56 protein-coding genes, 1 pseudogene and 1 riboswitch (2 of these 58 cut by a window edge) are annotated in these 57,080 nt (G+C 59.7%); of the genes and pseudogenes, 18 read left to right on the top strand and 39 right to left on the bottom strand.

Annotated elements, in window-relative coordinates; genetic code table 11:
* Positions 1-214, bottom strand: partial view of an ADP-ribosylglycohydrolase family protein gene (locus GJT30_08130; GenBank protein MSM39573.1) — the 5' portion only. The gene continues 863 nt to the left of window position 1, outside the view; 214 of the gene's 1,077 nt are visible here — the first part of the coding sequence; its start codon is at positions 212-214; the stop codon falls past the left edge of the window.
* 40 nt (positions 215-254) lie between these two features.
* Positions 255-1,166, bottom strand: coding sequence for a sulfurtransferase (locus GJT30_08125; protein MSM39572.1), 912 nt, complete (start codon positions 1,164-1,166; stop codon positions 255-257).
* Here GJT30_08125 and GJT30_08120 point away from each other — a divergent pair.
* The gene (locus tag GJT30_08120) at positions 1,102-2,532 is read left to right on the top strand and encodes a hypothetical protein (GenBank protein ID MSM39571.1); all 1,431 of its coding nucleotides are present in this window, start codon (positions 1,102-1,104) and stop codon (positions 2,530-2,532) included. The two genes, GJT30_08125 and GJT30_08120, sit on opposite strands and share 65 nt — an antisense overlap.
* Positions 2,533-3,013: 481 nt before the next feature.
* On the opposite strand, the gene nifH is transcribed toward GJT30_08120, so the two are convergent.
* The 5 genes from nifH to GJT30_08095 form a co-directional block, all read right to left on the bottom strand.
* A complete protein-coding gene (gene nifH, locus GJT30_08115) occupies positions 3,014-3,877 on the bottom strand; it encodes a nitrogenase iron protein (GenBank protein MSM39570.1) in 864 nt (287 codons plus the stop codon).
* A gap of 510 nt (positions 3,878-4,387) precedes the next feature.
* Positions 4,388-5,152: an SDR family NAD(P)-dependent oxidoreductase gene (locus GJT30_08110; GenBank protein ID MSM39569.1), complete on the bottom strand. Its 765-nt coding sequence runs from the start codon at positions 5,150-5,152 to the stop codon at positions 4,388-4,390.
* Between the two features lie 100 nt (positions 5,153-5,252).
* Positions 5,253-5,852 (bottom strand): hypothetical protein, encoded by a 600-nt coding sequence (locus tag GJT30_08105; GenBank protein ID MSM39568.1) that lies wholly within the window; start codon positions 5,850-5,852, stop codon positions 5,253-5,255.
* Between the two features lie 4 nt (positions 5,853-5,856).
* Entirely contained in the window at positions 5,857-6,366 is a 510-nt protein-coding gene (locus GJT30_08100; protein ID MSM39567.1) for a DUF45 domain-containing protein, read from the bottom strand.
* A 147-nt stretch (positions 6,367-6,513) separates the two neighbouring features.
* Positions 6,514-7,152: an isochorismatase family protein gene (locus GJT30_08095; GenBank protein ID MSM39566.1), complete on the bottom strand. Its 639-nt coding sequence runs from the start codon at positions 7,150-7,152 to the stop codon at positions 6,514-6,516.
* A 268-nt stretch (positions 7,153-7,420) separates the two neighbouring features.
* Positions 7,421-7,497: riboswitch (cyclic di-GMP riboswitch) on the top strand.
* Between the two features lie 287 nt (positions 7,498-7,784).
* Between GJT30_08095 and GJT30_08090 the strand changes: the two genes are divergently transcribed.
* Complete coding sequence (locus tag GJT30_08090) at positions 7,785-9,872, top strand: alpha-2-macroglobulin (protein MSM39565.1); 2,088 nt, start codon at positions 7,785-7,787, stop codon at positions 9,870-9,872.
* 86 nt (positions 9,873-9,958) lie between these two features.
* Here the strand turns inward: GJT30_08090 and GJT30_08085 are convergent, their stop codons facing one another.
* A complete protein-coding gene (locus tag GJT30_08085; protein MSM39564.1) occupies positions 9,959-10,486 on the bottom strand; it encodes a hotdog fold thioesterase in 528 nt (175 codons plus the stop codon).
* A 251-nt stretch (positions 10,487-10,737) separates the two neighbouring features.
* Between GJT30_08085 and GJT30_08080 the strand changes: the two genes are divergently transcribed.
* The 4 genes from GJT30_08080 to GJT30_08065 all read left to right on the top strand — a co-directional run bounded on the left by GJT30_08080 (position 10,738) and on the right by GJT30_08065 (position 13,347).
* On the top strand, positions 10,738-12,057 hold the full coding sequence (locus tag GJT30_08080) for a diaminopimelate decarboxylase (GenBank protein ID MSM39563.1): 1,320 nt from the start codon (positions 10,738-10,740) through the stop codon (positions 12,055-12,057).
* Between the two features lie 154 nt (positions 12,058-12,211).
* A complete protein-coding gene (locus tag GJT30_08075; GenBank protein ID MSM39562.1) occupies positions 12,212-12,733 on the top strand; it encodes a hypothetical protein in 522 nt (173 codons plus the stop codon).
* Between the two features lie 84 nt (positions 12,734-12,817).
* Positions 12,818-13,021, top strand: coding sequence for a hypothetical protein (locus tag GJT30_08070; protein ID MSM39561.1), 204 nt, complete (start codon positions 12,818-12,820; stop codon positions 13,019-13,021).
* 182 nt (positions 13,022-13,203) lie between these two features.
* Positions 13,204-13,347 (top strand): hypothetical protein, encoded by a 144-nt coding sequence (locus GJT30_08065; protein MSM39560.1) that lies wholly within the window; start codon positions 13,204-13,206, stop codon positions 13,345-13,347.
* Positions 13,348-13,484: 137 nt separating this feature from the next.
* On the opposite strand, the pseudogene GJT30_08060 reads toward GJT30_08065, so the two are convergent.
* The 3 genes and pseudogenes from GJT30_08060 to GJT30_08050 form a co-directional block, all read right to left on the bottom strand.
* Positions 13,485-13,673: pseudogene (locus tag GJT30_08060) on the bottom strand (alpha/beta hydrolase).
* Positions 13,674-13,804: 131 nt separating this feature from the next.
* Positions 13,805-14,368, bottom strand: coding sequence for a hypothetical protein (locus tag GJT30_08055; GenBank protein ID MSM39559.1), 564 nt, complete (start codon positions 14,366-14,368; stop codon positions 13,805-13,807).
* A 2-nt stretch (positions 14,369-14,370) separates the two neighbouring features.
* Entirely contained in the window at positions 14,371-15,024 is a 654-nt protein-coding gene (locus tag GJT30_08050; protein MSM39558.1) for an isochorismatase family protein, read from the bottom strand.
* Positions 15,025-15,234: 210 nt separating this feature from the next.
* Between GJT30_08050 and GJT30_08045 the strand changes: the two genes are divergently transcribed.
* Positions 15,235-15,456: a hypothetical protein gene (locus GJT30_08045; GenBank protein ID MSM39557.1), complete on the top strand. Its 222-nt coding sequence runs from the start codon at positions 15,235-15,237 to the stop codon at positions 15,454-15,456.
* Positions 15,457-15,528: 72 nt separating this feature from the next.
* Here the strand turns inward: GJT30_08045 and GJT30_08040 are convergent, their stop codons facing one another.
* Positions 15,529-16,188: a flavodoxin family protein gene (locus tag GJT30_08040; protein ID MSM39556.1), complete on the bottom strand. Its 660-nt coding sequence runs from the start codon at positions 16,186-16,188 to the stop codon at positions 15,529-15,531.
* Between the two features lie 364 nt (positions 16,189-16,552).
* Here GJT30_08040 and GJT30_08035 point away from each other — a divergent pair, with 364 nt between their 5' ends.
* Positions 16,553-17,038: a VOC family protein gene (locus tag GJT30_08035; GenBank protein MSM39555.1), complete on the top strand. Its 486-nt coding sequence runs from the start codon at positions 16,553-16,555 to the stop codon at positions 17,036-17,038.
* An 83-nt stretch (positions 17,039-17,121) separates the two neighbouring features.
* On the opposite strand, the gene GJT30_08030 is transcribed toward GJT30_08035, so the two are convergent.
* From GJT30_08030 to GJT30_07980, 11 genes are all read right to left on the bottom strand, one after another.
* Entirely contained in the window at positions 17,122-17,562 is a 441-nt protein-coding gene (locus tag GJT30_08030; GenBank protein MSM39554.1) for a VOC family protein, read from the bottom strand.
* Between the two features lie 147 nt (positions 17,563-17,709).
* Complete coding sequence (locus GJT30_08025) at positions 17,710-17,985, bottom strand: type II toxin-antitoxin system mRNA interferase toxin, RelE/StbE family (protein MSM39553.1); 276 nt, start codon at positions 17,983-17,985, stop codon at positions 17,710-17,712.
* A 2-nt stretch (positions 17,986-17,987) separates the two neighbouring features.
* The gene (locus tag GJT30_08020; protein ID MSM39552.1) at positions 17,988-18,257 is read right to left on the bottom strand and encodes a prevent-host-death protein; all 270 of its coding nucleotides are present in this window, start codon (positions 18,255-18,257) and stop codon (positions 17,988-17,990) included.
* 142 nt (positions 18,258-18,399) lie between these two features.
* Positions 18,400-18,573 carry a hypothetical protein gene (locus tag GJT30_08015; GenBank protein MSM39551.1) on the bottom strand — a complete coding sequence of 58 codons (174 nt, stop codon included), beginning with the start codon at positions 18,571-18,573 and terminating at the stop codon, positions 18,400-18,402.
* 48 nt (positions 18,574-18,621) lie between these two features.
* On the bottom strand, positions 18,622-19,044 hold the full coding sequence (locus GJT30_08010) for a PIN domain-containing protein (GenBank protein ID MSM39550.1): 423 nt from the start codon (positions 19,042-19,044) through the stop codon (positions 18,622-18,624).
* Complete coding sequence (locus tag GJT30_08005) at positions 19,041-19,322, bottom strand: type II toxin-antitoxin system prevent-host-death family antitoxin (GenBank protein MSM39549.1); 282 nt, start codon at positions 19,320-19,322, stop codon at positions 19,041-19,043. The genes GJT30_08010 and GJT30_08005 overlap by 4 nt, the downstream gene beginning before the upstream one ends.
* 166 nt (positions 19,323-19,488) lie before the next feature.
* On the bottom strand, positions 19,489-20,304 hold the full coding sequence (locus GJT30_08000; protein ID MSM39548.1) for a hypothetical protein: 816 nt from the start codon (positions 20,302-20,304) through the stop codon (positions 19,489-19,491).
* Between the two features lie 66 nt (positions 20,305-20,370).
* The gene (locus GJT30_07995) at positions 20,371-21,603 is read right to left on the bottom strand and encodes an LL-diaminopimelate aminotransferase (protein MSM39547.1); all 1,233 of its coding nucleotides are present in this window, start codon (positions 21,601-21,603) and stop codon (positions 20,371-20,373) included.
* A gap of 197 nt (positions 21,604-21,800) precedes the next feature.
* Positions 21,801-22,601 (bottom strand): 4-hydroxy-tetrahydrodipicolinate reductase, encoded by an 801-nt coding sequence (gene dapB / locus GJT30_07990; GenBank protein MSM39546.1) that lies wholly within the window; start codon positions 22,599-22,601, stop codon positions 21,801-21,803.
* 21 nt (positions 22,602-22,622) lie between these two features.
* A complete protein-coding gene (locus GJT30_07985; GenBank protein MSM39545.1) occupies positions 22,623-23,033 on the bottom strand; it encodes a hypothetical protein in 411 nt (136 codons plus the stop codon).
* A gap of 12 nt (positions 23,034-23,045) precedes the next feature.
* Positions 23,046-23,918, bottom strand: coding sequence for a 4-hydroxy-tetrahydrodipicolinate synthase (locus tag GJT30_07980; GenBank protein MSM39544.1), 873 nt, complete (start codon positions 23,916-23,918; stop codon positions 23,046-23,048).
* 301 nt (positions 23,919-24,219) lie between these two features.
* Here GJT30_07980 and GJT30_07975 point away from each other — a divergent pair, with 301 nt between their 5' ends.
* The 3 genes from GJT30_07975 (at position 24,220) to GJT30_07965 (ending at position 25,912) form a co-directional block, all read left to right on the top strand.
* Positions 24,220-24,330 carry a hypothetical protein gene (locus GJT30_07975; GenBank protein MSM39543.1) on the top strand — a complete coding sequence of 37 codons (111 nt, stop codon included), beginning with the start codon at positions 24,220-24,222 and terminating at the stop codon, positions 24,328-24,330.
* Between the two features lie 63 nt (positions 24,331-24,393).
* Complete coding sequence (locus tag GJT30_07970) at positions 24,394-24,483, top strand: hypothetical protein (GenBank protein ID MSM39542.1); 90 nt, start codon at positions 24,394-24,396, stop codon at positions 24,481-24,483.
* Positions 24,484-24,547: 64 nt separating this feature from the next.
* Entirely contained in the window at positions 24,548-25,912 is a 1,365-nt protein-coding gene (locus GJT30_07965) for an MATE family efflux transporter (protein MSM39541.1), read from the top strand.
* A 229-nt stretch (positions 25,913-26,141) separates the two neighbouring features.
* On the opposite strand, the gene GJT30_07960 is transcribed toward GJT30_07965, so the two are convergent.
* The 8 genes from GJT30_07960 to GJT30_07925 form a co-directional block, all read right to left on the bottom strand.
* Positions 26,142-26,879, bottom strand: coding sequence for a glycine zipper family protein (locus GJT30_07960; GenBank protein ID MSM39540.1), 738 nt, complete (start codon positions 26,877-26,879; stop codon positions 26,142-26,144).
* Positions 26,880-27,184: 305 nt separating this feature from the next.
* Entirely contained in the window at positions 27,185-29,611 is a 2,427-nt protein-coding gene (locus tag GJT30_07955) for a PAS domain-containing protein (protein ID MSM39539.1), read from the bottom strand.
* A gap of 59 nt (positions 29,612-29,670) precedes the next feature.
* Complete coding sequence (locus tag GJT30_07950; GenBank protein ID MSM39538.1) at positions 29,671-31,635, bottom strand: hypothetical protein; 1,965 nt, start codon at positions 31,633-31,635, stop codon at positions 29,671-29,673.
* Between the two features lie 6 nt (positions 31,636-31,641).
* Positions 31,642-32,553: a diguanylate cyclase gene (locus GJT30_07945; GenBank protein MSM39537.1), complete on the bottom strand. Its 912-nt coding sequence runs from the start codon at positions 32,551-32,553 to the stop codon at positions 31,642-31,644.
* Positions 32,550-36,737, bottom strand: a complete 4,188-nt coding sequence (locus GJT30_07940) for a PAS domain S-box protein (protein MSM39536.1) — start codon at positions 36,735-36,737, stop codon at positions 32,550-32,552. Before GJT30_07940 ends, GJT30_07945 begins: the two co-directional genes overlap by 4 nt.
* A 45-nt stretch (positions 36,738-36,782) precedes the next feature.
* Positions 36,783-37,775, bottom strand: coding sequence for a transporter substrate-binding domain-containing protein (locus GJT30_07935; GenBank protein ID MSM39535.1), 993 nt, complete (start codon positions 37,773-37,775; stop codon positions 36,783-36,785).
* Positions 37,776-37,925: 150 nt separating this feature from the next.
* The gene (locus GJT30_07930; GenBank protein ID MSM39534.1) at positions 37,926-38,756 is read right to left on the bottom strand and encodes an AAA domain-containing protein; all 831 of its coding nucleotides are present in this window, start codon (positions 38,754-38,756) and stop codon (positions 37,926-37,928) included.
* A gap of 198 nt (positions 38,757-38,954) precedes the next feature.
* Positions 38,955-39,134, bottom strand: coding sequence for a hypothetical protein (locus GJT30_07925; protein ID MSM39533.1), 180 nt, complete (start codon positions 39,132-39,134; stop codon positions 38,955-38,957).
* Between the two features lie 143 nt (positions 39,135-39,277).
* Between GJT30_07925 and GJT30_07920 the strand changes: the two genes are divergently transcribed.
* Positions 39,278-40,174 (top strand): heme-binding sensor globin domain-containing protein, encoded by an 897-nt coding sequence (locus tag GJT30_07920; GenBank protein ID MSM39532.1) that lies wholly within the window; start codon positions 39,278-39,280, stop codon positions 40,172-40,174.
* A gap of 17 nt (positions 40,175-40,191) precedes the next feature.
* Here the strand turns inward: GJT30_07920 and hemH are convergent, their stop codons facing one another.
* The 3 genes from hemH to GJT30_07905 are packed head-to-tail and all read right to left on the bottom strand — an operon-like array spanning position 40,192 to position 43,055.
* Positions 40,192-41,148: a ferrochelatase gene (gene hemH / locus GJT30_07915; GenBank protein MSM39531.1), complete on the bottom strand. Its 957-nt coding sequence runs from the start codon at positions 41,146-41,148 to the stop codon at positions 40,192-40,194.
* Between the two features lie 22 nt (positions 41,149-41,170).
* The gene (hemG, locus tag GJT30_07910; GenBank protein MSM39530.1) at positions 41,171-42,580 is read right to left on the bottom strand and encodes a protoporphyrinogen oxidase; all 1,410 of its coding nucleotides are present in this window, start codon (positions 42,578-42,580) and stop codon (positions 41,171-41,173) included.
* Between the two features lie 46 nt (positions 42,581-42,626).
* Complete coding sequence (locus GJT30_07905; protein ID MSM39529.1) at positions 42,627-43,055, bottom strand: MarR family transcriptional regulator; 429 nt, start codon at positions 43,053-43,055, stop codon at positions 42,627-42,629.
* A gap of 263 nt (positions 43,056-43,318) precedes the next feature.
* On the opposite strand from GJT30_07905, the gene GJT30_07900 reads away from it, so the two are divergent.
* The 3 genes from GJT30_07900 (at position 43,319) to GJT30_07890 (ending at position 47,506) form a co-directional block, all read left to right on the top strand.
* Positions 43,319-45,211: a PAS domain S-box protein gene (locus GJT30_07900; protein MSM39528.1), complete on the top strand. Its 1,893-nt coding sequence runs from the start codon at positions 43,319-43,321 to the stop codon at positions 45,209-45,211.
* 272 nt (positions 45,212-45,483) lie between these two features.
* Positions 45,484-45,966, top strand: coding sequence for a MucR family transcriptional regulator (locus GJT30_07895; protein MSM39527.1), 483 nt, complete (start codon positions 45,484-45,486; stop codon positions 45,964-45,966).
* A 640-nt stretch (positions 45,967-46,606) separates the two neighbouring features.
* Entirely contained in the window at positions 46,607-47,506 is a 900-nt protein-coding gene (locus GJT30_07890) for a DnaJ domain-containing protein (GenBank protein ID MSM39526.1), read from the top strand.
* A 33-nt stretch (positions 47,507-47,539) separates the two neighbouring features.
* Here GJT30_07890 and GJT30_07885 read toward each other — a convergent pair whose 3' ends face one another.
* From GJT30_07885 to mfd, 3 genes are all read right to left on the bottom strand, one after another.
* A complete protein-coding gene (locus GJT30_07885) occupies positions 47,540-48,505 on the bottom strand; it encodes a peptidylprolyl isomerase (GenBank protein ID MSM39525.1) in 966 nt (321 codons plus the stop codon).
* Between the two features lie 156 nt (positions 48,506-48,661).
* On the bottom strand, positions 48,662-49,603 hold the full coding sequence (locus GJT30_07880) for a peptidylprolyl isomerase (protein ID MSM39524.1): 942 nt from the start codon (positions 49,601-49,603) through the stop codon (positions 48,662-48,664).
* Between the two features lie 54 nt (positions 49,604-49,657).
* Positions 49,658-53,131, bottom strand: coding sequence for a transcription-repair coupling factor (gene mfd / locus GJT30_07875; protein MSM39523.1), 3,474 nt, complete (start codon positions 53,129-53,131; stop codon positions 49,658-49,660).
* A 142-nt stretch (positions 53,132-53,273) separates the two neighbouring features.
* Between mfd and GJT30_07870 the strand changes: the two genes are divergently transcribed.
* A complete protein-coding gene (locus GJT30_07870) occupies positions 53,274-53,993 on the top strand; it encodes a cytochrome C biogenesis protein ResC (protein MSM39522.1) in 720 nt (239 codons plus the stop codon).
* An 8-nt stretch (positions 53,994-54,001) separates the two neighbouring features.
* A complete protein-coding gene (locus GJT30_07865) occupies positions 54,002-54,718 on the top strand; it encodes a cytochrome C biogenesis protein ResB (GenBank protein MSM39521.1) in 717 nt (238 codons plus the stop codon).
* On the opposite strand, the gene GJT30_07860 is transcribed toward GJT30_07865, so the two are convergent.
* A complete protein-coding gene (locus GJT30_07860; protein MSM39520.1) occupies positions 54,712-56,148 on the bottom strand; it encodes a DUF4139 domain-containing protein in 1,437 nt (478 codons plus the stop codon). The genes GJT30_07865 and GJT30_07860 overlap by 7 nt on opposite strands.
* Positions 56,149-56,206: 58 nt before the next feature.
* Positions 56,207-56,782, bottom strand: a complete 576-nt coding sequence (locus tag GJT30_07855) for a peptidyl-prolyl cis-trans isomerase (protein ID MSM39519.1) — start codon at positions 56,780-56,782, stop codon at positions 56,207-56,209.
* A gap of 208 nt (positions 56,783-56,990) precedes the next feature.
* On the opposite strand from GJT30_07855, the gene tatA reads away from it, so the two are divergent.
* A protein-coding gene (tatA, locus tag GJT30_07850) for a twin-arginine translocase TatA/TatE family subunit (protein ID MSM39518.1) crosses the window boundary here: on the top strand, positions 56,991-57,080 show its 5' end (the start). 210 nt of this gene lie beyond the right edge of the window; only the first 90 of its 300 coding nucleotides appear in the window; its start codon is at positions 56,991-56,993; its stop codon lies off the right edge, out of view.

The following is a 57,080-nucleotide window of genomic DNA, read 5'->3' as shown; positions in this document are numbered from 1 at the left end:
TGAGGATGAAACCGGCCTGCGACAGCTCGCCAGCCTTGAGGCCGTCGTGGTATCGCCCCGGTTTCGGGTCCGTGTAGCCGGTGATCCACGGCCCGTAATCGCGGCGCAATTCGTCGAGATCATAGTACCAATGCGGACCGAGCCCCATGGCATCGCCGATGAAGGCGCCCATGATGGCGCCAGCAGCCCTGTCCTGAATGGTTGTCGTTTGCATGGCATCCTCCTCGGCCGGCACCAGCCGGCCCTGCCGACGGTTAACCGACCCGCCGGGCCACGAAGAACAGCTCTATATCGATCCGGTCATGCACCAGGTGCATCCCCAGTTTCTCGAACAGCTTCCCCGAACCGTAGGTAATATTCCAGTCGGTCCGGTCGAAGGCGAACAGCGCCTGGGCCTTGACGCTGCCATCTTCCTGCGGCATCACCGTTGCCGGCAGGGTGAGGGGCCGGGTAACCCCCTTGATGGTCAGCTCTCCCCGCACCAGGTGATCGGGTGTGCCGGGCGACGCCTCAGGAATCGGCTCCCACCCCTTGAGGACCATGGTGGCCACCGGATAGCGGGCAACGTCGAAGAAGTCTTCGGACTTCAGGTGGTTCACGAGCATCTGCCGGTAGCCTTCGTTCTTCAGGTCCAGGTTGATGATGCCGGTCATGTCCAGGGTGACGCTCCCCTGCCGCAACCCGCCTCCGGTGATAACCAGCTCGCCCTCCTGCAGCGGGACGCGGCCATAGTGCCGGTTATTGATATTGCGGCCGGTCCATTCCAGCACCGATGCCGTTGCATCGATCCGGTAGGTGCCGTCCATGAGCTGCGGCTCCCGCAGTGGCTCACCGGCCTGTGCAATCTGGTAGCCGGCAGCGCACCAGCCCGCCAGTCCCCCTTCCAGGATATGCACCTCGCGGTAGCCGGCAGCCACCAGCTTTTCACGGGCTATGACGGCTGCCCTGGTCCTGCCGGTGGCATCGTAGAGAACCAGCGGCAGGGACCGGTCCGGCGCCAGCTCGGCCATCCGGTCCAGAAACACCACCTCATAGACGCAGGCATTCAAAGCCCCGGGGAGATGGGTGGCGGCATACTCCTCCGGGGGCAGGATATCGATAATGAGCAGCGGCCCGCCGGCATCGAGCCGAAGCTGCAATTCGGTGCAACTGATGGTCGCATTCATGGCCGTCTCCTTTCGTTCCCTTTTGGTACTATTCTACACCCGCAGCAGTTCAACTGCCCTTACAATTATCTATTGCGTCCTCCGGCTCACCGGATTCAACCCTAGAATTCCCTGCAGGCAGAATCTCGGCCAGGATTTCCCTGCGTTTCTCCACTGGCGAAAATTGAAGTGTCTTTGTCATTGCGCCACAACAGGATGTATGGAAAGATGGCACCATGCACAAGCAACCTCCCGGACATACACGCAACCGCATCTTTGTAGCCGAAACCGGTATCACGTCGGCTCATTACCTGGAACCTTTACCAGCGAGACTACCTGCAGCAGAGGAGCCCAGCCCATGACCACCCATTCCGTTACCATCGTCACATTCGCCCTGCTTTCGGCGCTTTTACTCGGCTCTGCAGCCTTGGCTGCAGAAGGCAACACCACCCTGGCACCTCTGCAGAAAGCTTCAGGCGAAAAAACCGCATTCGATGGGATGCTGCAGGTAAGCAGCGCCTACTTCGGCCGCTTCCCGTTCATGCGGGCCGAGGATGTCTTCACCACGATCGTCAAGGGTGGCGACAGCTCCTACCTGCTGTTGAGCGTCCAGTCTCCGGACGAGTACGCCAGGGGGCATGTACCGGGTGCCGTCAATATCCCTTTGATGGAAATCACCGAGGCAAAGTCGCTGGCACGGCTCCCGCGGGACAAAAAGATTGTCTTAACCTGCGACAACGGCCATCGCTCCATGGCTGCCGCCCTGTTTCTCGGCCAGCTCGGGTATGAGACCTATGCCATGTCCATGGGGCTCAGTTACTGGAACGGCCCCGAGTCCGGCATAGCATCCCCCTACCCCGGCTCGGCCGGTTACCCGGTCAGCATGGTCGCCACTGACTCCCGGGAATCCATCGCTTTCTCTGCCGATACCGGTACCGGCACATCCGCAAGAGAGACCATCATCGACCGGACCAGGACCATTCTCGCAACCGATAGGAACCTGTTCATCGACAGGAGCGAGGTCTATGACAGGGCCGTCAAGGGTGGCGACAGAGGGTATCTGCTCGTCAGCCTCCAGCGACCTGCAGATTACGCCAAGGGACATGTACCGGGGGCTATCAACATCCCGTATTACGACATCGCCAAGGCCGAGAGCCTGCGCAAGCTCCCCAGAGACAAGAAGATCGTGCTGATCTGCTACGTTGGTCACTGGGCCGGGTCTGCGGCGCTGTTCCTGAATCAGCTGGGGTATGAGGCATATGACATGCGTTTCGGCACCCTGGGATGGAACGATACCACGGACGGCCTTGGGGAGGCCAAAGGGTATCTGGTTGCTCTGGAGAAATCTCTGAACCTGCCAATTGAGAAAGGGGTGCCCAAGAAATAACCTCCTCAGGCCGCTACAACTGCAGAAACAGCAAAGGCGGCCGATGGCCGCCTTTGTGTTATGAGAAAACTCGCCGAATTACTAGCAACGGCCACTCATCACCTTCCGTGGTTTAAACCGCCGGGAGCTTCAAGCTGAATTGTTTCTCAGCCTTCTTAAGTTGCTTGGCCGCCTTTTTCTCCTTGGGGGACATGGCTGCCGCTTTTTTGCCTTCTTTTCTCGTGCTTTCACCTTTACTCATGGCCTCTGCTCCTTGGTGCCGAGGGGGCATGGTGCGTATTCACCATACACAACGACTGTTCATACTATAACACTTTCCGGAGACGCAAAGGGTTTTACTTTCGATTTACGCACAAAGGCTGCAACAGCAAGCTTGTTTCCATCCGGGAACCTCGGGCGTTACACGAACCGTTCCCCCATCGGACCGAAGAATTGGCCGCCTTTCAGAACCGAATTTGGTATCGCCCGAATTCCCCGGGTGCTACGCCACCTCTGCCAACCCTACTTTCTCTTCATCTTCCGCCTCCATGATCCCGAACTCCATCAGCAGCGCTTCCAGCTCTTCCATCTCCAGCGGGGTGGGAATGACCAGCATCTTGTTGTCGCTGATCTTCTGCGCCAGGGTCCGGTATTCCTGGGCCTGTGGATGCTCCGGCGAGTATTCGATGACGGTCATCCGCCGCATCTCCGCCCGTTGTACCTGGTTGTCACGGGGTACGAAGTGGATCATCTGGGTGCCGAGCTTTTCGGCCAGCGCCGTGACCAGTTCGAATTCCTTGTCGGTTTTCCTGGCATTGCAGATCAGCCCCGCCAGACGGACCTTCCCGGAACTGGCGTATTTGAGGATACCCTTGGCAATGTTATTGGCCGCATACATGGCCATCATCTCCCCGGAACAGACGATGTAGATCTCCTCCGCCTTTCCCTCGCGGATCGGCATGGCAAACCCACCGCAGACCACGTCCCCCAGGACGTCGTAGAAGACGAAATCCAGGTCCGGGGTGTAGGCACCGTTCTCTTCGAGGAAGTTGATGGCGGTGATGACGCCGCGACCGGCACAACCGACACCAGGCTCGGGACCACCCGACTCGACACACTTGACATCGCCATACCCGACCTTCAGGACTTCATCCAACTCCAGGTCCTCCACGGTGCCACGCTCGCGTACCAGGTCCATGACCGTTGCCTGGGCCTTGGCATGCAGGATCAGGCGAGTGGAGTCGGCCTTGGGGTCGCATCCGACGATAAGGATCTTTTTACCTAACGCCGCGAGTCCGGCCACCGTATTCTGGGTAGTGGTCGATTTGCCGATGCCGCCTTTTCCGTAAATCGCGATCTGTCTCATATGAGCCTCCTTCGTCCGTAGTGGTGGACGTCAGCATGTATCGGGGGGCGAAACGAGGCGCCACATGGCGGCGGGATACCGTCGGCCATGATCCCCGGCCTTTGAGCCGTTTGCTCCATTCATGCCTGGTAGCGGAGTTGCCAGCAAATGGCCGCTACAAAAAAACGCCCCGCATCTCATGACTGAGAGCGGGGCGTGGGTGCCTGGTTGTCAGGGTCAGATGGTTGTGGTGGTGACGATTCGTCCGGTCACCATACCATGGGTACTACACTATCCATGCCGATCAGCCACCAAAACCGCCGACATCCGATCCCGTAGCCCCTGCGCGATCTGCTGCAACCTCAGGAGCATTGGCTTGCCAACGGATATGATTATGTTCTCTACAGGGTGACTGTTAATCGGGCAGCAGGTGCAAAGGAGGAGAATCTAATCGGGGGTTTCGTTCGACTGCAACAGAGACAGGGAAGGCGGCCGACTCATATGCAATCCACCGAATTCCTCCCGCATGGCCTATCCGACCGTCCGGTGCACAGCCAGCGGCCCCCAGGTCTGGTTGATGGACATCAGCTCCAGGGTGTTGATATTCACATGCGCGGGCCGGTCTACCACCCAGGCCACCGTCTCGGCGATATCCTCGGCAGTCAGCGGTTCGGCTCCGGCGTAAACGCCGGCAGCCCTCTGCTCATCCCCCTTGAACCGCACCTGGGAAAACTCCGTCTCAGCCATCCCCGGCTGAATACAGGTCACCCGAACCCGCGTGCCGAGCAGGTCGCAGCGCAGATTGCGCGAAAACTGGGTGACAAACGCCTTGGTGCCGCCATAGACGTTGCCTCCCGGATAGGGCCAGGCACCTGCGGTGGAGCCGATATTGACGATGTGCCCCCGATTGCGCGCCACCATGCCGGGCAGAACAAAACGTGTACAGTACATAAGCCCCTTGATGTTGGTATCCACCATGATCTCCCAGTCTTCCAGGTCGACCTTGTGGGCCGGTTCCAGCCCCAGGGCCAGGCCGGCGTTGTTCAGGAGCACGTCAATCCCGCGAAACCGCTCCGGCAGGGACGCAATCGCCCCCTGCACCGCCTCGCGGTCGCGGACATCCAACGGGATGATATGGGTATCACAGACTTGCGCCAGTTCCTCCTGCATCTGAAGCAAAGGGTCGATACGTCGGGCCGCCAGAATCAGTCGATTGCCGGGCCGGGCAAAACTTCGACTGCATGCCGCACCGAAACCGGAAGATGCGCCCGTGATAAAGATGGTTGTGCCGTCCATGGGATACCTCCTGGAAGGTGGGGTCGAACGCGGCAGAGGCGGGGTATGGCGAGACTATAGCGGAGAAAACGGATATTGCAAGACTTGGGGGGCAACCGACTTATACACTGTCACCGGTGCGTCCGCCTTCCGCCACCTCCTGCATCCTCGGTCGGGGCAGACAGCGCGAACGAATGCGGCGGATCAATGCAGGTACGACGAACATCGCCGCAAGAACGATCAGCATGGTCGTGTTGGGGTCGCGGACATAGGTGTTCAGGCCCAAGGTGGTGACCGCGATGACGGCGAAATAAAGCATGTCGCCGGCAATGGCGAATGCCCAGCCGGCAACGAAGCCGTGACCAGCGGCGAGAGCCGAGGCCCGTCCCGTCATGGGATCGACCCCGAAGGCAATCATGACGAGCGCCAGCGGGCCGGCCCCGGTTCCGCCAAAGTGGGCCACGCTCCGCACGGTGGCTTCCTGCATGAGGGCTCCAAAACGGGCAAGAATCGCTACCTTCCCGCAGATGCGAGCGATAAGGCGCAGGACCGGCTCAAAAGCAATGGCCAGCATGAGATCCGACACCAGGTAGAGCAGGACGGTAATGGGCCAGGCAACGCCCTTGGCCTGGGCGAGCAGGACCCCGGCAGGGATGCCACCCCCGACGGGGATGATGAAGAGCTTCAGCACGGACAGCATGTTCGATAGCGATGGATGCATGACGTCAGGCAAGGTAGGGCGACCCGGCCATCTCCACCTGGGTCAGGAACAGCCGTGTATCGAATTCCAGCTGGTGGTAGGCGGGTTCCATATATTCGCAGAGCTGGTAGAAGGCCTTGTTGTGTTCCTTCTCCTTCAAGTGCGCCAGCTCGTGCACGACAATCATCTTCAGGAATTCCACGGGAGCGTCCCTGAAGATGGCTGCGATACGGATTTCGTGCTTTGCCTTCAGCTTGGCCCCCTGTACCCGGGAGACAAAGGTGTGGGTCCCCAGGGCGTTGTTGATCACATGCAGCTTCCCGTCGTAGGCAACCCGGCTCAGCGCCTGGGCAGTCCGCATGAACTCGTTCTTGATGGCGACGGTAAAATCGTAGAGCGCCCTGTCGGTCCTGATCTCGTGCAGCTTCGGATAGCGCTGCACAAGGACGCTGCCCAACCGGTTTTCCGCCACCAGCTGCTCCACCTGGGCCGTGATCTGCGGGGCATAGCCTGCCAGATATTTCAAATGGTGCATCGAGCCGTTTTTTCCCTTCTCGTCGTTGCCGTATCATAGCCGCAGCTCGCACCACAGGTCAAATCATGTCTCGCACCGACAGTAAAAAGCGGCCGGGTCGGCCGCTTCAATGGCAATCCATCGACAGTTCGAGCAGCTCAGGCTCTCTTATTTCTGCGCCGCATTCCGGCCGGCCATGTAGCTGGTGATGAGGCAACGATACGACGGGAGGTGATTGGACAACAGGTTCCCCAGCCCTTCGATATCGTTACGCCAGTCGCGGTGCAACTCACAGGCAACCGCAAACCAGTTCATGAGCTGACACCCGGCTTGCGTCATGCGCGCCCAGGCGGCATCGCGCGTCGTCTTGTTGAATGTGCCGGACGCGTCGGCAACGACAAACACTTCATAGCCTTCCTCCCGTGCGGACAGGGCAGGAAACGCGACGCAGACTTCCGTCACAATGCCGGCAATGAGCAACTGCCCTTTCCCCGTCGACCTGACCGCCTTCACGAAATCTTCGTTATCCCAGGCGTTGATATTGCCGGGACGCGCTATGTAGGGCGAGTCCGGGAACAGCGCTTTCAGTTCCGGGACAAGCGGCCCGTTCGGGCCATCCTCGAAGCTGGTGGTAAGAATCGTGGGGAGCTTGAAATACTTGGCAGTATCGGCCAGCGCCAGAACGTTATTTTTGAAGTCGTCCGGAGAAAAATCCTGGACCAGGTTGACCAGCCCCGATTGGTGGTCGACGAGCAAAACCGCAACGTCATTCTTGTCGAGGCGTTTGTATGTGAATTGGGTATTCATGCCTTCCTCCTTCTGTTGGCATTCTGCATGCCGCTGCAGCTCTTCCCGCCAACGTACTAGAATCTGCCTAGGGATATTTTACACCTTAATGAAAGAAGGAGTATTGATAAATTCTCCAGTACCGCAGCAACAGACAAGGCGGCCAATTGGCCGCCTTGTCCAGCAGGAATGTCACCCCTCGGATTCCCCTATTAAAATACTTTGTATTGACAATCTTTATCCATATATTTATATATCTACAAAATACATTATTTAATGTGCCATAGATACACGACAATACTCAACCACTCGCGAGGGTGGGGCGGAAAGCCCACAGGGTCTCACCGAGACAGCCGGGTTGCCGAAATATCACTGTGATATTCAGGCAACCCGGCTTTTTTTGTGCCATACAACCCAGCCGGAAAGGAGAAGGAGCTCAAGCTCGCCACATTGCATTCAGTAGTTTGACCGGTGTTGACAACGAACCTTCCGGACTGTGCAGTCAAATGCCATCGACGTAGCGCCATTGCTGGCGATATCTTTCATTGCCGAGGCGATTCGTTCTCCCGGCAGAAAATGGAGGCCCGATGATTCATTTTGCACGCACATCCAGGAACCTGTATGGTCGCACGATTTTGTCGCTGTTAACGTTCATGCTGGTGCCGGCCCTTGCCTATGCCGATACCCTGGCAGTCACAACCAACAAGTCGACGTATGTTGCGGGAGAAGTCATGAAGGTAACAGCCGTCTACAAGACAAAAGACGGCAAGCCGATTACCAGACCCACCAGCCGTGAGGTTCGCATCAAAGACCCCTCCGGGGACGAGAAGGCTGAAACAGCCATGCAAAACGTCGGCAACGGTGTCTATACCTACAATTACACCATTCGCTCCTCTGCGGCTGCGGGCAGATGGGAAGTACGCGGCACGTTCGTCTATAAGAACGTGGAAACCAAGGGATATGCCTACCCCAGTGTATCCTCCACCACGGCGGACACCACCGCGCCGGTCACGACAGCCTCGCCGACAGGCGGCACATTCAGCTCCTCAGTCACGGTGTCCCTGGCCCGCAACGAGTCAGGCACCACCTACTACACCACCAACGGCACCACTCCGACAACGTCGTCCCCGGTCTATACCGCGCCGCTTACCTTCTCTGCGACGACCACCCTCAAATATTTTTCCCGGGACGCCGCCGGCAACAGTGAAGCGGTAAAAACCCAGACCTACACCATATCCGGCACTACCGGTGGCGGCAGCGGCTCCGGCCACACCTCCCTGACCTGGACGGGCTACAACATGTGCCGCAGCTGCCATGCCACAGAGGCATCCGAAATGTTCAATTCGGTGCACTACCAGTGGCGCGGCGCATCCGCGACAACCACCGGCCCGGCCACACAGGGCAAGTTTTCCGAAACCGTCGACAACAGTACCGCCATGAACTCTTACTGCATCAACATTCTCGGCAACTGGAACAACTATTCGGGCTGCAGCAACTGCCACGTCGGCCTCGGTGCCAAGCCGAGCGGCACCTCCAGTGCCGCACAACTGGATAACATCGACTGCCTCATCTGTCACCAGAAGGACTATAAGCGGACCCGTTCCAACTCCGGTGGCACCTACGCGCCGAACACCGCCCAGATGAGTATCAGCATGGATCAGGCGGTACAGACGGTCACCAAGCCGACCCGCTCCACCTGCCTCCAGTGCCACGCCAAGGGAGGGGGCGGCGACAACTTCAAGCGCGGCGACCTTACCCTGGCCCACGGATCGACCACCGATGCCGCCTTCGACGTGCATATGGCAACCACGCGCGGCAACCTGTCGTGCCAGGCATGCCATACCACCTCCAGCCACAAGATGGCCGGCCATGGCAGCGACCTCCGGCCTACAGAGAGTGCAGCGACCATCAGCTGCTCCACCAGCACCTGCCACCCGACAAAGGCGAGCACCACCAGCGGCCACACCACCACGGACGTCAATCACCACATCGGCCGCGTTTCCTGCCAGGCGTGCCATATAAAGACGTATGCGAAGAATGCTGCCGACACCGCTGCCACGGAAGCGACCGAAACGCACCGCACCTGGCAGCTGTCCGTCTGGAATGCGGCTCTCAACCGGTATGAGCCGACCATTACCCTGGCAAACAACCTGACTCCGAAGTATGCCTTCTGGGACGGCTCCAGCTGGGGAAGCAACCTGCTCGATACCCCTGTTATCGATCCGGCGACCGGCGCCTATAAGATTTCCCGCCCCAACGGCGCCATCAACGGCCCTGCCGGGACCAAGCTCTATCCGTTCAAGTACAAGACCTCCGAGGTGCCGCTCGATACCAGCCGCAACAAGCTGATCGCCATCGACACGAGCATCTACTTCAATACCGGCCTGGTTGCCGATGCCATAAACCAGGGGATGGTCAATATGGGCTTCTCTGCCGGCGAGCCCTATTCCTGGGTCAAGACCGACGAGTATCAGCTCATCACCCACGAAGTGCCGCCGGCTGCGAGCAACGTCCTGGCCTGCGCCGACTGCCACAAAAACACCGCCCGGATGAATCTCCCGGCCATGGGCTATGCGCTGAAAGCGGCAAAGTCGGTCGTCTGCTCCCAGTGCCACGGCGACGAATCCTATTCCGATTATCTCTGGGTGCACAACAAGCATGTGAAAGGGGAAGGATACGACTGCTCCTTCTGCCACACCTTTTCCCGCGCAGCGGAGCGTGGCCTGAAGACTACCAAGTAACCCGATATCTCCCGGATGAACCTGAAAAAAAAGGGGCGCTTCTTTCGAGGAGCGCCCCTTGTGCATCCAGAGGAGGGGGAAGGCCGTCACTCGATCTGCTGGCAGTCGTCAAGGAACTGCTGAAGCACATTCTCTTCGACCCCTGCCAATGCGGCAATGCGTGAGAGGCGCGGGAAGGCCCACATGCTCGCTGCCTCGGCAAGACAGGTGCCGTCCGGGGCATGGATGGACATTGTCACTTCCGCAGCGGCAGGGGCAAAAGAGACGATCCGCGCCTCCAGGTGGATGTCGGTGTCGGTGCGGACCGGCTTCAGAAATCGAACCGTCATCTCGCGGGTGACGCCGAGTTTCCCGTGGCGTGCAAAGAGGGCATATGCGGCTGCCTCGTCCATGAGTGCCGAAATGATGCCGCCATGGACCATTCCGTCAAAGCCGCAGTATGAACCGGGAACCCGGCAGACGGAAACGACACCGGCCTCGGTGTGACGAAAGCGGATCTGCAGCCCATGGGGATGCCCTTCCGAACACACAAAACAGCTTCCGGGCCAGCGACCGCGAACCGGCGGCAGGTCCCCCATCTCTTCAGCATGCAGTGGTAATCGATGCTCAGCCATGGCAACTCCCAGGGGTTTTGCCCCCGAGTATACTGCCTCGGCGTGCGAAAAACAAGAAAGGCGGACTATCGGCCGTTTTCGCATCAAGTTTGCTCCCGGAAATTGCCTCAGACTGCTCCCATGACCCCATTCTTTCAGAGAGATGTTGCGCCGCACCACTCGAAAATGTTACATAGATATGCCCAACTCATCACGATGCCTGAAGAGATTGGGGAATGCAGGGTCATATCACATTTAATGAGGTTGAAAAAATGACAATGACACACTTTGGTCCGACCGGACTGATCGCAACGCTCGTCCCGAAAATAGCCCAACAGTGGGGAACGCCGGTCTATCTGCATGATCAGGAATACATAGAAAAAAGCTGTGAACAGTTGCTGAACATGCCGAATGCCTACGGTCTGCATGTCCGCTACGCCATGAAGGCCAATTCGGATCGTACCGTCCTGCGGGTCGTCACCAGCAAGGGGCTGGATCTGGACTGCTCGTCGCTCGACGAAGCGGCCCGCGCCCATAGCGCCGGCATCCCCTACAGCCGGATGATGCTGACGACTCAGGAGGTGCCGACCGGTGCGGAACGCGCCGAACTGGAGGAGATGATCAAGGCAGGCCTCAGGTACAACGTCTGCTCCATGCTGCAGTACCAACTGATCGCCGACTTTGCCCAAAAGAACAGGATCGACCTCTCCATGCGGGTCCATCCGGGAGCGGCCGGCGGCGGCGAGAGCACGACCCGCGATACCGGCAGCGAATATTCCTGCTTCGGCGTCCACCTGAACGACGTCCCCAGGGTCAAGGCCCTGGCCGACCAACAGGGAATCCGCTTCACCCAGGTCCATGTCCATATCGGCTCCGGGGGCGACCCGGAAAAGTGGCGGGAGAACATCGACCGTGAACTCGGTTTCGTCAAGGCCTATTTCCCCGATGCCGTCACCGTCAGCTTCGGCGGCGGGCTCAAGGTCGCCCGGATGCCAGGGGAAAAGCAGGCCGACATCGCCGCGCTGGGTGCCTATGCCAAGCAGCGGATCGAGGAGTTCAAGGAGGCCACCGGCCGCGAACTGGAGATGGAGATCGAGCCGGGCACCTTTGTGGTAGCCAACTCGGGCCATATCATCACCCGCATCATCGACAAGAAGCTGACCAACGAGATGAACTTCCTGATCGTCGACGGCGGCATGGAACTCTTGACCCGCCCGCTTCTGTACGGCTCCGAGCATCCCATTGCCATCGTCCGCCAGGACGGGACGCTTCTCTCCAGCGAATATGACCAGACGCCGACAACCGGGCTGAAGTCGTTCGGCATCGTCGGGCGCTGCTGCGAAAGCGGCGATTCGGTGCGTCTGGACAGCGACGGCAACATCGTGCCGGTGCTGATTGTTGAACCGGAAATCGGCGACTTCGTCGTCATCGGCGGCACCGGTGCCTATTCCGAGAGCATGTCGCCGGAAAACTACAACTCGCACCGCAAACCGGGGGCCGTCATGAAGACCAAGAGCGGCGAACTGGTGCAGATCAGGAAGAAACAGGTTCGCGAACAGCTGATCCAGAATGAGCTGGATGTGAAACTGTAAGCGATCACAAAATAGTGCTCAGGAAACAGCAGAGGCGGCCAATCGGTCGCCTTTTGCTTTAAGTATTGATCTCTCCGGAATTACAGCATCTACTGCCCGCCAGAGCGAGTATAATACAGGTAAGAGATCATCGAACCATCAGGAGGAAGGGACCATGACCACGACATCGTGCGAAAACGACCAGTCCCCGATCCATCTGCGCGGGCTGTTGCGGCACTTTGCCGACCTGCGCGATGGTACCCATGGCGACGGAGCAGTCAGCCGTACCGACAAGGAGCAGCTCTTTGACGCTGCCGTCGGCTACCTAGACCCCTGCGCCCGCCAGGCCCTGGACGAGATAAACGAAACCCTGCTGCTGGGGAGCGGTACGGTCACCGCCATCGGCGTCACCAGGTCGCCAAACGGCGACAGCGCCGCAGCCTGGACTTTGAGCTGGCCGGAGCAGGCCCGGGCGGGTATCCCTCCCATCACTCTGGAAGCATTCTTCGGGCACAGCTTCCACCACCCGCACTTGCATGGCGGAACCGTGGGGGTCTGGCCGCTCAACGTCTTCAGCGCAGCAGATGCCGTTGCCGAGCTGCCGACGCTACGGGCGATTGCGACCGCCGAGCTGCACAACCTGGTTTTCCGGAGCGATTACCGCATTGTCCCGGCAATCACCCGCCCTCTGCCGTAAACGAACTCCGGGCGTTGTCCGGGCGGGGTCCGGACTCGCCGGCATGTTCCAGGACCGGCAGAGCCATGCAAAAGGAGGCAGCAAATGAAAAGGACCTCTCTATCCATGCCGGAACTGGCCCTCATCGCCGGAACCCGTGCGGCACTCGGCGCGGGTGCGGCCCTGATTTTCGGCGACCGTCTGGCCAGGGAACAGAAAAAAGCAATCGGCTGGACCCTTTTTCTGGTCGGGGCAGCTACAACCGTACCGCTTCTGGCAATCGTCATCAGCAGGCAAAAGGAAAGGTAGTATCGGTTAGTGATTCGCCCATCTGATTCTCGAAACGACAAAAGGCGGCCGATATTTGCCGCCTTTTGAATTAAGCATGATGTCCCTGCAATTCTGTCCAATGGATGCATATTTGAAAATAGTTTTCAATTTCTAAATATGTGCTAAACTGTAGGCAAAGAAGAAGGAAGGAGGGAATGGCAATGCTAGACAGAACCGGCGACTGGTGCTTCGAGGGCGGATGCACCTACCTGACGAGTGATGACGATACTGTTCGCAGCAACAAACGGGAGAGTGTGGAACAGGATGATTTTTACTGCGTGCCCTGCGTGGGCAGTTATGATTGACAGGGCTGCGAAGAACTTCGTAAGAACACGGATGAGCGCAAGGCGGCCGAGTGGCTGCCTTGCGTAGTCTCCTCCTCCTTCCTGCCCCTTCATTGCATAGAGTGCAGATAGTTCCATTGATTTTTATGTCCGATTCACTACTTCGGTGATCCATCGAGAAACTCGATGATCGCTGGAATGACCGACTGTGGTGCCTCTTCCATCAGCCAATGTCCTGAGCCCGGTACAACTACCCCTCTGACATCGATTGCCACCAATTTGGCCTGTTCGATGAGGAAGGTGCCGCTGGCCTTTTCACCTGTAAGAACAAGCACCGGCATGGAAAGGAACCGTACTCGCCGCATGGGTTGCAGATGTCAGTACAAATATTGTTGCAAAGGTTGAAAGTCCGGCAACAACGCCATGCCATAATTGTGTTGGTAGCCGTAACATAGAGCTCACCTTTCCTTTCATAACGTTATATCTGTTGCCGTCGTGCACGTTTCAGCAATGGGCTGAACAGCTTCACCAGCACGGGCATGACTATCCAGGTCAGCAGACAAACGATGCCGACTGAAACCACCAGCGCCTGCAGAACCGGCGGCAGGCCGCCGATCAGGGGTGCCAGCGCATTAGACACGAAGATACTGACCGGCCAGACCCCCAGCACCGTGATGATCGCCATCTTCCACCGGGCAGGAGCCTTTGCGCCATCCGTTTCGAACCAGTATTCCAGGCCCCGTTCCACATGGTAGGTCGGCTGTTCTTCCCTGAACTGCTCGGCCTTTGTCAGAAATTCCCGCCGCACGTCCGAATTCATCCAGGCCTTCAGATGTTCGTCGGTGTCGAACCTGAAGACGATCACATACTCCGACTCCCTGGCATCGTGATGAACCACGTTCAGCCCGAGATGTCCGGGAAACTTGAGAGCTGCCGCAGAAACATCCCGGAACCAGGCGTCGAATTCCTGCTCATGACCAGGGCGAACATGCCAGGTGACAACCACCGTCACCTGGCCGCTTTCTATCCGGGTCACTTTCATGGTCAGTTTCCTGTAGATCCGGCGCGACTGGCAGGAGCGCCGTGCACCATGGTGTAGGCATATTCAACTCCCTGGCCATAGGCGCCGCAGTGCTCCTTGACCACTTCGATGACCGCGTTGTAGGTATCCTTACGGGCCCAGTCACGTTGGTACTCAAGCAACACCTGCAGTGCGGTGACCGGCACCACACCAGCCTGCTCGATACGCCGCATGGCGGCATTATGAGCCGCAACGCTGGTGCCGCCGGAGGCGTCTTCGACGGCATAGACCTCATAGCCGGCCTGGAGCGCCTCAAGGGCCGGGAAGGCCAGGCATACTTCGGTCCAGAGAGCCGCCATGATCAGTTTTTTGCGGCCGGTGGCAACGACCGCCTCAACCAGCTTGGCATCTTCCCAGGAGTTCATGCTGCTCCGTTCAACCGGCTCCTGGTCGGGGAAGATATCGAGCAGCTGCGGCCACATGTTGCCGGAGAAACTTTTCGTTTCCACGGTAGTGAGGATTGTGGGGACATTGAAAATTTTTGCGGCCTTGGCGAGAAGCATCACGTTGTTGAACAGGGTCTGGCGGTCGATATTGGCAACTCCGAAGGTCATCTGCGGTTGAAAGTCGATTAGTATCAGAGCGCTGTTCTGTGGGTTCAACAGTTCCGTTTTCATGGTATGCCTCCTAACAAGACAATTATTGTCTTCTATAGATCAACAATAGGCCTCTGAGCTTAAAATATCAAGCCAACGCATAGAGGAGTTTAGTAACTATGGTGTCCTCGAAACCAGCAGGGCGAAAAAGAGCCATGATGGAAACCAAGTAAACTATCCCCGCAATATCCGAATTGTGCGATAATAGGGTATGAAAAGAGGTGAGACGATATGAGATGCGACTATAAGGACGATTTCAAGGTCGACTACTCTGGCGGTTCACTGCATATCACGAAAGGCAAGGATGTTGATCTGGTAGTCAGGGAAGGACAGATTCCTGCCAACTATAAGGCATGCCTTGATTCAGCGGTGAAACGCGACAGCTGTCACGAATTGCGGTCGGCAGCACGTGGCATAACGAACACCATCGACCGGGCATTCAACAGAGAATGACGCGTAGCCCGAACAAAAAAGGCGGCCAATCGGCCGCCTTTTGAATTAGGCATGGTATCCCCGTAATTTCTTCTACGCCGCGGCGGTTTCTGCCCCGGCCAGCCGTCTCCCCAGATCGAAGGCCCGTTGGCAGTCCAGCGGCAGCGCCTCGGCCCGCCGCTTTGCCTTGTGTACCGGATCGAAGCTCTCGATCACCACTTTCGCATAGTCGTCTACCTGGCAGGTATCGAAAGCACAGAGTGACTCGACGGTCCCGAGCAGCAGTTGAGCATAGCGTTCGTTCGATTTGACGAAGTACTCGTAGCTGAACTCCCGGCTCCGCTCTTCGGTGACGTTCATGGTGTAGATGAAGGCCATGGCAAGCTTCTTCGGAAACAGGGTGCCATAGGGCACGGTGTAGGTCAGATAGGGGAACAGCAGCCGTTCGATGAAGCTGCGTGTTTCGCCGGTGACCGAGCCGAAATAGATCGGCGAGCCGATGACCAGGGCGTCGGCCGTGGCGATCTTGTCCAGCAGCGGCGTCAGACCGTCCTTCATGGCGCAGCGGCCATAGCTCTTCCCTCCCCTGGTCTTGCAGGCGAAACAGCTCGTGCACCCCTTGAAGTCCAGGTCGTACAGGTGGACGAGTTCCGTCTCAGCCCCTTGCGATGCGGCCCCCTCCAGGGCCTTTGCCACCAGAGTTGCCGTGTTCCATTGTTTGCGGGGACTGCCGTTGATGCCGATGACCTGCATCGTCTACCTCCCGTGAACTGTTGCCGGACACGAAGCTGCCGGCCGAGTTGGCTGTCGTTATTCGGGTTACTGCCGCGCTGTGCCGCGCCGGGTAGCATGGTGGGGTCTTCCGGGGGGGATTATGCGGCTTTTTGAATTATGGAGAGAAATTACTCCCGCAGGGCTGCGTCGTCAAGCAGGAATAGGCAAGGTGCCCCTGTATTCCTTCACCAGACCCCGCCGCCCACTCACGGGAAACTTTATATGCATATATTCACCAAAGGGCATAAAATGGAGATGACAGAGAAATCGTTACGGGCTCGGTACACTGACCGCTCTCCACCGACACCTTTATCAAAGCGGCGCATCATGAAGGAGACGTGACATGGCAACGCACGCAAAGAACACTATTTGCCTTTGGTACGACCGCGACGCAGAAGAGGCGGCGCGGTTTTATGCCGCAACCTTTCCCGATTCAACCGTGGGCGCGATACTCCGCGCACCGGGTGACTATCCGTCCGGAAATGAAGGAAACGTGCTGACGGTCGAGTTTACCGTCATGGGGATTCCCTGCGTCGGGCTTAATGGCGGCCCCGAGGTCACGCACAACTGGGCATTCTCGTTTCAGGTTGCAACCGTAGACCAGGCCGAAACGGATCGTTACTGGAACGCCATTGTCGGCAATGGTGGCGAGGAGGGTGAGTGCGGCTGGTGTAAGGACAAATGGGGATTATCGTGGCAGATTACGCCGATCGCTCTGATGGAAGCCATAAGCGATCCCGATCCCGCCGCCGCCAAGCGGGCGTTCGATGCGATGATGCAGATGAAAAAGATCGACATCGCAGCCATAGAAGCGGCGCGACGCGGTTGAATGTGTGGAAATGGTCTACAAACTTAAGGCGGCCGATTGGCCGCCTCTCTTACCGTTCCCCGAATTAACCCGCAGGTGCGCCGCTATGAATTGAGCATGCACGGCTTGTCCACGTCGTCAGTTTCATAATAACGCACTTCTATGACATTCTGTTCGGGATCGCGAAAATAGATCGATATTCCCGTCCCATGTGCACCCCAGCGTTTCACCGGGCCATCATCGATCGCTATGCCATTGTCTGCAAGCCGTTTCCGGAGCAATTCCCACTCAGCCTTGCCGGTAGAGAGGCAAAAATGGTTGAGATTCGGACGGCACACGTTCACTGGATTGCCGTTTTCCCATAACCTCTTGGGGAACAGATCGATGATCGAATCGGCTGTTATGCGGACAGACGGGAATGGAACCTGATGGTCATGAAACTCATCTATCCGTTCGCCGGGCAGTTCAAGAATGTTTGTGTAAAAGTGAAGCATTGCTTCGATGTCCACCGTGTTGATGACAATATGATCCATTTTGAATTTCATTGGTGATCTCCGGATCTGCTGAGGGTGCGCGTACGTGTCCATGGTGTGTAGTGTGGAATAGTCGAGGAGAATTGCAAGCTGAGAAGCTGGAAATACGTCCGATTGGCCGCCTTTCCATTGAGGATTTTGTCCCCCCCGGATTCCAACCTACCGGTACACCTCGTCATGGCTGCCGATATCGAGCAGCACGATCTCCTTCTCGGTAATCAGCAGGGTCAGCGTTATGCGGTATGAATAGGTCAACCTGACAGCATGGCAGCCGGATAGCTTGCCGGAAAGCGGATGCAACCCGAGGCCCGGTTGAAACGGGTCCTCCGCAAGAGACGCGAAAACCGTTGCAAAGCGGGGCTTCAGGTCAGGATGTTTTTTGAAGAACTTCCGTGCCTGGCGGAGGAACTGTTCAGAGGCGGTTACACTGAACACGCTTACTCTCCGTCAAGGTCGAGCGCCTGTAACAGCTCGTCGGCAGAGGCAAACTTCCGCACCCGGCCCGCCTTCACGTCCTCCAGCGACGCCTTCACCCGAGCCAGGTAGGCCTCTTCGGCATCAGCCACCAGCTCGGCATAGCGTGCCTCGGAAAGAACCACATACTCGGGACGGTTGTTGCGGATGACGTGCACGTCGCCCGCGGCGATCAGGTCATCCACCGCGGCAATGCCGCGCCGCTTCAGTTCCTGGGCGGGGATGGTGTTCATGCTGGCACCTCATCAAGTACTGATTTAAGTACTAATAATATGCCACAGGTGGTGACAGGCGGCAAGAAATTTAGGGACGAATTCCGGGGACAGTTTACTTAGGGACGAATTCCGGGGACAGTTTACTTAACTCCCCCACGGGTTACACACCCTGCCGCCACATCTCACCTTGATCGGTATCGCGGCCAAAATCTATCTCTATGCCGCACAGAGGCGATTGTCGGAAAAATTGCGACAAACTGGTCCGCGGCAAGGCCAACTTCCGGTATTCACCATAAGAAACAACGACAACCGCAGGCTTGCCCCGCAAGGTTATGGTCTGGGGACCGTCATTGTGTGCCTGGGGATTGTGGGGACAGTTTACTTAACTCCCCCACGGGTTACACACCCTGGCCCCGCACCGTTCCATATCCTTCACATTGCGCGTCACCACAACCAGCCCATGGGCCACAGCAGTGGCGGCAATGAGCGAATCCATGACCGGTAGCTTGTCACCCGCCTGTTCGGCCGCCCCTTGGAGTCCACCCCAGCAAAGCGCCGTATCAAGATCGATATCCAGAATCCGCCCGACAAACCGCTCGACGAGATCGAGAGTTACCCATGCCTGAAGTTCGTCCTTCTTTGGCCCATCGGCTAGCTTGCTGATCCCTTTCTGCAGCTCTCCCACGTTCAGGACACTCAGAAACAGCTTCTGCTCATCCTGTTCATCAAGCCATCTCATCACCGCCGGGTTTGGCTCCTTTTTTACCAATTCTGAGATAAGGCAGGTATCCAGCAGGTACTTCACAATTCCACCTCGCGGGCGAGGTCGCTACTTCTGCTGAGATTGAGTTCAACATCACCCAATGGAGATTGGCGGAAAAACTGCGTCAAGCCGGTGCGCGGTGCAGTCATGGCGCGGAATTCCTCGAAAGAGACGACGACGGCCGCCGGCTTGCCCCGCAGGGTGATGGTCTGGGGACCTTCGCGCAGCGCCTGGTCAACCACCTGGCTCAACCGGTTTTTCGCTTCTTGCAGCTGCCATTCCCGATCAAGGGGGGCGCGATACTTTTTGTTGGCTTTCATGGTATCCTCCGCAACTCAGCTAGACAGTCTAGCCAGACAAGAATAGCACGATCGCCTTTCGATGCAATGAGAAATTCTGCCGTAAGCAGAAAAGGCGCCGCAGCAGGCACTCTTTCAATTCCTGTTTACGTGAGACTCTTATGATCCTCTCTACCGGAACGCTCGCCTACTTCAGCGACACCCACGGCTCCTGCTCCAGGAAACTCCCCGCGATGTTCACCTCCATCTCCAGGAATCGTTGGAAGGGGATGGTGAAACTCAGCACGTCCTTTCCCACCTGCGCCCGCAGGTACTGCCGTGCCGAGAGGTCCGTCAGCCCCACCAGGCAGCGGGGGTTCGGCGAGCGGGCCTCCCGGTAGCCGAGGATGCCGACGACCTGGCAGCCGGCGGCATAGGGGATGGCCACGTTTTCGAGACCGGGACGGTCGTAGTTGGCAAAGACCGTCAGGGCCGACAACTGGTCGGGGGTGACGAGAAGGGTGACCGACTCCGGTTGCCGGGCGGCCGGATCGATGGCGGAGAGAGGGAGAAAGGCGGCGTAGCGGGTGGGGATCTCGGTGATCGGCAGGGCGTCCACGAACGCCTGGACCAGTTCCGGGCTCTTCTTGTAGCGCTCGCCGTGGAGGAAGTGGTGCACGAATTCAGGCCGCGCACCGGCCGCCTTCATCCCCTCGCCGATGCGGCGCCCCTGCTCCGTGGCCTCATTGCCGTCGGCCAGGAAGCGGCAAAACCCCTCCACCCCGCCGGGGAACTTTTCGTAGGCATTGCCGAAGCCGAGCCCGAGGCCGCCACCGAAGCAGCCGTAGGTCTCGCGGTCGAACACGACGGTCCGCCCCTTGGTGGCTGCGGCGCCGAACATGCTCAAGACACACCCCCACTTTCCCGGCTCGAACTGGACCGCACCTGCCGGATTCTCGTCGGTGAAGACCAGGGCGACCGGCTCGATCCCGAGGTTGATGGCCTCTGCAATGGCGCTTTTCATGGCATTCCCCCCAGGTCCCGAAAAAATCAAAGGGCGCCGCAACGGGCGCCCTTTTCATTTATCAGGCTACTTTAAATTCCTTTTTATGCGCTCCACCGCCTCGATCACATTCTCGCGATGGCCGAAGGCCGAGAGCCTGAAGAACCCTTCGCCGCTGGGGCCGAAGCCGGAGCCGGGGGTGCCGACCACATTGCACTCGTTCAGCAGCTTGTCGAAGAAGTCCCAGGAGCTCATGCCGCCGGGCGTCTTGAGCCAGATGTAGGGGGCGTCCACCCCGCCGTAGCAGGTGACCCCGGCGGCTTTCAGGCCCTCGCGGATGATGCGGGCGTTCTCCATGTAGTAGTCGATGATCTCTTTGGTCTGAGCCCACCCCTCGTCGCTGTAGACGGCGGCGGCAGCACGCTGGACCGGGTAGGAGGCGCCGTTGAACTTGGTGGTGGTGCGGCGGAGCCAGAGCTTGTTGAAGCTGTATTTCTCGCCCGTGGAGGTCGTACCCATCACCTCTTCCGGCACCACGACCAGACCGCAGCGCACGCCGGTGAAGCCGGCGGTCTTACTGAAGGAGCGGAACTCGATGGCGCACTTCTTCGCCCCTTCAACCTCGTAGATGGAGTGCGGGATATCCGGGTTGGTGATGAACGCTTCATAGGCGGCGTCGAAGAAGATGACGGCGTCGTTGGCATTGGCGTAGTCGACCCACTTCTTCAGCTCGGCCTTGGTGGCGACGGTGCCGGTCGGGTTGTTGGGGAAGCAGAGGTAGATGATGTCCACCTTCTCCGTGGGGAGCGAGGGGATGAAGTTGTTCGCCTCGTTGCAGGGCATGTAGACGATACCCTTGTAGTACCCCTTGTCGTCGGCCTCGCCGGTCCGACCGATCATGACGTTGGTGTCGTTATAGACCGGGTAGACCGGGTCGCCGATGGCAACGACATTGTCCAGCGCGAAGATGTCGAGGATGTTGGCGCAGTCGCACTTGGAGCCGTCGGAGATGAACATCTCCTCGGTCTTTAAGCTGACACCGAGCGGCTTGTAGGACTTCTCGATGATGGCGTTGATCAGCCAGTCATACCCCTGCTCCGGGCCGTAGCCGGCGAACTGGTCAGTGGTGGCCAGGTCGTCCACTGCCTGGTGGAACGCCTTGAGCACTGCCGGGGCGAGCGGGCGGGTGACGTCGCCGATGCCGAGGCGGATCACCTTGGCATCCGGGTTGGCAGCGGCGAACTCCCGCACGCGGCGGCCGATCTCGGGGAAGAGGTAGCCGGCCTTCAGTTTGAGGTAGTTGTCATTGATCTTTGCCATTACGAGAAAACCTCCATTTTCATTTGTATAAAGGAAATGCCGCACGGAGCGGCAATTCAGGTGTTATCGTTTAAACCTCGGGGATGTCGATTTTGCGGCAAGTTCAAGGCGCCCGAGGAAGAGCGCGGAGACGTGGCAGCGCCACGTCGCACAAGCGATGACAAAGGCAACGCCGAAATTGCCCAAAAGCGGCATTCCTATTTTAGGCCAAGCACGTCCTGCATGTCGTACAGCCCCGGCTCTTTCCCCACCACCCACTGGGCCGCCCGTACGCTCCCGCGGGAGAACATGTCGCGGGTCATGGCCCGGTGGGAGATCTCGATCCGCTCCCCCTGGCCGATGAAGTAGACCGTGTGCTCGCCGACGATGTCGCCACCGCGCACGGTCTGCATGCCGATCTCTTCCTTGGTCCGCTCGCCGCAGATCCCCTCGCGGTGGTAGTTGGCCACCTTGTTGTAGTCCCGCCCCAGCGCCTCGGCCACGACCTCACCCATGCGCACGGCAGTTCCTGACGGTGAGTCTTTTTTCTTGTTGTGGTGCAGCTCGACGATCTCCACGTCGAAGTCGTCACCCAGGGTCTTCGCCACATCCTTTAAGACCTTGAAGCAGACGTTGACCCCGACGCTCATGTTGGGGGCGAGCACAGCCGGGATATCCTTTGCCAGCTCGGCGGCGAGAAGACGCTCCTCCGGGGTGAAGCCAGTGGAGCCGATGACGATCGACTTCTTCTTCAGGCCGCAGACCTCAAGGTTCTTCAGCGAGACCTTGGGGGTGGTGAAGTCGATGAGCACGTCGCAGCCGGCGACCACGGCGTTGAGGTCGTCGCTGATGGCGACGCCCAGGGCGCCGCAGCCGGCGATCAGCCCGGCGTCCTGGCCGACCTGGGGATGACCCGGACGCTCCAAGGCGCCGGAAACGGTGCAGCCCGCCTCGGTGGCGGCGACGATGATGCGTTGACCCATGCGGCCGGCAGCGCCGCAGACGGCTATCTTAACCATGCGCTTCTCCTGATTGATCTGCTATTTTACCGCCCGTTTCACGGAAACGGTGTACGACCTGCCTTTTGCGTTGGTGCCGTTACCCTTCAGGACGCCGTCGGCCAGTTCGTACTCGATGCTCGCCGCCTCACCCTTGCAGGCGAACTTCAGGTTCGGCGACTGCTCCGTCACCGTGCAGCCACGGAGGTTGGTCTCTTTTATCTCACAGTCGTCACAGCGGGTCTTGAGCGAAATCTCCTTCTTTTCCGCGTCGACGTTGTAAATGGTCACCGCATAGCCAAATTGCTTCAGCTTCTTGCCGGTGTAGATTTCCAGCTGGCCCTCGTAGGTACCGAGGATGTTCTGGGTGTCAGCATTGAGATCGGCGCCGAATGCGGCGGGACAGGCCCCCATCGCAACGACGGCAAACAGCGCAACCAATGGGCGTCTCATGCGAACCTCCTGTCAGATCAGCTTGTACTCCTTCATGATGGCCGCCAGCTTCTCCTTGTTTGCAGCACCCATGGGGCAGAGCGGCAGGCGGAGCTCGTCGGAGCACTTGCCCATCAGCCCCAGGGCGGTCTTCACCGGGATCGGGTTCGACTCGATGAACATGGCGTTGCCGATCTTCAGCGTCTCCAGGTGCAGCTTGCGGGCCGTGGCCAGGTCGCCGGCAAAGAAGGCATCGGTCAGGTCCCCCACGGTCTTGGGCATGATGTTGGCCAGCACCGAGATGACCCCTTTGGCGCCGCAGGCCATCATCGGGAAGGTGATGAAGTCGTCACCGGAGAGGACGTCGATGCTGTCACCGCACAGCGCCAGGATCTCCGAAGCCTGCTGCAGCGAACCGGTGGCCTCTTTGATGGCAACGATGTTCTTGTGCGGCGCCAGGCGGGCAACGGTGTCGGGGAGCAGGTTGACGCCGGTGCGACCCGGTACGTTGTAGAGGATCTGCGGGATGGCCACTGCATCGGCAATGGCCGTGTAGTGGCGCACCAGCCCTTCCTGGGTCGGCTTGTTGTAGTAGGGGGTGACCAGCAGCACGCCGTCGGCGCCCGCTTCCTTGGCCTTCTGCGACAGCTCGATCGCCTCTGCGGTGGAATTGGAGCCGGTACCGGCAATGACCGGGACCCGCTTTCCGACCTGCTCGATGACGGTCTTGATCACCTGCATGTGTTCGTCGTAGTCGAGGGTCGAGGACTCGCCGGTGGTGCCGCACGGCACGATGGCGTCGGTGCCCCCTGCGATCTGGAACTCCACCAGTTCGCGCAGCTTTTCGTAATCGACCTGGCCGTTGGTGAACGGCGTTACAATGGCAACGATGCTTCCTTTGAACATATCCTTTTCCTCCTCTGTTGGAGTTGACAATATAACTCTGAAACCGGCAATTTTTCGTTCTGGCAAGGCTGTCGAGGGATGACGCGGATGCATAGGGCATAAACAGCGCTACGCCGCACGAGGAATCCCGAAATGATTCTTGTAACGACCTCCGGCTGGAAATTATCGCGAGAAAAGATTGCCAAAGCCGGTTTGATACGGTAAAAGTGGCTTTATGTATCACAATCATGAGGAAAAGTAAAGGATTTCGGCGCGTTTCCAGGGAGCGGAGACAGGTCTCCGCGGAAAGTGGAGGAGAGTGATGCGGATACGGAAAAAGATCCTCGACTACGAGTACGAAGAGGTCCTCGACACCAGGACCCGTGAACTGATCCGGGTCGGCTGCGCCGTGGCGGTCGGCTGCCCCACCTGATTGAAGAAGCACTTCGCGGTCGCGAAGGAAGCGGGAGCCACCGAAGCGGAACTGAAGGAGGCCATGGCCTACGGCATCATCGCGCCGTCGGGCAGGGCCAAGAATTTTGCCCTGAGCATGTTCGAAGAACTGGAGTTGAAGATCGGCTCGTAGCAGACATGCGGAAGGTTGCCGGTAGCCGGCAGCTGTCCCGCAGGCCACGGGCTTTCTGCCCCCCATGTCCAGACCACCCTACACATCCCGACGGCAGCAGACAGACGCCCGGCAACGCCGGGTCTCCATCCGGCGCAACGTCGTCAACCTGTCGCTGCCGGTCCTCCTCTCCTCCCTGTTCCAGCGGCTGGTTTCCATCGTCGACATCTTCCTGGTGGGGGGGCTGGGGGCGGCGGCCATCGCTGCCACCGGTCTCGGCCAGCTGTTGATCTTCGTCACCATGACGGTCTTCTGGGGGCTTGCCACCGGCACTACCGTGGTGATCGCCCACCTCTGGGGGGGCGGCCACCATCAGGAGGCCCGCCGCGCCGCCTTTGTCGCCGTCATCGCCTGCGCTGTCATGGTCGTGGCCGCCTCGCTGCTCGGCTGGCTGTTCGGCACCGACCTGGCCCGCTTCCTGGGTGCCAGGGACGAGGTGATCGGCTTTGCCGACGGCTACATCCGCCTGGTCTTCCTTTATTTCGGCTTCACCGCCGGCCTCAATGTCCTCTCCGCCATCATGCACGGCAGGGGGGACACCCGCACCCCCATGGAGGCGATCATCCTGGTCAACATCCTCCATGTCTGTCTCGCCTGGCCCCTCATCTACGGTAAGTTCGGCCTGCCGCGCCTGGAGGTGATCGGCGCCGCCTATGCCATCAACTTCTCCGAGTTCTGCGGTTTCGCCTACCTGCTCATCCAGGCCTGGCGCCGCAAACACCTGAAGTTCGGCCGTCCCGACGGCGAGCTGTTCCGCAGGATCTGGCGGGTCGGCTACCCGGTGGCCCTGGAGCGGGTAGCCCAGCAGTCGGGCCAGCTCTTCTACTCCAAGTTCATCATCGGCTACGGCACCGCAGCCTACGCGGCGCACCAGATCGGTCTCTCCATCGAGTCGCTCTCGTTCATGCCGGGTGCCGGCATGGGGATCGCCGCGGCAACCCTGATGGGGCAGGCCCTGGGAGCGCGAAAATACAAGCGGGCAAAGATCAGCCACCGCGAGGCGCTCCGGCTGGCCGTGCTGGTGATGACAGTGATGGCACTCCTCTTTTTCTTTTTCCCTCACTTCCTCATCGGCCTCTTCACCCACGATCCCGCGGTCATCGAGAAGGGGTGCATCTTCCTCAGGCTGGTGGCCTTCGCCCAGGTGCCGCTGGCGATCTCCTTCGTCTATGCCGGCAGCCTGCGCGGCACCGGCGACACCCACTACGTCTTCCTGGTGACGCTGGTCTCCATGTGGGGGATCAGGGTCTTTCTCTCTTTTCTGGCCGCCGAAGTCCTGCACCTTTCGCTCTACATGGTCTGGGGGGTCTTCCTCATCGATTGGCTCTTCCGCTCCGTCGCCTTCTGGTGGCGGTACCAGCAACGGGACCTCCACAGCGTTGTTCTGTAACAGGTTGTTGAAAACGAAGTTTCAGCGTAGCTAAAAGCAGCCATCTCGCCGCCGTCCTCGAAAGCCCCTTGTGCGGCGTAGCGCTGCTACGCCTTGCGCGGGGCTTTCTGCGGGTGCGACGATCTGACTGTTTTTGAACAACCTGATCGCCGCCGGCACTTACCCCCCAACGAAAAAAGGGGCTGTTCGCCCCTTTTTTCGTCCTTCACCGATTACCGTTTTGCCCGGATTACTTGAACCTGAGCACCACTTGGCTGATCTTGCCCGTATCCCGCTCCCTGAGCTGCAGGCGCAGCTCCTTGGCCGAATTCGCCTCGCCGGGGAAGAAGAGAAAGCCGCTGGCCAGGTGGGCATTGGGAATCTCCTTCCCTTCCAGGCTCTTCGACCGCAGGTCGTCGGTAATCCGGTACTCGCGGTCGGAGGACGTCCCTTCCTTGACACCGCCGATCACAGCACCGCCGGCAGCACCGAGCGCTGCACCCTTGCCGAGGGCCGAACCCACATTGGACCCGGAGACGATCCCCAGGGCCGCGCCGATGATCGAACCGGCAGCTGCGCCGAGCAAGGCACCCTTGCCGGCACCCTGGCCGAAGAAGGCCGCAAGTTGGGTCGACGATTCGAGCCGCTCAATGGCAACGTTGGTCGGGATGAGGTTCCAGTACTTCCCTTGGTCGTCCACCAGGAAACTCTGGTTGCCGACGATCTCCACCCCACTGCCGCTGTTGTTGTTCATCACCAGCTGGACCGGCAGGACTCCGGCACCCTTGATGTCGAAGCCGAAGGCGTCTTCGGCCGCTTCCTGGTTGGCGAATGCCTCGCCGCCGATGGAGAGCCCGTCGATCACCTGGTTGTTGAGATATGACTCCGGCGGCCGGAAGCCGGCATACTGGGTCTTGTAGGTACTGCACCCGGAGATGGAGATGAGGAAAACCGAGAGGATGATACTTGCCAGAATTTTGCTGCGCATGGTTGCCTCCTACTATGGCGTTTCATAGTGTGATCGCGGCCGACCCGTGGGCGGTCCGTTACCTAGTTTCCGTCCGGAAAGGGTTCTTTTCCGCCCTGGCGGCGTCAATCCGCGGGATTCCTTGTGCGGCGTACCGATGTATGCCTCCGCGCAATCCCTTGATTTCCTTGCCAAGACTAAAAATCCCTCCTTTCCGATCCGGAAACCAGTAGTTTCACATCTGGAGTTTCCGGATGGAAACTACCTGTATTGTAGCGAAGATCGAACGATCCTGCAATCGCCGGCGCCAGAGCGGCACCGCTCCATCAACTGCTGTGCGGCAGGGTGAAATAGAAGCTCGCCCCGAGTTCCTCCTCCCCTTCGGCCCAGACGCGGCCGCGGTGACGCTGGATGATCCGGCGCACCGTGGCCAGGCCGACACCGGTGCCAGGGAACTCGTGGGCGGTATGGAGCCGGCAGAACGCCTGGAACAGCCGGTCCACATAGGACATCTTGAAGCCGGCACCGTTATCCCGCACACAGTAGACCATTTCTCCCTTGAGCCTCAGGGTGCAGAAGCGGATCTCGGCCGCGGGCTTCTTGGAGGTGTATTTCCAAGCATTATTTATAAGATTCGTCAGAACGACCCGCAACAGGCTCTCGTCGCCGTAGCCGCTGACGTCGTCCTGGATATGGAAGGTGACGCGGCGATCCGGGCTCTCCAGCTGCAGTTCGGCGGCAATGGTCTGGGCCATGCCGGTGAGGTCGACAGTCCCTCTCCGCAGCTCCGACCGGGAGGCGCGGGAGAGTGCGAGCAGGTCGTCGATCAGTTGCAGAGTCCGGTCGGTGATGTCCAGGAGCCGCATGACATAGTCGCGCGCATCCTCCATCGAATCGGTCAACTCGTCCAGCAGCAGCTGGCTGAAACCGCGGATGCCAGTGAGCGGCCCGCGCAGATCGTGGGAAACGGTATAGCAGAACGCCTCCAGCTCTTCGTTCGCCTGCTGCAGCTCCTCGGTCCGCTGCTGCACCCGCTCCTCCAGTTCGGCGTTGAGCGACTGGATCTCCTGTTCCGCCTTCTTGCGATCGGTAATGTCGATGCAGAGGCCGACAATGCCGACAATCATGCCGTACTGGTCGCGTAGCGGCACCTTGCGCGTCGAAAGGACCTTCCGACCCTCCGCCTCCTGGCCGGGGATCTCTTCTATGGCAAACTCCCGGCCGGTGGAGAGGACGGCGCGGTCGTCGCTGCGATACCGCTCCGCAATCTCCGGCGGGAAGAGGTCGTCGTCGGTCCGGCCGATGATGGCCCCTTCGGGGTGGCCGAGTTCGCGGCAGAAGTCGCGGTTCGCCAGCAGGTACCGCCCCTCGGTGTCCTTGAGAAAAGCATACCCCGGCAGGTTGTCCAGGAAGGTCCGGAGCTGGAGGCGCTGCTGGGCAACCTCCTCCATGGCCTGCTGCTGTTCGATGTGCTGGCTGAGGGTGAGCATGGCGGACTGCAGGAGATTGATCTCGAACTCCTGCCACTGCCGTTCCCGGTCGCATTGGTCGAACCCGAGAAAACCGAACAGACGACCGCTCACCATGATCGGCAATACCAGGATGCTGCGGATCTGCTGCGATTCGTGCAGTTCCCGCTCTTCCGGCGGCAGTGACTCCACGTTGCCGGTTATGTACTCTCCCTGCTCCAGGATGGAGAGCCAACGGGAAAGGGCCGAACGGTCAAAGTCCATATTCTGCAGGTGAGGATTGTCGATCTGCGAGCTGACGCCCTGGGCGCACCACTCTCCGCGCTGGCTGGTCAGGAAACGGTCCCCGTCGTTATGGTTCTCGAAGAGATAGACCCGGCTGGCACCGGAGATCTCCCCTAGGATGCGGAGAATCCCCTCGTAGATCTGCCGGAATCCGGCATGGGCCAAGAGGAGGCGGTTCATCTCGGCCAGCCCCTTCAGATACCGTTCCCGCTGCCTGATCCCCTGCTCGGCCAGATCTCGCTGCAGTATCTCGGCGGTGAGCTGCCGGTTGACCTCGGACCGGTAGGCGAGCAGGAAGAGTGGGATCGCCCAGATGTGGAGGTTGTGCCGGACCGGCGCGATCAGCTCCAGGTAGCGCTCGCCGGTGGCCAGGCTCCAGAGCATCAGCGCCTCGTCCAGAAAGAAGAACGTGATCCCGGCCACGGCTGCCCGCGGCACCCGGTCGCTGGCGAAATTGGCCCGGAAAAAGAAGACGAGCATCGTCCCGAGGAAGATGGAGCCGGCACTGCGGAAGGCGTAGTCTCCCCAGAAGCTGCCGAAGGAGACTCCGGGGTGACTCTCCAGAAAGGGTGGCCAGGTGAGGGCAGTGACCAGGTAGAGCACGGTGGTGCTCATGATCGCGGCGCCGACGAACAGGCCGGCAACATGACGCCGCTCCGTGAGGCCGCTGAGGAAGGCATAGCCGATGAAAAGCCCTGCTACCAGGTTGGCGGCATGCTCAAGGGGAGGATAAAAGGGATAGATGTTGAGAAAGGAGAGATGGCCGCGCCAGCTGCCGAACTCGGCAACGAACATCAGCAGTTCGCGGTAGCCGCCGAGGATAGCGGCGCAGCAGATGAACAGATCGCGATCGTTGCGCTTCCTGAACCATTCGCGCCCCCCGACGAGGAGCAGCACCGACCAGAAAACCGTCGGCAGGAGAAACCGGACCGCCACATTGCCGGGCGCCCCTCCAATACCGCCACCGAACTCGTTGAGAATGATCAGGATGTCTTCCATGTCGGACGGTACACACTCCCCGGGTCAGATCACCGCAACGTAATTCCCCACTCTATGTATCACCAAATATATTCATTAGCAATCTCTCGCTTATCCCGGCCTGAAAGAATGTGCAACACCCGCAGCTTTTTCAGTTTTACGGGAGAAAGCGAGCCGAGGGGGATGTAGACGATCTTTTTCCCCAACCGGGCGGCGAGCTGCCGGAACATGCTCCGCGGCGGCCGGGGGGCCGCATAGACCACGTGCGTTTCCCGGGTGTAGTCCAGCGCCGCCAGGAGCAGCACTTCGTGCTTCCCCCTGGCAAAGGAGTAATCGGGGTCGTGCCAGATGTCGTACATCCGCCGGGGGGGATAGGAGAGGACGAACCCCCCATATTCGCAGCGGCAGATGCCGGGGCCGACGACATTATCGATGGGCTGGGTGGCATAGAAGGCCATGTCAGATTCCTGGTCATGTTCGCCGAGCCAGGTCATCCGGTAGGGGAAGCGCTCCCCTCCGCGGTCTTCGTCGAAAACCACCACGATCCCGCCGACGCCACCGGCGACCCGCTGCTGCTCCCTGACATAGATCCGCCCCTCATGGAGGTTGCGCAGGGTTTCGCGCATGTCGATGCCGTCCAGAAGCGATGCCGTAAACGGCTCCACCCGATACTGCTCCTCGGAGAGCTGTTTTGCCCCCTTCTTCTTGAGAAAGCGGCCATAATCCTCGATGGCGATATCCTCGGGAGGGTAGGAGCAGAGCGACGGATCGTCGAAACCCTCCAGCCATTCACCGGGCCGCTTTTCCCGGCGGCGCTTAAGAAACTGCAGTGGGGAGAGCCCCTTGCCAGGCCGCGCCTGGCGCGGGCGGAAACGGATCGTCCGGCTGTTGCCGGCGATATCCTCGGGAGAGAGCCTGATCGTCGGAATCTCTGCATCCTCGCTCTGCCAGGGGTAGAAGGTGGCCAAACGGCAGAAGGCATAGGCAAAATTATCGTCGACGCAGCCGCGGGCAGCAGCCAGCAACTGGAACAGGTCGGGGAGGAGCTGCCCCGACAGGGCGGCATAATTGCGGGTAAAGCGGAAAAAGGCCCTTTTCTGCCAGAGATGGAGCTGTTCGCCGGTTTCATGCCGGTAGTGGCGGGCAGCCTCCTGAAAGAGTCGGTAGTGAATCCGCTGACGATCCGGCATCTCTCCCGCGCCCCCCACATGTCGCGCGCTCCTCTCAATCGCCTGGCGCAGCACCGTTTCTTCCGGGACCTCCTGCTTCCCCCCTGCTATCAGCTCCAGGGCGTTGTAACGTTTGCGTAGCGCATGCGCCGTATCGGCCGGCTCCGGCGGGAGCGGACCGCGCCGCATTTCATGGATCGCAGAGACAAAGGAGAATTCGCCGAGGATCTCGCGGCACGAATCGGGATGGAGGTTGGCCAGGTGTACCCCCTCGCGGCGGATGCGGGTCAGCGGCTCCGCCCCCGGCCTGTCGAAGAGCTGCCGCACCCGTTCCAGATGGGCCATGCCGCAAATGAAGAGGATACGTTCATGGCTGGCAGCCAGCTGCTGCAGCCGCCAGGCCATCCCCAGCTCCCTCCGGCTGTTCGGTTCGGAGCCGGACGCTCCGGCCGATGCGCAGCAGTAGTGCAGGTAGTAGGGTGCAAGGCCGATCCGCTGCACCGCATAGCTGTCGGGGAGGAAGTCCAGGTGCTGCGGGTAGTGGTCCAGGTCCAGGTCGATGAGTTTGAGCGGGATCTCCCGCTCCAAGGCCAGCCGGGCCGCCTCGATCAGGGGGTCGGCCGGTTCGATGAGCAGGTAGACCGTTTCCGTTTTCCTGGTATGGGGGATGTCATACCAGAGGACCGAGATCTGAGGCAGTCGCTGCACCCCGCGGAGAAAGGGGCCTTCGAGGGTCGACGGCAGCTCGATGGCGATGCAGTCGGGGCGCACCCGGTCCACTGCCTGGCGGACCAAGTGGGCGAACTCCAGCCGGTAATGGAGCACGGGAAGGGCATGGACCGGCCCGAATTGTTCCAGGTGCAGACGATGGGGCATGGTTGATTATCCCGGAAGTGACGCCACCCGGTTGCGGCCGTCCCGCTTTGCACGGTAGAGCATGGCGTCGGCCTGCTCGACGAGCGACTCCGGCGTCACCCCCTTGTCGGGGGTCACGTGCGCTACTCCGAGGCTGATGGTCACCGAAGGAGAGATCGACGACGTCTGGTGCGGTATCTGCAGCTCTTCGACCATGGTGCGCAGCTTCTCTCCCATGGCCGTTGCGCCGGCAGTGTCGGTATTGGGCAGGACACAGATGAATTCCTCGCCGCCGTAACGGGCGATGAAGTCCCCCCCCCGCCCCAGAGTAGCGGCAAGGGCAGAGCCGATCCGCTTCAGGCAGTCATCGCCGGCAATATGGCCGTAGGTGTCGTTGTATGCCTTGAAATAATCGATGTCAAGCATGATCAGGGAAAGATCCCACCCTTTGCGCCACGCCCGCCGCCATTCGCGGTCGAAACATTCGTCAAAGGCGCGCCGATTGGGCAGCCCGGTCAGGCCGTCCATGAGCGAGAGGCGTTCCAGGATATCCCGCTGGCGTTTCAGTTCGAGCTGGTTGCGCACCCGCAGCCTGACCAGGGAGAGGTTGAAAGGCTTCGTGATGTAATCCACCGCCCCGAGTTCCAGTCCCAGCACCTCGTCCTGCTCCTGGGACATGGCGGTGATGAAGATGACCGGTATCTCCTTCAGCAGCGGATCGGCCTTCAGCTTCCGGCAGATGTCGTAACCATCCATGTCCGGCATCATGATGTCGAGCATGATGAGATCGGGCAGCGCCGTAGTCGCAATATCCAGGGCCTCGCTTCCCCTGGTGGCGAAGAAGACTCGGTATTCGCCCTTGAGGAGCTCGTTGAGCACCTGGATATTGATGATGGCATCATCGACGATGAGGATCTTCTGCTGATCCGTAAAGGTCATGGCTGCTCCTCGAAGGTAATGTCAAGATCGGCTGCTAGTTCGCCAAGCAGCCTCAGGGCCGCCTTGAAATTGAGCTTGTTGATCTGTTCCGCCATGGCGTCGAGCTGACGCCGATAACGCCGTGCGACGGGATGGGACTGCAACCGCTCGAACGGCACACCTGCATGCAGGTCATGGATCTGCAGCAGATGCCCCAGTTCATTGACGACAGAGGCAAGGGACTCGCTGGGCGGCTTCACTACCTTGCCCGCACGTAGCGCCCCTTTGTCGCCCCCCGCCAGCAGCGCGGCTGCCGCCGCGACCTCGTCAAAACTGCTCTCGAATTCCGCCAGCAACGGCTGTGCGCCTGCTGCATCACGATGCTCGCAGGCCTGCTCCAGTTCTGCGGCAACGGCATACAGTCGCTCGGCGGCGAGGTTCCCGGCAATCCCCTTCACACCATGCGCCAACTGCACGGCCATATCCCACTCTGCAGCAGCGACGGCCAAATGCAGCTTCTCCGGGACCCCCCGCTTCCCTTCGATGAATTCAATGATCAGCTGCCTGAACAGCCCAGCGTTCTGATCCAACCGCTCCAGGCCGTCGGGCACATTGATCCCCGGCAGGTTGGGGAAGTCGGTCACCAACGCTTTACCCGCAACCGGCAGAGACTGGGACGGCAAGGCGTGACTGCGCAGCTTGACGTACCGGAGCAGAGTTGCATAGAGCTCCATCACATTGATCGGCTTCCCGAGGTGACCGTTCATCCCCATGGCCAGACAACGCTCCCGCTCGTCATCCATGACATGGGCGGTCATGGCGATAATGGGGAGCTCGGCCATCTCCAACTGCTCCCTGATCTGCCTGGTCGCTTCGTAGCCGTCCATCTCCGGCATCTGCAGGTCCATGAGGATGATGTCAAAGGGTGTCTCTGCCTGCTCCACGGCAGTCACGGCCTCCCTGCCGTTGGCGACTGTGACGACCGCAATCCCGGCGTTCTTCAGCACCTCCCGGATAAAGAGCTGGTTTATGGGATGGTCTTCGGCGACGAGGACCCGTGCTCCCTGCAGGTCTGCCAGGCTCTCGTGGTCCGCCACCCTCTCTTGGCGACGCTTCTGCAACTGTTGCCCGTCGCGCCCCAACGCATCCCTGATGGTCTGGCAAAGACGACGGGGCGGAAAGGGCTTGGCAAGGAACCCGTCGATGGAGAGGTCTCTCGCCTGCTGCCGGGTCTCCTCGCTGCTGTATGCCGAAACCATGACGATGACCGGCATGGATGCCGGGCCGCCATGCTCCCTTACCCGGGCCACCGTTTCCAGGCCGTCCATATCTGGCATCCGCCAGTCCATGAGCACCAGCCGGTACGGTTCGGCATCCTCCCCTGCAGCCCGCTCCAGCTCCGCGATCGCCTCCCCGCCGGAAGCCGCGGTAGACGGACTGAGCTGCAGCGACTCCAGCATGTCGTGCAGCATGGCACGAGACACGGGATTGTCGTCAACCACCAGCACCCGCATCCCGGCGAGATCGGCCGGCAGCTCCTGCCTCGTCGCACGGCGCCGGCCCAACTGGAACAGGGCGGTAAACGTAAAACAACTCCCCTTGCCCGGCTCGCTTTCCGCCCAGATGTCGCCATCCATCAGGTCGACCAGCCGCCTGCAGATGGAGAGCCCCAGACCGGTGCCGCCGTATTTGCGGGTCGTGGAGCTGTCAGCCTGGGTAAAGGGCTGGAAGAGCTGGCCGATCTGCTCTTCGCTCATGCCGATGCCGCTGTCCCTGATGGCAAAGCGGAGCCGCACCGTCTCGGCGATCTCATCCATCTGCTCGACGGTCACCGAAACCACCACTTCTCCCTGCTCGGTGAACTTGACGGCATTGTTGAGCAGGTTGGTCAGCACCTGGGAAAGCCGCAGCGGATCACCCTGCAAAAACTCCGGAACCGACGGTGCGATGTCGTAGAGGATCTCGACCTCCTTGTCCGCAGTCCAGACTGTCACCAGGTCGGCGAGGTTTTCGAACAGAACCGGCAGCTCGAAATCGACCGTCTCCATCTCCAGCTTGCCCGCCTCTATCTTGGAGAAATCGAGGATGTCGTTGATGATCCCCAACAGCGACAGGGCCGAGGAATGCATCTTCGACAGATAATCGCGCTGCTTGGGAGTCAGGTCCGTCTGCAGGGCCAGGTGCCCCAGGCCGATGATGGCATTCATCGGGGTGCGGATCTCGTGGCTCATGTTGGCCAGGAACTCGCTTTTGGCCCTGCTCGCTGCCTCCGCCGCCTCCCTGGCCCGCGCATGCTCCTCTTCGGTCCTCTTCCGCTCGCTGATATCGCGGACAATGGCGACAATTGCCGGTTTCCCCCCGAATTCGCAGCAACAGGCGCTCACCTCAACCGGGTGGACAACACCATCCTTGCTGACATGGGCCGATTCAAAGAGTGTCTCGCCGTGGCATCGCAGGGTCTCCATCCGCTGGGCCACCTGCGTGGCTTGACTGGGTGTATCGATCATCGTCGGAGTCCGGCCGATGACCTCTTCCCGCTGATAGCCGAGGCGATCGCAGAACACGCTGTTGGCGTCCAGGATCTGCCCCTCCATGTCAAGGATGATGATGCCGTCGCTGGCGCTGTTGAACAGGGTGCGATAGCGCGCCTCCGACTCGCGCAATGCCGATTCGATCCGCTTCCGCTCGGTGATGTCGTGGATGATCGAATAGAGCAGCGGGCGTTCACCGATGCGGATCGGCCCGCTGAATACCTCTACATCCCTGATCTCGCCCGTGGCAAGCCGGTGCCTGAAGAAGAAATGATTGCGACCTTCATCCCTTGCCAGGCGCAACTCGTTCTGCACCTCTTCCCGGGTAAGGGTGTTGATGTCCGCAATCGCCAGCCGGGTCAGCTCTTCCACGCTGTAGCCATAATATGCCGCAGCAGACGGGTTGGCGTCGACGATCATCCCGGTCTCGGGATCGATGAGAAGCATGGCGGCATGATTGTTGGTGAAGAGGCTCCGGTACCGCTCTTCGCTCTGGCGGAGCGTATCCTCGAGGAACCGCCGTTCCGTCATGTCCGTAACGACGCTGATCAGGCAGTCCCGGTTGCCCAGCCTGACCCCCCTGGAAGAGATGAACCCCTTGCGGCTCTTGCCGTCCTTGGTCCTGAAGTCGATCTCTACGTTGCGGCACTCGCCGCCAGCCTGTACCAGATCTACGACGTGCGCTCGCTGGGCGGCATCGTGCCAGAAGCCGATTTCCAGGGTGGTCCGGTTGAGAGTCTCCTCCGGAGTGAAGCCGAGGTTCTGGAAGAAGGCGTCGTTGGCCTCCAGGATCTTGCCGGTCCGCAGGTCGGTGATGGCCATGATCAGGGGGCTGACATAGAAGATCCGGGAGAATTTCTCCTGGGATGCCTGCAGTTCCTCGGTCCGCTCCTGCACCAACCGCTCAAGGTTCTCGTTCATCCGCCGGATGGTCTCGTCGGCTGCTTTGCGCTGATCAGCCATCCGGTCGAAGGCAACGGCAAGTTCGCCGATCTCGTCCTGGGAGACAAGGCCTATCCGGTGTTCCAGGTCGCCGGCGGCCATGATCTCGATCCCGGCGCGCAGCCGCCTGACCGGCTCGGCAAATGCCTGGTAGACGAGCCAGGAAATGCCGGGGACGCTGAGGCAGATCACCAGCAGGAAGAACAGTTGCAGTCGGTCCTGCTGCTGTTTCCGGATCTGCGCCAGCTCGTGATTGGATTCGTGCAACCTCTCCAAGAGCGGGCTTACGGTCTGCAGTTCTTGCAGCAGTCGATTGGTCAGACGTTCGGCAAAGTGGTCCCAGGTCGCATCCCTGCCCCGCGGCGGCCCGTCCTGGGTATGGGGCCCGTACTGGGAGAAGAGATAGCCGATGGTCTTGTAGTGGTGGGCAATCTCATTGATGGCCTGCCGCTCTTCGGGAGCGGTGAATGTGACGAAATTGGCGACGAGCTTTTCCCCAATGGCCTTGTAGGTTGACTCCCACTGCTCATGGGCGCGCATCTCGTAGGAGATGTAATGTTCCTGGGTCAGTATGGTGAGGTCGGCAAAGAGTTTTGAGATTTCATCTGCACGGATGGCGCGGGCATTCAGCCGGTCCACCTCGCGGGAGACCCGATACTGGGCCACGGAGGAACAGAAGAGGATGATGAACGGCACTAGGGCTATGATGATCAGTTTGGAGCGGATTTTCATATCATGGCACGCTGTCTGGTTTTCCACCCGAATCCCGGATGGCGTCTATCTGAGCGAGACGGCTCCCGGTTTGAGCTCGCTCAGGAGTGTCGGGTCGAGGAAATTGAGGAAATTGATTGATGGTTTCCCCTCTGCCACACCGTTCTCCTGCATCCACCTCGCCTGGTCCTCCAGGGAGAGGAGGAAGATATGGTCGAGGGTCACGATATTGTGCTGTTCTGCCATGACGGCCTTCAGTTCGGCCGGCGAAGTCTCCAGGCGCTTCGCCAGAGGCTTCAGTGCGACTTCGGGATGCGCGGCCAGCTCGCGTTCAGCCCGCAAGAGCCCCCTGAGCACGCCGCGTGCGACCCCCTGATTGGCATCAAGCCACTTTTTCCCGACCACCAGACCAGCCGCATGGGTAGTAAGGCCGCACTCCGTGAAGGTGACCGCATCGGAACCGGCCGCCTGCAACCCCTTCAGGTACGAAACGTCCGAACCGGCAAAGGCATCGATGGTGCCTCGTTGCAACGCCTCGGGCATATCCTGGTGGGAGATGTCCACCACAGTCAATGTTTCCGTGGGGATACGGTTCTTCTTCAGGAACTGGTCGAGGAAGAAGTGGGAAGTGGTCCCCTTCGACACGCCGACACGCCTGCCTATCAGGTCCCGCGGACTGCTGATGCCCCGGCTGCGCAGGGCCAGAATCTTGGTGGCATTGTCCGACGACACCACCGTGGCGATGATCGCGAAATCGTTCCGGTCAAAGCATTGCCTGACAATGGGAGGTTCGCCGACAACCGCGGCATCGCAGTCCCCGTTGAGAAAGCGCCCCATGGCAGCCTTGCCGTCGCCGAGCACGGAGATGTCGGCCGCGATGCCTTCGGCGGCAAAATACCCCTTCTCCGCGGCGATCAGCGGCAACGCTGCAAGAATCCCCCCCTGGCAAACGGAAAAGGGCTGCTGGTGCGTGGCCGGCGGATCATTCTGCACACAGGCCGAAAGCAGCAGTCCCACCACCAGTTGTGCAGTGCGCGGGATGACGGGCCAGCGGGACATGGCAATCCCCCAGGAAATCACGGTAAATACGTTGAAAAGTGTATCAAGTGTTGGAGTCGTGACAACCGGGAATCTTCAGCGCACCTGCTGATCCGGGCAGTCTGCGGCGGGGGGCCGGCCGGATGGGGCGTTACAGCGGCTTTTGCAGGCTCAGCGGGGCTCCAGCACCATGTAACGCAAGGCTTCCTCGCCGAGAATCCGCTCCACTGCCAACGGCAGCAGGCGCAGGGGGTCCTGGTCCGTGGCACGCATCATCTTGAGGGCATAGCGGGCAATGTTGATCCCATCCCGCACCGAGTAGAGTTCGTCGGCAGCATGGGCTCGCTGGAGGAAATCGACCACGTACTTGAGGATACGGGTCCCGGCAAAGGGGAGATTTTCCTTGAGGATCTGCAGCTCCTCGTCGGCTTCGGGAAAATCGATGTAGATCTGGGGCTGCAGGCGGGAATGGATGTATTCGGGGACATCGAAGGTGGAGGCATCCTCGTTCATGGTCACCACGATCCGGAAATCGGGAAGTGCCGGGATGCGCAGACCGGTGATGATCGATTCCACATAGCGCCGGTCATCCAAGAGCGGCGCCAGGGATGCCCAGGCCTTTTCGCTCATCCGGTTCCCTTCGTCGAGAATCAGCACCCCTCCCCGGAGCATGGCCGATACCAGGGACGAGGCAGCATACTGGATCGTGCCGTCCGGCCCGATCACCGGCGTGATGATGAGATCCTCCGGCCGGGTATCCATGGTCGCCTGGAACAGGTAGACCGGGCGCTCCAGATAGCGGGCCGCGGCATAGGCGAGGGTGGTTTTTCCCACGCCCGGCTTGCCGATCAGCCGCGGGTTGAAGGGGATGTCGCGCTCGTCGATGACCAGCCACGCCGCCAAGAGCTGTTTGAGCAGCTCTTCCTGCCCCACCCACTTGAGCGGGAGCTCCACCGGATTGGCCAGGGTGAGGGAGATCCCCTCGACGGTAACATGCTCCATGGTAACTCCACTCCGATCGAAGGCTGTTGGAACCTAAGGCTGTTCAAATACTGTCAGATCGTCGCACCCGCAGAAAGCCCCGCGGAGGCGTAGTACCCACTGGGCATAAACAGTGCTACGCCGCACAAGGCGGCTTTTCGAGGACAGCGGCGAGATGGCCGCTTTTAGCTGCGCTGAAACTTCGTTTTCATCAACCGTCTAGGTGTTGTGTTCGTGCAGGTACATCATGGCAAGCATGGCCCTGTTTTCCAGGCACTGCGGACAGAGTTCGCCGGCATCGTGCCAGACCTCCCCGGCCAGCCACTCCCCGGCTTCGGCATAGACCGACGGCCGGGATGCGTCGTCGAATTCGACCTGACAGATGCTGCATCGTTTCATGGTGACCGTCATGTTTACAGATTGCCTTCCTGAATGCAAGCCCATATACTTGTGCCCGGTTCGGAAACCGGCCGGCAGTATTACATCCGGAGTTTCCTGATGGGCACTACTCTACCAGATTCCGCAGCAAAGGAGAACCGACCATGCTGACCATGCAGAATATCAAGACGCACTACTTCTTCACCGACAGCGACGCGCTGCTGCTGCGGGAACTCAGGCCGATGGCCGAGGGCCACCAGGACCGGATGGTCGACGAATTTTACGATTACCTGCTGGGGATACCCGAAACCGCAACCCTGCTCAAGGATAGCGTCACCCTGCAGCACCTGAAGGAGACCCTGAAGAAGTGGTTCATCGACCTTTTCTCCGGCACCTATGACAACCAGTACCTGCTGACGCTGCAGCGGGTCGGCCTGGCCCACGTTCGGGTCGGGCTCAATGCCCATTTCGTCAACGCTGCCATGAACGTGGTCCGTCGCTTTGTCATCGAACTGCTCCAGGAGCACTACCCCAACATCCAGGAACGGCGCAAATTCCGCAATGCCGCGGAAAAGATCATCGACATCAACCTGGACATCCTGAGCGCCTCCTACCAGGAGGAAGAGCTGAAAAAGGTCTTCCTCTCCCGCAGCCTGGAATCGAAGCTGATCAAGGCGGCCGAGCGCTTCACCTACGGCCTGAACCTGATCCTGGTCATTGCCCTGGCAGGGGTTTCGCTGGGTGTGGTGGCACTGTTCGTCTGGGACATCCTGCACATCTTCAGGGGGGATGTGGAAAAGGGAATCCTCGGCGCGCTCGGGACGCTGCTGATCATCTGGATGATGATCGAGCTGATGGACAACGAGATCAAGACCCTCAAGGGGGGCAAATTCAACATCCTGGTCTTCATCGGCGTGATCATCGTTGCGCTGATTCGGGAGATCCTGATCTCGACGCTTCGCCACGACATGCTGGAGACCCAGATCTTCCTTGCCGGCACCCTGCTGATACTGGGGATCGTCTACTTCCTGGTATCGAAAAGCCAGCAGGAGCGGACCTGACAGAAAGAGCAGCCCTCCTACCCTCCCTGCAGCTCCGTGCGGACCAGGTCTGCCAGGCAGGAGATGAAGCGCGGAGAGCTATTGAGCGATGCAATCCTGCGGAAATCGCTGATCCCCAGGTGCCGTGCCTCCTGGGCATATTCGATGTCGATCTCGTGCAGGGTCTCAATGTGGTCGGAGACGAAGGAGAGCGGCACCATCAGCATCTGCCGACAGCCATGCCCGGCCAACCGCTGAATGATTTCGTCGGTGGAGGGCTCCAGCCACTTCACCGGACCCGCCCGCGACTGGAAGGCCAGGTGGTAGGAGACCCCGGCAAAGCGTTTCATGACCAGCCGGACTGTCTCCTCGATGTGCGCCAGATAGGGATCACCCTCGTCGATGAACGACTGGGGCAGGGAATGGGCGGAAAAAAGCAGTTCCAGCCGGGAATGATCGTCGAACCCTGCCAGCCCCTCTTCGATCTTCTCCGCCAGCGCCTCGATGTAGAGGGGATGGCTGTAGAAACGGTCGATGTAGCTGACCTCAAAGGTGACCCTCGCTTCTTTCAGCACCCGCTTCAATTCGTTGATGCTGGAGCCGGTAGTGGCCCGCGAATAATGGGGATAGAGAGAGAGGGCAACGACCTTCGAAATCCCCTCCCGCCTGATGGCTGCCAGCGCCTCCAGAGTCGACGGCCGCCAGTAGCGCATGGCGACGAAACAGCGGAATCCCTCCCCCAGCTCTTCCTCAAGGGCCTTGGCCTGGGCCTCGGTCAGCTCCCGCAGCGGCGATTTCCCCCCGATCTGCCGGTAGTTCTCCTCCACCCGCGGTGCCCTCCTCTTGACGATGAAGCGGGCGATGAGCGGTTGTAGGAAGGCTGGCCCAATCTTGATGATATCCCGGTCGGCAAAAAGGTTTCGCAGGAACGGTTCAACGGCATCCAGCGAATCCGGCCCCCCCATCTGGAGGAGGAGTACGGCGGTTCTGTTCATGGCTCTCTCCCGAACAATCGCATCAACGCTTCTGCAGGTGGGCAATGACATCGTCGCTGGTCCGGATCGCCGATGCGACGCAGTCGTTGAGGCCGATCCCCCGGTAGGAGTTACCGGTCAGGAAGATGCCGGGATGGGCCTGTCCCTTTTCTGCCAAGGCTGCCAGCCGCTTGCCGTGGCCGACGGTGTACTGGGGGATCGCCTGATGGTGGCGGAAGATCCGGACAAAGGAGGGCGCCTCGGTAATCCCCATGATCGCGGTGAGGTCCTTGCGAACCCGTTGCTCGACCTCGCTGTCGGAAAGGTTGATGTATTCCGGGAAACAGGCCCCGCCCATCATGCTCCTGAGCATGACATGGCCGGCAGGCGCCCGGTTTTCAAAGATGCTCGAATCCCACAGGGTGCCGAGGATGCTCGTCTTCTCTTCCTTCGGGACCAGGTAGCCGAAACCGTCCAGGTCGCGGTTTATCCGCTCCCGCTCGTAGCCAAAACATGCCACGGTCATGGTGGCATAGGGGATCTCGCGCAGGACACCTGCCATCTCCGCATCCAGATCCTGCAGGATGGCGGCGGTGGCATAGGCAGGGGTGGCGAGCACCACGGCATCCGCATCCAGCTCCCCCCGGTCGCTCAGCAGTTTAAACGGCACACTCCCCCCGGCTGTGACTTTCTGCACCTCTTCGTCCAGGCCGATGGCACTGGCGCCCATTTTCCCCGCGACAATGTCCGTCAGGGTCTGGATACCTTCGCGGAACGAAGTAAGGACGCCGCCCGGTCCTGCGGCACTGGCGACCACCTTCCCCTCCTTCTGATCTTGTTTTTTCTTCTTTGCCAGCCGGACCATCGCCTTGATCAGCCCGCCATACTCCGACTCCAGTTCGGCGATGCGCGGAAAGCAGGATTTGAGCGACATGGTTTCCGGATTCCCGGCAAAGATCCCCGATACCATGGGCGCTATCAGCTTCCGCAACGCCTCGTCGCCGAGCCGGCGCCTGCCGAAGGCGGCCAGAGTCTCGTCGACCCCAGCCGGCGGGGCCGGGGCAAAGGGCTCCATGGCCAGCCGCAGCTTGCCGGGCCAGGAGATCAGCTTGCTCTTGAGAAAGGAGGGGCCGTTCTCGGGAAGGCGATGGAGCATCCCGCCCGAATAGATGAACCGCTTGCGGGCGTTGTCGTTGCTCCGCAGCAGGAACCGGTCGGCGCCCAGATCGCGACAGAGCTCAAGGGTATGGGGCTTGTTGTCCAGGAAACCGTTCGGCCCCCACTCGCAGAGATAGCCTTCCTCCTTGATGCTCCAGATCTTGCCGCCAGTCCGCCGCTCCTTCTCCAGCAGGGAGACCTCCAGTTCGATGCCCGCCTGACGGGCCTTCTCGCCGATCAGCCATGCGGTTGTCAGGCCTGAAATCCCCCCTCCGACCACTATCACCCGTTTCATATCGTCTCCTTTTGTCCCGCATCCAGGGAAGATCCCCGTATCCTGCCTATTCCAGCTTCCCCAGAATCTCCGCCAACGCCTCGAAGCTCTGGACCAGCCGCTCACGATCCCGTGCCGGCAACCGTTCCAGGAGTTTACGGTAATTCTCCACGATGCCGCGGCGCAACTCGCGGATCAGTTCCTCTCCCTGCTCGGTCGTATAGATGATCACCTGGCGGCGATTCTCCTCGTCCACGGTCCGAAAGACAAAGCCGAGGTTGACGAGGCGGTCCACCATCTCGCTGGCCGAACTCATGGCGATCTGCAGTTCCTTTGCCAGAAGGTTCAGGGGGCAGCTCCCCTTGTCGTAGATCGTCAACAGCATCTTGTACTGGTTGTAGGTCAGGTCCATGCCGTCATGAACCATGCTGCGGATGCGTCCCATGACCCGCATGATGACCGGGTAGAGCTGCGCTATTCTTTCGATCTGTTCCATGTCAACCCCAGACTGCCGAACTGTTCGGACACCTAAACATTAACCTGATGAACCGTCCGTGTCAAGCGTCAAAAGTCACGATCTTCTCATACGATGCGGCGCATAACCGTTCTGCGGGCACGATCAACAGTGCGCAAGCCTGCTGACAGCGGGTTGGGCGCAAAAGTGTTGCACTTTCACATGATAATAAGCTAATCTCTTGCCAGCACCTTACCGACGGGGTAACTCGAAAGAGTGCTCGCCCTTGTCACGCAACAATTATCATGCAAAGAGACCTCTCTCATTACAACGCCAATAACCGTGCGGCATTTATCATTGCCGTCTGGCTCTGTATTGTCATCACCCTCTTAACCCTCAGCCAGTCCAATTATCTCCTGTTCCATGCCAGTGTAGAGCTTTTTGCCATCGTAGTTGCCAGCGGCGTCTTCATGATCGCCTGGAACTCCCGCCGCCTGCACGACAATGGTTTCTTCCTCTCATTCGGCACAGCATGCTTTTTCGTAGCCATCCTCCAGTTCTTGCACATGCTGGCCTACAAAGGGATGGGAGTCTTTGCCGATCAGAGCGCGAACCATGCGACACAGCTCTGGTTAGCGGCCCGATACCTGCTTTCGGCTTCCCTCTGCATCTCGCCGCTGTTCCTGCAGCGCAAGATCAAGCCTGCCATGGCTGTCACCGGCTATTGCCTGGCAACCCTGTTCCTCCTGACAACCATCTACGGCTGGAACATTTTCCCGGTCTGCTACATCGAAGGGAAAGGGCTCACAACCTTCAAGATTGCCAGCGAGTACCTGATCGTCCTGATCATGGCAACCTCCCTCGGCTATCTCCATATCAGGCGCCAGCTCTTCGATACGCAGGTCTACCGGCTCCTCGCAGTCGCCATCTGCGCTTTCATCGTTTCGGATCTCTCCTTTACCCTCTACACGGATACGTACGGCATCACCAACATGCTGGGGCATCTGTTCAATGTCGTTGGGTTCTATCTCCTCTACCGCTCGGTGATCGCCAAAGGGCTTTCCAGACCTTTCGATCTGCTGTTCCGTGAGCTGAAGCAAGGGGAGGAGCGCTACCGGAACCTCTACGAGAAGACCCCGGTCATGCTCCATTCCATCAACAACGCTGGGGAGCTGATCAGTGTCAGCAACTGCTGGCTGCAGACCCTCGGCTACACATTCGATGAGGTACTGGGACACCGGTTGAGCGAATTCATGACCGAGGAATCGCGACGCCACGCCGAGGAGACCGTGATCCCGGAATTTCTGCGCAACGGATCGGTGACCGACATCTCCTACCAGTTTGCCAAAAAGTCGGGGGGTCGCATCGATGTCCTCCTGACCGCCATTGCCGAACATGACCTGGACGGGACCTATCTCCGCTCCATCGGTGTCATGATCGACGTCACCGAACGAAACCGCTATGAGCAGGAGATCAAGGATCTTAATGCGAGCCTGTCAGCCCAGAACGCCGAACTCGAAATGGTCAACAGCGATCTGGAGGCGTTCAATTACTCGGTCTCCCATGACCTGCGCGGCCCGCTGAACAGCATCTGCGGCCTCGGACAGGTCCTGCTGGAGGTATTCGGCGAGCAACTGGACGAGCAGTGCCGGGAATATATCGCCAGCATCAACGACGAGGCTTGGCGCATGAACGACCTGATTACCACGCTCCTCAAGTTTTCCAAAGTGGGGCGGGTTGAACTCAAATACCGTCAGTTCGATCTGGGTGAGCTGGCTCGCGCCCTGATTGCCGAATACCGCATGCGGCATCCTGAGCGACAGGTTGCCTCAGAGGTGAACGAAGGGCTCATGGTCGACGGAGACTCATCATTGCTGAGGATCGCCCTGGACAATCTCATCGGCAATGCATGGAAATACACCGGCAAGACCCCTTCGCCCCGCATCGAGTTCGGGTCCACGATTATCGAAAATGAACGGGTCTATTTTGTCAGGGACAATGGCGCGGGGTTCGATATGAGGCAGGCGCAGAACCTGTTTTCGCCCTTCAAGCGCCTCCACGTAGATAACGATTTTGAAGGCCACGGGGTTGGCCTTGCCACTGCTCAGAGAATCATTCAGCGCCATGGCGGGCGAATCTGGGCAGAGGGAGTGCCGGGAAACGGGGCGACATTCTATTTCACCCTGGGACAACCGTAAAATCGGCGTAGTGTCTTCAGTCAGACCGTTCCAGGCATTTGCCAGTGAATCAAGCAGTCTGCCATAGGCTTCCATTGAAACAAAAATGGAATAACCTCTGCCTGATTTCGCTATACACGTCAAAACATCAGGCCAAGTAAGATTACACGTCATTTCATCAGGGAATTCGCAGAAACTGTAGGGTAAAACCCTATGGCTATGCCTATTGACATTCACTTCATACACTGATACATCAATACGATACAAAATCAATGTACTTGAGGTGACATACTATGGCAATCACTACTACAGAACTGGCAGCACAAATTCTTGCAGCTCATGCGTCTAATTCTGAGATGACAACCGATGAGCTGCTGGCTGAGCTTGCGCAGATCCATGCATCACTGAAAGCGCTCGAAAAAGGCGAAACTGCTCCGGTGGCAAACCGCCCCCCCCTGACGATAAAAGAGGCATTCAAGAAGAATGAAGTGACCTGCATGATATGCGGCAAAGGAGGCATGAAGACCCTTACCCGACACCTGAACCAGATCCATCACATGAAGCCGAGAGAGTACCGGAAGCAGTTCGGGATTCCCACGGCGCAATCCCTTTCGGCCAAGAGCTATACCGAAGCGCGCAAGGCCCTGGCCCAGGAAAGAGGGCTTGCGGATAACCTGGCAAAGGCCCGTGAAATCCGCATGGCCAATATTGCGTCCCGGAAGGCAACATCTGTCAAGTCTGCCGTCAAAGGGAAGGCGGCGAAAACGCAGAAATAAGTCGGATCGACATAGGGGAATCGGGAAGACCCTCAGTGCATGCTGTGGGTCTTCCCTTTTTCCAGGCATGCAAAAGGCTGATCGTATCGTTACCGATCAGCCTTTTATCGAAGAATCCGTGATCCTGGTTTTTCAGGACCTAGGGGAAGAAGGGAATGTCTCTTCCCTCTGCACCAGCTATCTGTACCTGCGAAAGAGCTATGCAACACCTCATCTGTAACGGGTAAATCCGGCTGTCGGCCATGTACGGGTTAATCTCGGTGGTCCTGTAACAACAGGACTCAGGAGGAGAAACCGACTCTCCACGTTACTTCAATGCTATTGAGTTGTAGGAAAACTATCCTTTCAGACCTCCTTCCCTTGTTGTTGCTGCTTCATGCTACTCTACAAAGCATAAACCAGACCACGGAGACCACTGTACCGAAAATTCATAACTGGCTGTATTGATATGCCATAATAGCATGGCAGCGCCTAACGGCTCCCGGATGGCAGGTGCCATTGGGACCAGTCGCTATACAATTCTGTATGAAATTCATACAGCTAGCCGGCATTAACTTTCGTCCGTTGCCGCCGTAAGAGAGGGAACCCTTGACATGGAACCCTGACCGGCTTAGATTCACTCCAGAAAGGGAGCATGCATATGGCACACAAAGACTACTATCAGACGCTCGGACTCAGCAAGGGAGCGTCTCCGGAAGAGATAAAGAAGGCATACCGCAAGCTGGCGGTCAAGTTCCATCCGGACAAGAACCCTGGCGACAAGTCTGCCGAAGACCGCTTCAAGGAGATCAACGAGGCCTACGCCGTCCTCTCCGACCCACAGAAGAAGACCGAGTACGACCAGTTCGGCTCAACCGGCTTCCACCAGCGCTTCAGCCAGGAGGATATCTTCCGCGGCTTCAATGTGGACGACCTCTTCAAGGATATGGGTTTCGGCACCGACGATGTCTTCTCGCGGATATTCGCCGGGGCGCGGAGCGCCCAGCAGGGAGGGAGAGGCGGATTCAGCCCCCGCCGCCACAAGGGGGAAGATTTCGAGATGGGGCTCAAGGTCACCTTCCGCGACGCATACAGCGGCTGTGAAAAGAGGGTGGCCTATACCAGGGACGGCACGCGTGAAGACCTGGTGGTCAAGGTGCCGCCGGGAGTGGAGACCGGTGCACGGCTCCGCATCCAGGGCAAAGGAGGGGAAGGATCGGGCGGCGGGCCGGCCGGTGACATCTACCTCAATATCACCGTGGGGAGCGACCCGCAGTTTGAACGCGAAGGAGACGACATCGTAGTGGACAGCCAGATCAGGTTCACCGATGCCGCACTGGGCAGCGCCCTGGATGTGCCGACCCTGGAAGGGACCAAACGGATCAAGGTGCCTGCGGGGATTCAACCCGGAACGAAGATCAGGCTCAAGGGGCTGGGATTTCCCCACATGGGGAAGAGCGGCAAAGGCGACCTCTACGTCAGGGTGGGCATCCATGTGCCCGAGGCGCTGTCACCCGAACAGAAAGCCCTTTTGGAAAAACTCAAGAGTTACGGCATCTGAAGCAGATAGACACGCCGCCAGCCCTGAGCTGCTTCAGGGTTGGCGGATATCTATGGCCGCGTTCTTGCGCAGCTCGGCAACCCACTGGTTGAACCGCTCTTCCGACTTCTTCTTGTAGAGCAGATCCTCAATCTCCCCCTTCACCTCGTCAAAGGGCTTGATATCTCCCAGGTATTTCTTTTCCAGCTTGATGATGTGAATGCTCTGTGGCGTCCGAACCAGATCGCTCACCTCGCCCGGCTTGAGCTTCAGGATCACCGACTCCATCTCCGGCAGCAGGTCCCCTTTCTTGAAGGTCCCCAGTTCCCCGCCGTCCTTGGCTGCATTGGGATCATCCGAGTTCTTCTTGGCCAGCTCGATGAAATCGGCTCCGGTCTTTGCCTGCTGCAGGACCTCTTCGGCCCTGGCCTGGATCTTCTTGATGTCTGCGTCTGAAGCGTCCTTGGGAATCCTGAACAGGATACTACGGGCACGGTACAGTTCCTGCTCGCCAAAACTGCGGCGATTGGCCTGATAGTATTCCATGACCTCCTTGAGACTCACCTGGACCTTGGCCCGGACCTCCTGGCTCATCAGCCGTACCCGCTCCATCTGCTCGCGAATCTGCGCCTTGTACTGGTCAAAGGAGAGCCCCTGGGCCGCCAGCGCCTCGACGAGCCGTTCCTGGGTCAGGTTGTTCTGCTTCTTGACCTCCTCGATGGACTGCCGTATCTCCTCCTCAGAGACCTTGATGTCCAGCTCCTTGATCTTCTGGTCCACCAGTTTCCGATCCACCAGCCGATTGACCGCAACGCTCCTCAGATTCTTGCGCTCGGCTTCGGTATATGGCTCCTTTCGGCCTGCTTCGCGGGCCAGGAACTGGTATTCCCGGTCCAGATCGAGTGTCGTGATGATATCGTCGTTGACGACGGCTACGATCCCGCTCACCACTTCGGCCTGAACGGCAGTGGCCGAAATGACGGCACAGAGTAGCAATCCTGCAATGATACTACGCTTCATGGAGAGGATCCTCCGCAAGGGATGGGAATGGAAAACGGTGGCACCTGTGCGATACCAGGGAAGGAACGGAGACGGTCGGCGTCGGCACAGCAGGCGCTTTCGGGCGTATTCCTGTGAAAAGGGCCGGGAATGATCCCGGCCCTCAGTAGGTTCGATCTATTTCTTCTCAGCCGGAGCCGGCGGAGCTGCCTTGCCTGCTTCGGCGGGTTTGGGCTCGGGAGTGGCACCAGCCTCAGCCCCCAGGCTTTTCAGGGCATCTTCCTTGATGGTGTACTTTGAGCTCTTCTTCAGCTCTTCCTTCAGCTTCTGGAAGACCTCCTGCTGCTTGGCCGGCATCAGTGCCGCTTTGATCTGGTCCTTCACCTCGGCAAAATCGCGCTGTCCCGCAGGACGCTTACCGGTCAGCTTGATGATATGATAGCCGAACTTTGTCTTGACGATCCCGGAGAGCCCGCCTTCCTTGAGCCCAAAGGCAACCTTCTCGAACTCGGGAAGCATGCTTCCTTTGGGGAACCAGCCGAGATCGCCACCCTTTGCGGCAGCGGAATCGATGGAGTTCTTCCGGGCGAGTTCCTCAAAGGATGCTCCCCCCTTGAGCTGGGCGAGGATCGCCTGGGCGGTCTTCTCGTCTTTCACCAGGATGTGGCTGGCCCGGATCTCTTCGCCGCTCTTGAACTTGTCCTTGTTCTGGTCGTAGAACTTCTGCAGATCGGCATCGGAGAGGTTTGCCTGCTCCTCCACCTTCTTTTTCAGGAATGCCTCGACCACCACCCGCTTCTTCAGCTCTTCAAGCTTGTCCGCGACCGCCTGGCTCTTGTCGATGCCGTCCTTCTTCGCCTGCTGGAGAATCAGCTCACGGATAACCATGGTTTCCAGCATTTCCTTCTTCCCCTCGGGCGTTTCGGTCATCGGCTGCAGGTAGGCGGGGAGATTCGCCAGCTCTTTCTTGAAATCATCGGTCGTGATGACAGTTCCATTCACCTCGGCAAGGACCGTGCCGCTGGATTTGGAGGCTTTCCCCCCTTCATCGCCCTTTTTGGCGGAACACCCTGCAACAAGGACTGCGAAAGCAGTCAGAACAGCCAAACTTTTTAGGATTCTCGACACGTTACACTCCTTTTCCGGTAAGATGCACCGATCGACGCTAGCACATCAGGTAAGGCTTTTCAAGAGATTTCTGGACTCTGCAAGGATGCCGTCAAAGGAGCTGTCAGCCAGCTCGCAGACGAGCCTGAAGTCGGGTGTGAACTGGTATTTTTTTGGCTGTTTCCTGATGAGGCCGATGATGGTATCCGGAGAGACTGGGGTCTTCTGGTGGAACGAACAGACCAGCCGGCTGCCGTCGAACTCGATCTCCCGGATGAGCAGCATTTTCAGCAGCAGCCTGATCTTCATCACCTCCAGGAGATAGCCGGCAGCAAGCGGCACCGGCCCGAAACGGTCCGTCAGCTCGTTGGCGACATCGGCAATATCCTCCTCGCTCGTTGCCTGGGTCAGTTTCTTGTAGAGGATGAGCCGCAGATTTGGCTGGGGGACGTAATCCTCCGGGATGAAGGCAGGAACGCGCAGCTTCAGCTCCGGCTCCAGGCGGACCTCCTGCTCTTCCCCCTTCAGCGCGCTCACCGCCTCCTCCAACAGTTCGGTGTAAAGCTCGAAACCGACCGTTGCGATCTGGCCCGATTGCTTCCCCCCCAGCAGGTCGCCGGCGCCCCGGATCTCCAGGTCGTGGGTGGCGATCCTGAACCCTGCCCCCAGCTCAGTGATCTCCTGCATGATCCTGAGCCGCTCCCGCGCATCCTGGGAGATGGCCCCTTCACCGGGGATCAGGAAATAGGCGTAGGCCCGCTGCTTGGCACGCCCGACCCGGCCGCGGAGCTGGTAAAGCTGGGCCAGGCCGAAGTTGTCGGCGCGGTTGATGATCAGGGTGTTGGCGGTGGGGATGTCGAGACCCGACTCGATGATGGTGGTACAGAGGAGCAGGTTGGTCTCGCCATGCATGAACCCGAGCATCACCTTTTCCAGCTCTTTTTCCTCCATCTGGCCGTGGCCGACGGCGATCTTCGCCTCGGGCACGATCCGCTGCAGGTGCTCCGCCATCAGGCCGATGCTCTGCACCCGGTTGTGGACGAAAAAGACCTGGCCGCCACGCCGCAGTTCGCGCAGCACCGCCTCCCGCACCAGTTCGTCGGAAAAACGGGCGACAAAGGTCTTGATGGCCAGGCGGTCCACCGGCGGCGTATCGATGATGGAGAGGTCGCGAATTCCCATCATGGACATGTAGAGAGTCCGCGGGATCGGCGTGGCCGTAAGGGTCATGATATCCACGGTGGCCCGGTACTTCTTCAGCTTCTCCTTGTGCGCCACACCGAAACGCTGCTCCTCATCGACGATGAGCAGCCCCAGGTCCCTGAATTCCACATCAGCCTGCAACAGCCGATGGGTGCCGATGATGACGTCGACCTCCCCCTTCTTCACCCGCTCCAGGATCGCCTTCTGTTCCCTGGCCGTGCGGAACCGCGACAGCATCTCCACAGTGACCGGATACTCGCCGAAACGCTTGACAAAGGTCTCCAGGTGCTGCTGGGCGAGAATGGTGGTGGGGACCAGCACTGCTACCTGCTTGCCATCCAGCACCGCCTTGAAGGCGCCGCGCATGGCCACCTCGGTCTTGCCATACCCCACGTCGCCGCAGACCAGGCGGTCCATGGGGCGGGTCGACTGCATGTCCGCCAGCACGTCCTCGATGGCAGCCATCTGGTCCGGGGTCTCCTCATAGGCAAAGGCTGCCTCGAACTCGCGGAACATCTCGTCGGAAGGGGAAAAGGCATACCCCTCTTTAACCTGCCGGGCGGCATAGATCTTCAACAGCTCCTCGGCCATCTCCTGCACCGCGGCGCGGGCCTTGGCCTTGGCCTTCTCCCATCCGGTGCCGCCGAGCCGGTCGAGATGGGGCTCTACCCCCTCTGCCCCGACGTAGCGCTGCACCAAATTGAGCCGGTCCACCGGAAGGTAGAGCCGGTCGCTGCCGGCATATTCCAACAGCAGGAAATCCCCCTCCACGTTACCCAAAGTCAGGTGCTGCAGGCCGCGATAGAGGCCGACCCCGAAATCAAGGTGGACCATGTGGTCACCCGGCTTCAGCTCGGCAAGAGAGGTGAGGATCTGCTTCTTCTTGGCCTCGGAGAGCCCCCGGCGCTTCACCCGCGGCCCGAAGATCTCCTCCTCGGCAATGACCGCCAGGAGCTCGTCTTCCAGGCGGAATCCCCGGGAGATCTCGCCGATGAGGACCGACACGGTGCCATCGCGCTGCCCGATCTCGTTGCCAAAAGTCCGGTTGCTGATGGAAAGGGGAAGGCCGTGGGGAGTGAGGAGATCGTAGAGCCGCTGTGCCTGCGCCTTCTGGTGGCAGACGACCACGACCTTCCACCGCTCTGCCAGCCATTCTGACAGCCGCGTCACCAGCGGCTTCAGCACCCCTTCGCTGTCGGGAGAAAGGGAGATTCTGAGGTCGGCATTGTCGGCAACGGCAAGACGTCGGGTTGTAGATGCACCGCCGTCGAGAAGCTCGATCGCGGGCATGGCCAGGCGCGACCCTTCGGCAAGGCCGGCCGCCAGTTCCGCCGGGTCGAGGAACAGCGCCCGGCGGTCACAGACGATGTCATCCCGCTCCTGGGCACGCTGCTCTGCAAGCTCCAGCTCGCCGAAGAAACGATCGGACGCTGCAGCGATGGCGTCGGGATCGAGGAGAACCCTGACCGCATCGCGTCCCACGTATGAAAACAGGGTCTCCAGTTCGGGATGGAAGAGCGGCTGCAGGTTTTCGATACCGGGGGGGTAAATGGCGTTCTGAAGCTGTTCCAACAGCTCGCGGCGGCGGGGAAGCGGGATGTCCTGGCTGTCGCAGATCTTTTTCAGCCGGGCTGGCAGCGCCTGCATCACCTCGTCATTGAGGACGATCTCGCGGGACGGGAGCAGGATCAGCTCGGGCAGAGGCTGCAGCGAGCGTTGGGTCAGCGGGTCGAAGGTGCGGATCGTTTCCACGAAATCGCCGAAAAACTCGATCCTGACCGGCGCCTCCATGTTCGGCGGAAAGATGTCCAGGATGCCACCCCGGCTGGCAAAGCTCCCCCGGTCTTCCACCAGCGGCACATGGGAGTAGCCGAGCCGTACCAGCTTTGCCAGCAAGGCTTCGCGGTCGGCCTCCTCACCGGTCACCAGGTAATCTGAGACCTTTCCCAGGTCTGCCCTCGGAAAGAGCCGCTGGCAGAGAGCTGCGACAGGAGCCACCACCACGCGGGCCGTTCCGTTCAGCAGTTGAAAGAGGGTATTCAGCCGCTGGCCCGTGACATCGGGGTGCGGCGACGCATGCTCGTAGGGGGCGGTCTCCCAGGCGGGAAAGAGCTGGATGGCATCTGCGCCGCAGCTGTAGAAGCGCAGTTCGCGCCAGCATTCTTCGGCAGCATCCGCATCCTCTGCAACGACAAGGTACAACCGGGACGATTCGCCCATGAGCTCTGCGAGCAGATAGGCCGGGGCCGAACCGCGCAGGCCCGGCAGCGACACCGATGCGCCGGCAGGGGCAAGGAGGGAAAAAATATCCTGACTATGTTGTTTGTTCGAAGCCATGAAAGGGACGTTGATCCGACGTTACCTCGTGAATTGACTGCAGCATAGCAGAAAAGGCGGCTGGCTGCTACCGCAAGAATCCCGACACCCGGGCCCATTTTCCCCTTGACCCTGTTCCCCGGTACTGTGTACCTTTCTCCTCATGAAATGGCTCATCATTGCATCTGCAGGTCTTTATCTCTTCGGGGCGTTCAGACTCCCCTTCTTCCTGGCAGGGCTGGCCGCAGAACTCACCTACCTGGCGCTCCGCGGCAGCGCACTCGGCAGGCTCCCGCTGATCGGCCCCCACGACACCCTGATTTTCTTCTCCACCTCCATCGCCCTGATGGGGCTCCCCTTCCTCGTTGCCCAGGGGCTGAGGCGCGATGGCACCGTGTCATGGGGTGTGGGCGTCCTTGCCGCGCTCTTTGCCCTGCTTGCCCTGCCGTTCCGCTCCCTGAACATGCCGCTACCACCGGTGCTCAACACGCTCTGGTTCGAGCTGCACGTGGCCCTCGCCTTTTTCGCCTATGCCCTGTTCGGCATCGGCGCCATTCTGGGCGGCTTCTATCTGGCCCGCCGCGACAGGGGGCTGCTCGATCTGCAGTACCGGGCCGCCCTGGTCGGCTACTCGTTCTTTTCCGCCTCCATGGTCTCCGGCGGGATTTGGGGCTACTACGCCTGGGGGACCTACTGGCTCTGGACCCCCAAGGAGCTCTGGACATCGATCCTCTGGCTGTTCTATTCGCTCTATCTCCACATCAGGCTGAAAGGCCCGGCATGGGAGCGCGGCGTGGCATGGGCAGGGATCATCGGCTTCGGCATCACCCTCTTCACCTATCTCGGCGTCAGCATGCTGATGAAGAGTTCACACAGCTTCTGAGGTGCGCAATGAAACGGCTGTATAACTTTCTCGCCTCTCTCGATCTCGGTATCTGGCTCGTGGCCGGGGTGATCCTCTTTCTCGGCATCGGCTCCTTCGTGACCAGAGAAGGATCTGCGATCAACGACGTCCCCCTCTTCATCTGGCTGACCAAGGCTCCCATTGCCGAGACATGGTGGCTCTTGGTTACTGTCGCTGTCCTGGCGCTTCTGGCGCTGAACACCGTCCTGTGCAGCATCGAATCGCTCAAGGCCAAATGGCAGCGGGGGAGTTTTCTGGCCAGGATCGCGCCGCAGGTGATGCACCTCGGCTTTCTGCTCATCGTCCTGGCCCACCTGTTGAGTGCCTACGGCGGGTTCAAGGATGGCGGGCCCCTGCCGGAAGGGGGGTCATTCTCCTTCCCCGACGGCTCCAGGGTGGAGATCGTCCGGCTCGATGCCCGGATCGGACCGATGGGGATGCCGCTCGATTTCAGCGCCACCCTGCGCCATGCAACCCCGGCAGGCGAGCGGCATGCCGTCTTCAGCCCCAACCACCCCTATTTTTACCAGGGGTTCGGGGTCTACCTGAAGCAGGTGGAGCTCTTCCCGGCAAAAATGGCGCTGGTGGAGATCCACCGGGAGCCCGGCGCCGGTCTCGCCCTGGCCGGCGCCCTCTTCTTCACGGCTGCGAACCTCATGATCTTATGGCTGCGCCGGGGCAAGCGCGCCGAAGCGGCTCAATAGCGGCTTTTCACCAGGTAGGCCACCCGTGCCTCACCGTCTTTCGGCACGGTGAGGAGGAAGTCGATGGTGCCCGCATCGCGCTTCCGGTATACGGGAGCGGACTCCAGCACCTGCCAGTCGCCGGTCAGCGTTTCCTCGACCCGGACCGCAACCTCCTCTTGCTTGTGATTTCGGACGACGATCTCCCACCCTGCCTCATAGGTGTCACTGGCCAGCTTTTTCCATGAGGTCTGCCGCCTGGTCGCAGTAACGTCGAAGGCGTCCCCGAGCCTCAACCTGATCTTCTCGTCCCTGGGCGTGTGGTCGATGGCATCCTCGCCGGCAAACTGCAGGCTGCCATCCGCATCCCTCTGGTAGACCCGGACCGTCCCCTTGGGAAGCGGCATCCCCAGCCGATGTTCCTGGCGATTCTCGATTTCGAGATAGACCCCGACCTTCTGCCGAACCCCAGCCTCCCCCCCCTGCCGGCCACCGGCATAGGCCGGTTCGCCACTCACCACCAGTTCCCGCCGGACCGGAATTCCATCAGCAGAAAGCAGGCTGATCTGCTTGGTCTGGTTATCCTTGACGGTCGACGGCCGTTGCAGTGTGTAGAGGTGATACTCGAAGAATCCCTCTTCCTTGAACTGCGGAGCGGCTGCTGCCTCTGCCATGGCCATCTTGTACAGCCTGCCCCGCGCCATATCGTCGCTGACCCGGTTCACCGTGCCTGCCACCAGTTTTAACCGGGCATTGCGGTAAGTCGCGCCGCTCTTGTTGTCTATGGTCACCCATCCGGCCAGGTCCGCTTTCCGGCCGTCGCGATCGAGGGTCAGCACATAGTCCGCCCGCCAGGTAATACCGTTCGTCAGATAGGATGCCTCCAGTTCCTGACGTCCATCGGCCCGGTTCTCGAGAAGCCAGACCAGGGTCGGATTGGCAATGAGGTCATCCGGCACGCCGGGAAACAGGACCCGCCCCGGATGGCCGAAGGTGATATCGTTGCCGATCTTGAAGATGGGCGCGCCGTTGTTGGCAAGAAGGATTGCCGAAACCTGCTCTTCGCGCTCGCTATAAGGATTTTTCTCGTAGAGCCGGACCTCTTTCCCCACGAACTTGTCCATCAACTTCTGGGGGCTCAGCAGGTCGTATTCATAATTCTGCTCCAGCACCCGGAAACCCGCTGCCGCCGATGTCGACCCGATCCTGACGCTGGCCGGTACTATCTGAGCCGCCACATCCATGAAGCGCAGTTCGCTGGCTCCCTGCGGGATTTTCACCTGCCGCAGGTCTTTCACTAGGCCGAGATTTGCATTGTAGATGGTCAGAGAGACCGACTGCTGATCCGCCGCTGTCGAGACGAGCGGGGCGGCACCGGCGGTGGCAACCGCTGCAAGGCTCAGCAGAGAGGCCAAAAGCCCCTGTTGGAAACAATGCCCGATGCTGTTCATGTCATGTCCCCCTGCAACAAATGAAGAGGGGCACCCTGCGGCGCCCCTCTTGTTCGTGTTATTTGAGCACTTTCACGGACTTGATCAGTACCGGCGTCTCGGGAACGTCCCTGAAACCGCGAGACATACCCGTCTTCACCGCCTTGATCTTGTCCACCACATCCATGCCGTCAATGACCTTGCCGAATACCGCATAGCCATGGCCATCGGGGCTGGGCCGATTCAGTCCGTTGTTATTCACCACATTGATGAAAAACTGCGCCGTTGCGCTGTCCGCTACCATGGTACGCGCCATGGCAATGGTTCCCCGGTCGTTCTTGAGACCGTTGGCTGCCTCATTCTTAATGGGGGGGTTGGTCTTCTTGGGTGTCATGTCGGGGGTAAAGCCCCCGCCCTGGATCATAAACCCGTTGATGACCCGGTGGAATACGGTCCCGTTATAGAAACCGCTGTTGGCGTAATCAAGGAAATTCTCGACCGACAGTGGCGCCTCTTTCTGGAACAGTTCGACCTTGATGTCCCCCATGCTGGTTTCCAGCACCACCACCGGATTCTTGGCGGCCTGATCCGCGGCAACGGCAGCGGTCACCCCTAACAGGCAGAGCGACAAGGCTACGAGAAACTTCCTGAACATGTAATCCTCCTTGCAAAGAGTTGATCTGCTTCATTTATACGTCAGTTCCCACGGAGGGTCAAGGTGCATGCGTCAGGAAACCTGCCCTGAGGCCCGGCTTGACACTGAATGGGAAACCCTCTATTATCATCTGAGAATTCGCAGGATACATGTCGGCACGGAGCATCTTACCGCAGCAACCGGTAGGATGATGAAAGAGAGGCCCTGTATGTTTGGCATTGGCATGCCCGAACTGATCGTCATTCTCGTAATCGCCCTGATCGTCATCGGGCCGCAAAAGCTTCCCGACCTGGCGCGT

This window comes from Geobacter sp. (assembly GCA_009684525.1).
Lineage (GTDB): Bacteria > Desulfobacterota > Desulfuromonadia > Geobacterales > DSM-12255 > Geoanaerobacter.
The sequence above is the reverse complement of the archived record's forward strand: the minus strand, read 5'-3'. Positions and strand labels throughout refer to the sequence as shown.

Bases quoted from the DNA above. Each gene is read 5' to 3' on its own strand.
- GJT30_07980 (MSM39544.1), bottom strand. From the start codon at position 23,918: ATGTTCAAAGGAAGCATCGTTGCCATTGTAACGCCGTTCACCAACGGC.
- GJT30_08020 (MSM39552.1), bottom strand. From the start codon at position 18,257: ATGAACACCATCCCCGCCCAGGAACTGAAGCGGCGCGGCATTGCCGCG.
- GJT30_07870 (MSM39522.1), top strand. From the start codon at position 53,274: ATGAAATGGCTCATCATTGCATCTGCAGGTCTTTATCTCTTCGGGGCG.
- GJT30_08080 (MSM39563.1), top strand. From the start codon at position 10,738: ATGACAATGACACACTTTGGTCCGACCGGACTGATCGCAACGCTCGTC.
- GJT30_07890 (MSM39526.1), top strand. From the start codon at position 46,607: ATGGCACACAAAGACTACTATCAGACGCTCGGACTCAGCAAGGGAGCG.
- GJT30_07975 (MSM39543.1), top strand. From the start codon at position 24,220: ATGCGGATACGGAAAAAGATCCTCGACTACGAGTACGAAGAGGTCCTC.
- dapB (MSM39546.1), bottom strand. From the start codon at position 22,601: ATGGTTAAGATAGCCGTCTGCGGCGCTGCCGGCCGCATGGGTCAACGC.
- GJT30_07970 (MSM39542.1), top strand. From the start codon at position 24,394: ATGGCCTACGGCATCATCGCGCCGTCGGGCAGGGCCAAGAATTTTGCC.
- GJT30_07895 (MSM39527.1), top strand. From the start codon at position 45,484: ATGGCAATCACTACTACAGAACTGGCAGCACAAATTCTTGCAGCTCAT.
- GJT30_07950 (MSM39538.1), bottom strand. From the start codon at position 31,635: ATGCCCCATCGTCTGCACCTGGAACAATTCGGGCCGGTCCATGCCCTT.
- GJT30_08040 (MSM39556.1), bottom strand. From the start codon at position 16,188: ATGCAGGTCATCGGCATCAACGGCAGTCCCCGCAAACAATGGAACACG.
- GJT30_07940 (MSM39536.1), bottom strand. From the start codon at position 36,737: ATGAAAATCCGCTCCAAACTGATCATCATAGCCCTAGTGCCGTTCATC.
- GJT30_07955 (MSM39539.1), bottom strand. From the start codon at position 29,611: ATGGAAGACATCCTGATCATTCTCAACGAGTTCGGTGGCGGTATTGGA.
- GJT30_07930 (MSM39534.1), bottom strand. From the start codon at position 38,756: ATGGAGCATGTTACCGTCGAGGGGATCTCCCTCACCCTGGCCAATCCG.
- GJT30_07995 (MSM39547.1), bottom strand. From the start codon at position 21,603: ATGGCAAAGATCAATGACAACTACCTCAAACTGAAGGCCGGCTACCTC.
- GJT30_08030 (MSM39554.1), bottom strand. From the start codon at position 17,562: ATGAAATTCAAAATGGATCATATTGTCATCAACACGGTGGACATCGAA.
- GJT30_08090 (MSM39565.1), top strand. From the start codon at position 7,785: ATGCTGGTGCCGGCCCTTGCCTATGCCGATACCCTGGCAGTCACAACC.
- GJT30_08085 (MSM39564.1), bottom strand. From the start codon at position 10,486: ATGGCTGAGCATCGATTACCACTGCATGCTGAAGAGATGGGGGACCTG.
- GJT30_08035 (MSM39555.1), top strand. From the start codon at position 16,553: ATGGCAACGCACGCAAAGAACACTATTTGCCTTTGGTACGACCGCGAC.
- hemH (MSM39531.1), bottom strand. From the start codon at position 41,148: ATGAACAGAACCGCCGTACTCCTCCTCCAGATGGGGGGGCCGGATTCG.
- GJT30_08050 (MSM39558.1), bottom strand. From the start codon at position 15,024: ATGAAAACGGAACTGTTGAACCCACAGAACAGCGCTCTGATACTAATC.
- GJT30_08120 (MSM39571.1), top strand. From the start codon at position 1,102: ATGAGCAGCGGCCCGCCGGCATCGAGCCGAAGCTGCAATTCGGTGCAA.
- GJT30_08005 (MSM39549.1), bottom strand. From the start codon at position 19,322: ATGAAAGCCAACAAAAAGTATCGCGCCCCCCTTGATCGGGAATGGCAG.
- GJT30_07985 (MSM39545.1), bottom strand. From the start codon at position 23,033: ATGAGACGCCCATTGGTTGCGCTGTTTGCCGTCGTTGCGATGGGGGCC.
- GJT30_07900 (MSM39528.1), top strand. From the start codon at position 43,319: ATGCAAAGAGACCTCTCTCATTACAACGCCAATAACCGTGCGGCATTT.
- GJT30_08125 (MSM39572.1), bottom strand. From the start codon at position 1,166: ATGAATGCGACCATCAGTTGCACCGAATTGCAGCTTCGGCTCGATGCC.
- GJT30_08110 (MSM39569.1), bottom strand. From the start codon at position 5,152: ATGGACGGCACAACCATCTTTATCACGGGCGCATCTTCCGGTTTCGGT.
- mfd (MSM39523.1), bottom strand. From the start codon at position 53,131: ATGGCTTCGAACAAACAACATAGTCAGGATATTTTTTCCCTCCTTGCC.
- GJT30_08070 (MSM39561.1), top strand. From the start codon at position 12,818: ATGAAAAGGACCTCTCTATCCATGCCGGAACTGGCCCTCATCGCCGGA.
- GJT30_07920 (MSM39532.1), top strand. From the start codon at position 39,278: ATGCTGACCATGCAGAATATCAAGACGCACTACTTCTTCACCGACAGC.
- GJT30_07905 (MSM39529.1), bottom strand. From the start codon at position 43,055: ATGGAACAGATCGAAAGAATAGCGCAGCTCTACCCGGTCATCATGCGG.
- GJT30_08100 (MSM39567.1), bottom strand. From the start codon at position 6,366: ATGCACCATTTGAAATATCTGGCAGGCTATGCCCCGCAGATCACGGCC.
- GJT30_07925 (MSM39533.1), bottom strand. From the start codon at position 39,134: ATGAAACGATGCAGCATCTGTCAGGTCGAATTCGACGACGCATCCCGG.
- GJT30_08105 (MSM39568.1), bottom strand. From the start codon at position 5,852: ATGCATCCATCGCTATCGAACATGCTGTCCGTGCTGAAGCTCTTCATC.
- GJT30_07885 (MSM39525.1), bottom strand. From the start codon at position 48,505: ATGAAGCGTAGTATCATTGCAGGATTGCTACTCTGTGCCGTCATTTCG.
- GJT30_07865 (MSM39521.1), top strand. From the start codon at position 54,002: ATGAAACGGCTGTATAACTTTCTCGCCTCTCTCGATCTCGGTATCTGG.
- GJT30_08095 (MSM39566.1), bottom strand. From the start codon at position 7,152: ATGAATACCCAATTCACATACAAACGCCTCGACAAGAATGACGTTGCG.
- GJT30_07960 (MSM39540.1), bottom strand. From the start codon at position 26,879: ATGCGCAGCAAAATTCTGGCAAGTATCATCCTCTCGGTTTTCCTCATC.
- GJT30_08055 (MSM39559.1), bottom strand. From the start codon at position 14,368: ATGAAAGTGACCCGGATAGAAAGCGGCCAGGTGACGGTGGTTGTCACC.
- GJT30_07935 (MSM39535.1), bottom strand. From the start codon at position 37,775: ATGTCCCGCTGGCCCGTCATCCCGCGCACTGCACAACTGGTGGTGGGA.
- GJT30_07965 (MSM39541.1), top strand. From the start codon at position 24,548: ATGTCCAGACCACCCTACACATCCCGACGGCAGCAGACAGACGCCCGG.
- GJT30_08045 (MSM39557.1), top strand. From the start codon at position 15,235: ATGAGATGCGACTATAAGGACGATTTCAAGGTCGACTACTCTGGCGGT.
- hemG (MSM39530.1), bottom strand. From the start codon at position 42,580: ATGAAACGGGTGATAGTGGTCGGAGGGGGGATTTCAGGCCTGACAACC.
- nifH (MSM39570.1), bottom strand. From the start codon at position 3,877: ATGAGACAGATCGCGATTTACGGAAAAGGCGGCATCGGCAAATCGACC.
- GJT30_07860 (MSM39520.1), bottom strand. From the start codon at position 56,148: ATGAACAGCATCGGGCATTGTTTCCAACAGGGGCTTTTGGCCTCTCTG.
- GJT30_08075 (MSM39562.1), top strand. From the start codon at position 12,212: ATGACCACGACATCGTGCGAAAACGACCAGTCCCCGATCCATCTGCGC.
- GJT30_08000 (MSM39548.1), bottom strand. From the start codon at position 20,304: ATGAAAAGCGCCATTGCAGAGGCCATCAACCTCGGGATCGAGCCGGTC.
- GJT30_07945 (MSM39537.1), bottom strand. From the start codon at position 32,553: ATGACCTTTACGGATCAGCAGAAGATCCTCATCGTCGATGATGCCATC.
- GJT30_08065 (MSM39560.1), top strand. From the start codon at position 13,204: ATGCTAGACAGAACCGGCGACTGGTGCTTCGAGGGCGGATGCACCTAC.
- GJT30_07855 (MSM39519.1), bottom strand. From the start codon at position 56,782: ATGTTCAGGAAGTTTCTCGTAGCCTTGTCGCTCTGCCTGTTAGGGGTG.